This is a genomic window from Streptococcus sp. V913 (assembly GCF_054353455.1).
Genome location: NZ_JBTHHX010000004.1, coordinates 1 through 57,671, shown reverse-complemented (window position 1 = coordinate 57,671; position 57,671 = coordinate 1). Strand labels below are relative to the sequence as shown.

55 protein-coding genes and 9 tRNA genes (1 of these 64 running past the window's edge) are annotated in these 57,671 nt (G+C 42.7%); 11 read left to right on the top strand and 53 right to left on the bottom strand.

Going from position 1 to position 57,671, the window contains the following annotated elements; all coding sequences use genetic code 11:
* The 4 genes from ACXYSL_RS07410 to ACXYSL_RS07395 all read right to left on the bottom strand — a co-directional run.
* A protein-coding gene (locus ACXYSL_RS07410) for an ABC transporter ATP-binding protein (protein WP_458624383.1) crosses the window boundary here: on the bottom strand, positions 1-34 show its start. The gene continues 1,034 nt to the left of window position 1, outside the view; the window shows 34 of its 1,068 coding nt (coding positions 1-34); its start codon is at positions 32-34; its stop codon lies beyond the left edge, outside the window.
* Positions 35-42: 8 nt separating this feature from the next.
* Positions 43-969, bottom strand: a complete 927-nt coding sequence (gene oppC / locus ACXYSL_RS07405; protein ID WP_000103693.1) for an oligopeptide ABC transporter permease OppC — start codon at positions 967-969, stop codon at positions 43-45.
* Positions 969-2,465 carry an ABC transporter permease gene (locus ACXYSL_RS07400; RefSeq protein WP_458624382.1) on the bottom strand — a complete coding sequence of 499 codons (1,497 nt, stop codon included), beginning with the start codon at positions 2,463-2,465 and terminating at the stop codon, positions 969-971. The genes oppC and ACXYSL_RS07400 overlap by 1 nt, the downstream gene beginning before the upstream one ends.
* A gap of 66 nt (positions 2,466-2,531) precedes the next feature.
* On the bottom strand, positions 2,532-4,511 hold the full coding sequence (locus ACXYSL_RS07395) for a peptide ABC transporter substrate-binding protein (RefSeq protein ID WP_458624381.1): 1,980 nt from the start codon (positions 4,509-4,511) through the stop codon (positions 2,532-2,534).
* A 303-nt stretch (positions 4,512-4,814) separates the two neighbouring features.
* Between ACXYSL_RS07395 and ACXYSL_RS07390 the strand changes: the two genes are divergently transcribed.
* Positions 4,815-4,885, top strand: a tRNA-Cys gene (locus ACXYSL_RS07390).
* A 132-nt stretch (positions 4,886-5,017) separates the two neighbouring features.
* On the opposite strand, the gene ACXYSL_RS07385 is transcribed toward ACXYSL_RS07390, so the two are convergent.
* From ACXYSL_RS07385 to ACXYSL_RS07335, 11 genes are all read right to left on the bottom strand, one after another.
* Positions 5,018-6,349 (bottom strand): hemolysin family protein, encoded by a 1,332-nt coding sequence (locus tag ACXYSL_RS07385; protein ID WP_458624380.1) that lies wholly within the window; start codon positions 6,347-6,349, stop codon positions 5,018-5,020.
* Positions 6,350-6,474: 125 nt separating this feature from the next.
* Positions 6,475-7,308 carry a DNA/RNA non-specific endonuclease gene (locus tag ACXYSL_RS07380; protein WP_268713979.1) on the bottom strand — a complete coding sequence of 278 codons (834 nt, stop codon included), beginning with the start codon at positions 7,306-7,308 and terminating at the stop codon, positions 6,475-6,477.
* Positions 7,309-7,348: 40 nt separating this feature from the next.
* A complete protein-coding gene (locus ACXYSL_RS07375; RefSeq protein WP_268713980.1) occupies positions 7,349-7,543 on the bottom strand; it encodes a DNA-directed RNA polymerase subunit beta in 195 nt (64 codons plus the stop codon).
* Complete coding sequence (gene murA / locus ACXYSL_RS07370) at positions 7,530-8,813, bottom strand: UDP-N-acetylglucosamine 1-carboxyvinyltransferase (protein WP_458624379.1); 1,284 nt, start codon at positions 8,811-8,813, stop codon at positions 7,530-7,532. The genes ACXYSL_RS07375 and murA overlap by 14 nt, the downstream gene beginning before the upstream one ends.
* Positions 8,814-8,836: 23 nt before the next feature.
* Positions 8,837-9,067, bottom strand: a complete 231-nt coding sequence (locus ACXYSL_RS07365) for a DUF1146 family protein (protein ID WP_458624378.1) — start codon at positions 9,065-9,067, stop codon at positions 8,837-8,839.
* A gap of 55 nt (positions 9,068-9,122) precedes the next feature.
* The gene (locus ACXYSL_RS07360) at positions 9,123-10,160 is read right to left on the bottom strand and encodes a SepM family pheromone-processing serine protease (protein WP_458624377.1); all 1,038 of its coding nucleotides are present in this window, start codon (positions 10,158-10,160) and stop codon (positions 9,123-9,125) included.
* On the bottom strand, positions 10,144-10,632 hold the full coding sequence (coaD, locus tag ACXYSL_RS07355) for a pantetheine-phosphate adenylyltransferase (RefSeq protein ID WP_458624376.1): 489 nt from the start codon (positions 10,630-10,632) through the stop codon (positions 10,144-10,146). Before coaD ends, ACXYSL_RS07360 begins: the two co-directional genes overlap by 17 nt.
* On the bottom strand, positions 10,622-11,161 hold the full coding sequence (rsmD, locus tag ACXYSL_RS07350; protein WP_268713983.1) for a 16S rRNA (guanine(966)-N(2))-methyltransferase RsmD: 540 nt from the start codon (positions 11,159-11,161) through the stop codon (positions 10,622-10,624). The genes coaD and rsmD overlap by 11 nt, the downstream gene beginning before the upstream one ends.
* Before the next feature lie 64 nt (positions 11,162-11,225).
* Positions 11,226-12,218 (bottom strand): aspartate--ammonia ligase, encoded by a 993-nt coding sequence (asnA, locus tag ACXYSL_RS07345; protein WP_458624375.1) that lies wholly within the window; start codon positions 12,216-12,218, stop codon positions 11,226-11,228.
* A 109-nt stretch (positions 12,219-12,327) separates the two neighbouring features.
* Positions 12,328-13,011, bottom strand: a complete 684-nt coding sequence (locus ACXYSL_RS07340; RefSeq protein WP_458624374.1) for a Bax inhibitor-1/YccA family protein — start codon at positions 13,009-13,011, stop codon at positions 12,328-12,330.
* A gap of 54 nt (positions 13,012-13,065) precedes the next feature.
* A complete protein-coding gene (locus tag ACXYSL_RS07335) occupies positions 13,066-13,806 on the bottom strand; it encodes a TrmH family RNA methyltransferase (protein WP_458624373.1) in 741 nt (246 codons plus the stop codon).
* 33 nt (positions 13,807-13,839) lie between these two features.
* Between ACXYSL_RS07335 and ACXYSL_RS07330 the strand changes: the two genes are divergently transcribed.
* Positions 13,840-14,118 (top strand): acylphosphatase, encoded by a 279-nt coding sequence (locus tag ACXYSL_RS07330; protein ID WP_001174619.1) that lies wholly within the window; start codon positions 13,840-13,842, stop codon positions 14,116-14,118.
* Positions 14,119-14,195: 77 nt separating this feature from the next.
* Positions 14,196-15,125, top strand: a complete 930-nt coding sequence (yidC, locus tag ACXYSL_RS07325; RefSeq protein WP_025172373.1) for a membrane protein insertase YidC — start codon at positions 14,196-14,198, stop codon at positions 15,123-15,125.
* Positions 15,126-15,197: 72 nt separating this feature from the next.
* On the opposite strand, the gene pflA is transcribed toward yidC, so the two are convergent.
* From pflA to ACXYSL_RS07265, 12 genes are all read right to left on the bottom strand, one after another.
* The gene (pflA, locus tag ACXYSL_RS07320; RefSeq protein ID WP_001288279.1) at positions 15,198-15,992 is read right to left on the bottom strand and encodes a pyruvate formate-lyase-activating protein; all 795 of its coding nucleotides are present in this window, start codon (positions 15,990-15,992) and stop codon (positions 15,198-15,200) included.
* 121 nt (positions 15,993-16,113) lie between these two features.
* Positions 16,114-17,370, bottom strand: a complete 1,257-nt coding sequence (locus ACXYSL_RS07315) for a diaminopimelate decarboxylase (RefSeq protein WP_195217314.1) — start codon at positions 17,368-17,370, stop codon at positions 16,114-16,116.
* A 66-nt stretch (positions 17,371-17,436) separates the two neighbouring features.
* A complete protein-coding gene (purR, locus tag ACXYSL_RS07310) occupies positions 17,437-18,264 on the bottom strand; it encodes a pur operon repressor (protein WP_002874197.1) in 828 nt (275 codons plus the stop codon).
* Positions 18,265-18,368: 104 nt separating this feature from the next.
* Positions 18,369-19,310, bottom strand: a complete 942-nt coding sequence (locus ACXYSL_RS07305) for a 3'-5' exoribonuclease YhaM family protein (RefSeq protein WP_000703206.1) — start codon at positions 19,308-19,310, stop codon at positions 18,369-18,371.
* A complete protein-coding gene (locus ACXYSL_RS07300; protein WP_458624372.1) occupies positions 19,300-20,556 on the bottom strand; it encodes a DNA recombination protein RmuC in 1,257 nt (418 codons plus the stop codon). The genes ACXYSL_RS07305 and ACXYSL_RS07300 overlap by 11 nt, the downstream gene beginning before the upstream one ends.
* A gap of 1 nt (position 20,557) precedes the next feature.
* Complete coding sequence (locus ACXYSL_RS07295; RefSeq protein WP_458624371.1) at positions 20,558-21,220, bottom strand: thiamine diphosphokinase; 663 nt, start codon at positions 21,218-21,220, stop codon at positions 20,558-20,560.
* Positions 21,183-21,839: a ribulose-phosphate 3-epimerase gene (rpe, locus tag ACXYSL_RS07290; RefSeq protein ID WP_458624370.1), complete on the bottom strand. Its 657-nt coding sequence runs from the start codon at positions 21,837-21,839 to the stop codon at positions 21,183-21,185. Before rpe ends, ACXYSL_RS07295 begins: the two co-directional genes overlap by 38 nt.
* Before the next feature lie 10 nt (positions 21,840-21,849).
* Positions 21,850-22,728, bottom strand: a complete 879-nt coding sequence (rsgA, locus tag ACXYSL_RS07285; RefSeq protein ID WP_458624446.1) for a ribosome small subunit-dependent GTPase A — start codon at positions 22,726-22,728, stop codon at positions 21,850-21,852.
* Position 22,729: 1 nt separating this feature from the next.
* Complete coding sequence (gene rsmA / locus ACXYSL_RS07280) at positions 22,730-23,602, bottom strand: 16S rRNA (adenine(1518)-N(6)/adenine(1519)-N(6))-dimethyltransferase RsmA (protein WP_458624369.1); 873 nt, start codon at positions 23,600-23,602, stop codon at positions 22,730-22,732.
* A 19-nt stretch (positions 23,603-23,621) separates the two neighbouring features.
* Complete coding sequence (locus ACXYSL_RS07275) at positions 23,622-24,329, bottom strand: dimethyladenosine transferase (RefSeq protein ID WP_458624368.1); 708 nt, start codon at positions 24,327-24,329, stop codon at positions 23,622-23,624.
* Between the two features lie 203 nt (positions 24,330-24,532).
* Positions 24,533-25,096 (bottom strand): ribonuclease M5, encoded by a 564-nt coding sequence (gene rnmV / locus ACXYSL_RS07270; RefSeq protein WP_000660016.1) that lies wholly within the window; start codon positions 25,094-25,096, stop codon positions 24,533-24,535.
* Positions 25,096-25,869 carry a TatD family hydrolase gene (locus ACXYSL_RS07265; protein WP_458624367.1) on the bottom strand — a complete coding sequence of 258 codons (774 nt, stop codon included), beginning with the start codon at positions 25,867-25,869 and terminating at the stop codon, positions 25,096-25,098. Before ACXYSL_RS07265 ends, rnmV begins: the two co-directional genes overlap by 1 nt.
* A gap of 151 nt (positions 25,870-26,020) precedes the next feature.
* On the opposite strand from ACXYSL_RS07265, the gene ACXYSL_RS07260 reads away from it, so the two are divergent.
* On the top strand, positions 26,021-27,865 hold the full coding sequence (locus tag ACXYSL_RS07260; RefSeq protein ID WP_458624366.1) for an APC family permease: 1,845 nt from the start codon (positions 26,021-26,023) through the stop codon (positions 27,863-27,865).
* Positions 27,866-28,064: 199 nt separating this feature from the next.
* On the opposite strand, the gene rpmH is transcribed toward ACXYSL_RS07260, so the two are convergent.
* Positions 28,065-28,199, bottom strand: coding sequence for a 50S ribosomal protein L34 (rpmH, locus tag ACXYSL_RS07255; protein WP_000831902.1), 135 nt, complete (start codon positions 28,197-28,199; stop codon positions 28,065-28,067).
* Positions 28,200-28,343: 144 nt separating this feature from the next.
* On the bottom strand, positions 28,344-29,558 hold the full coding sequence (locus ACXYSL_RS07250) for a pyridoxal phosphate-dependent aminotransferase (RefSeq protein ID WP_458624365.1): 1,215 nt from the start codon (positions 29,556-29,558) through the stop codon (positions 28,344-28,346).
* Between the two features lie 246 nt (positions 29,559-29,804).
* Between ACXYSL_RS07250 and ACXYSL_RS07245 the strand changes: the two genes are divergently transcribed.
* Entirely contained in the window at positions 29,805-30,257 is a 453-nt protein-coding gene (locus ACXYSL_RS07245; protein WP_000079165.1) for a universal stress protein, read from the top strand.
* A 33-nt stretch (positions 30,258-30,290) separates the two neighbouring features.
* Here the strand turns inward: ACXYSL_RS07245 and ACXYSL_RS07240 are convergent, their stop codons facing one another.
* A complete protein-coding gene (locus ACXYSL_RS07240) occupies positions 30,291-31,685 on the bottom strand; it encodes a Cof-type HAD-IIB family hydrolase (RefSeq protein ID WP_000453115.1) in 1,395 nt (464 codons plus the stop codon).
* A gap of 65 nt (positions 31,686-31,750) precedes the next feature.
* On the opposite strand from ACXYSL_RS07240, the gene ACXYSL_RS07235 reads away from it, so the two are divergent.
* Complete coding sequence (locus tag ACXYSL_RS07235; RefSeq protein WP_458624364.1) at positions 31,751-32,713, top strand: asparaginase; 963 nt, start codon at positions 31,751-31,753, stop codon at positions 32,711-32,713.
* Between the two features lie 246 nt (positions 32,714-32,959).
* On the opposite strand, the gene ccpA is transcribed toward ACXYSL_RS07235, so the two are convergent.
* On the bottom strand, positions 32,960-33,970 hold the full coding sequence (ccpA, locus tag ACXYSL_RS07230) for a catabolite control protein A (protein WP_001090635.1): 1,011 nt from the start codon (positions 33,968-33,970) through the stop codon (positions 32,960-32,962).
* 204 nt (positions 33,971-34,174) lie between these two features.
* Here ccpA and ACXYSL_RS07225 point away from each other — a divergent pair, with 204 nt between their 5' ends.
* A complete protein-coding gene (locus ACXYSL_RS07225) occupies positions 34,175-34,492 on the top strand; it encodes a DUF960 domain-containing protein (protein WP_000886045.1) in 318 nt (105 codons plus the stop codon).
* 50 nt (positions 34,493-34,542) lie between these two features.
* Here ACXYSL_RS07225 and ACXYSL_RS07220 read toward each other — a convergent pair whose 3' ends face one another.
* The 7 genes from ACXYSL_RS07220 to ACXYSL_RS07190 all read right to left on the bottom strand — a co-directional run bounded on the left by ACXYSL_RS07220 (position 34,543) and on the right by ACXYSL_RS07190 (position 41,888).
* The gene (locus ACXYSL_RS07220) at positions 34,543-35,826 is read right to left on the bottom strand and encodes a DUF308 domain-containing protein (RefSeq protein ID WP_458624363.1); all 1,284 of its coding nucleotides are present in this window, start codon (positions 35,824-35,826) and stop codon (positions 34,543-34,545) included.
* Positions 35,819-36,640, bottom strand: coding sequence for a 2-amino-4-hydroxy-6-hydroxymethyldihydropteridine diphosphokinase (folK, locus tag ACXYSL_RS07215; protein WP_458624362.1), 822 nt, complete (start codon positions 36,638-36,640; stop codon positions 35,819-35,821). The genes ACXYSL_RS07220 and folK overlap by 8 nt, the downstream gene beginning before the upstream one ends.
* A gap of 158 nt (positions 36,641-36,798) precedes the next feature.
* Positions 36,799-37,353, bottom strand: a complete 555-nt coding sequence (gene folE, locus ACXYSL_RS07210; protein ID WP_000380929.1) for a GTP cyclohydrolase I FolE — start codon at positions 37,351-37,353, stop codon at positions 36,799-36,801.
* Positions 37,334-38,656, bottom strand: coding sequence for a bifunctional folylpolyglutamate synthase/dihydrofolate synthase (locus tag ACXYSL_RS07205; RefSeq protein ID WP_458624361.1), 1,323 nt, complete (start codon positions 38,654-38,656; stop codon positions 37,334-37,336). Before ACXYSL_RS07205 ends, folE begins: the two co-directional genes overlap by 20 nt.
* A 1-nt stretch (position 38,657) precedes the next feature.
* Positions 38,658-39,632 (bottom strand): dihydropteroate synthase, encoded by a 975-nt coding sequence (gene folP, locus ACXYSL_RS07200; protein ID WP_458624360.1) that lies wholly within the window; start codon positions 39,630-39,632, stop codon positions 38,658-38,660.
* Positions 39,633-39,707: 75 nt separating this feature from the next.
* Positions 39,708-40,415, bottom strand: a complete 708-nt coding sequence (locus ACXYSL_RS07195; RefSeq protein WP_458624359.1) for a lysostaphin resistance A-like protein — start codon at positions 40,413-40,415, stop codon at positions 39,708-39,710.
* A 54-nt stretch (positions 40,416-40,469) separates the two neighbouring features.
* A complete protein-coding gene (locus tag ACXYSL_RS07190) occupies positions 40,470-41,888 on the bottom strand; it encodes an NCS2 family permease (RefSeq protein WP_458624358.1) in 1,419 nt (472 codons plus the stop codon).
* A 187-nt stretch (positions 41,889-42,075) separates the two neighbouring features.
* Between ACXYSL_RS07190 and ACXYSL_RS07185 the strand changes: the two genes are divergently transcribed.
* The 4 genes from ACXYSL_RS07185 to ACXYSL_RS07170 all read left to right on the top strand — a co-directional run bounded on the left by ACXYSL_RS07185 (position 42,076) and on the right by ACXYSL_RS07170 (position 45,967).
* A complete protein-coding gene (locus ACXYSL_RS07185) occupies positions 42,076-42,888 on the top strand; it encodes a Cof-type HAD-IIB family hydrolase (protein ID WP_458624357.1) in 813 nt (270 codons plus the stop codon).
* Positions 42,889-43,164: 276 nt separating this feature from the next.
* Positions 43,165-44,154, top strand: coding sequence for a PTS sugar transporter subunit IIB (locus tag ACXYSL_RS07180; protein ID WP_458624356.1), 990 nt, complete (start codon positions 43,165-43,167; stop codon positions 44,152-44,154).
* Positions 44,155-44,228: 74 nt separating this feature from the next.
* Positions 44,229-45,041, top strand: coding sequence for a PTS mannose/fructose/sorbose transporter subunit IIC (locus ACXYSL_RS07175; RefSeq protein WP_001280325.1), 813 nt, complete (start codon positions 44,229-44,231; stop codon positions 45,039-45,041).
* 14 nt (positions 45,042-45,055) lie between these two features.
* On the top strand, positions 45,056-45,967 hold the full coding sequence (locus tag ACXYSL_RS07170) for a PTS system mannose/fructose/sorbose family transporter subunit IID (RefSeq protein WP_000818320.1): 912 nt from the start codon (positions 45,056-45,058) through the stop codon (positions 45,965-45,967).
* Between the two features lie 62 nt (positions 45,968-46,029).
* Here the strand turns inward: ACXYSL_RS07170 and ACXYSL_RS07165 are convergent, their stop codons facing one another.
* The 15 genes from ACXYSL_RS07165 to ACXYSL_RS07095 form a co-directional block, all read right to left on the bottom strand.
* Positions 46,030-48,261 (bottom strand): HAD-IC family P-type ATPase, encoded by a 2,232-nt coding sequence (locus ACXYSL_RS07165; protein ID WP_458624355.1) that lies wholly within the window; start codon positions 48,259-48,261, stop codon positions 46,030-46,032.
* 155 nt (positions 48,262-48,416) lie between these two features.
* Complete coding sequence (gene pepC / locus ACXYSL_RS07160) at positions 48,417-49,751, bottom strand: aminopeptidase C (RefSeq protein ID WP_458624354.1); 1,335 nt, start codon at positions 49,749-49,751, stop codon at positions 48,417-48,419.
* A gap of 109 nt (positions 49,752-49,860) precedes the next feature.
* Entirely contained in the window at positions 49,861-50,583 is a 723-nt protein-coding gene (locus ACXYSL_RS07155; RefSeq protein WP_084938923.1) for a pseudouridine synthase, read from the bottom strand.
* A gap of 72 nt (positions 50,584-50,655) precedes the next feature.
* A complete protein-coding gene (locus ACXYSL_RS07150) occupies positions 50,656-50,886 on the bottom strand; it encodes a GlsB/YeaQ/YmgE family stress response membrane protein (protein WP_000580441.1) in 231 nt (76 codons plus the stop codon).
* A 9-nt stretch (positions 50,887-50,895) separates the two neighbouring features.
* On the bottom strand, positions 50,896-52,137 hold the full coding sequence (locus tag ACXYSL_RS07145) for an aminopeptidase (RefSeq protein WP_458624353.1): 1,242 nt from the start codon (positions 52,135-52,137) through the stop codon (positions 50,896-50,898).
* A 15-nt stretch (positions 52,138-52,152) separates the two neighbouring features.
* Complete coding sequence (locus ACXYSL_RS07140) at positions 52,153-52,305, bottom strand: hypothetical protein (RefSeq protein WP_000776620.1); 153 nt, start codon at positions 52,303-52,305, stop codon at positions 52,153-52,155.
* Between the two features lie 23 nt (positions 52,306-52,328).
* On the bottom strand, positions 52,329-56,720 hold the full coding sequence (locus tag ACXYSL_RS07135) for a PolC-type DNA polymerase III (RefSeq protein WP_458624352.1): 4,392 nt from the start codon (positions 56,718-56,720) through the stop codon (positions 52,329-52,331).
* A gap of 177 nt (positions 56,721-56,897) precedes the next feature.
* Positions 56,898-56,971, bottom strand: a tRNA-Pro gene (locus tag ACXYSL_RS07130).
* A 15-nt stretch (positions 56,972-56,986) separates the two neighbouring features.
* Positions 56,987-57,060: transfer RNA gene (locus ACXYSL_RS07125), tRNA-Arg, on the bottom strand.
* A gap of 11 nt (positions 57,061-57,071) precedes the next feature.
* Positions 57,072-57,157: transfer RNA gene (locus ACXYSL_RS07120), tRNA-Leu, on the bottom strand.
* Between the two features lie 7 nt (positions 57,158-57,164).
* A tRNA-Gly gene (locus tag ACXYSL_RS07115) sits at positions 57,165-57,236 on the bottom strand.
* 27 nt (positions 57,237-57,263) lie between these two features.
* Positions 57,264-57,336 (bottom strand) — tRNA-Thr (locus tag ACXYSL_RS07110).
* 12 nt (positions 57,337-57,348) lie between these two features.
* Positions 57,349-57,430, bottom strand: a tRNA-Leu gene (locus ACXYSL_RS07105).
* 5 nt (positions 57,431-57,435) lie between these two features.
* Positions 57,436-57,508, bottom strand: a tRNA-Lys gene (locus ACXYSL_RS07100).
* A 24-nt stretch (positions 57,509-57,532) separates the two neighbouring features.
* Positions 57,533-57,605, bottom strand: a tRNA-Asp gene (locus ACXYSL_RS07095).
* Between the last annotated feature and the right edge of the window lie 66 nt (positions 57,606-57,671).

Below are 57,671 nucleotides of genomic sequence, written 5' to 3'. Positions count from 1 at the left end.
GAGCAGTCAAAATTACATTACTTTCTTTTGTCATGTCTACTCCTATCTATGTGTACGTGGATCACTAGCATCCGCTAAGTTCTGACCAACAACGAATAGAGATAGGGATACCAAAATCAAGGTTGTCAATGGAATCCAGAACAAGTACGCGTTGGTCGTAACGTTTTGTGAGTAATCTGAGATCAAACGTCCCAAACTTGGCACTGTTACAGGCAACCCCAATCCAAAGAAGGAAAGGAAAGCCTCATAAGAGATAAAGCTTGGCAACATCAAGGTCATTGTAGAAACAATAACAGATACCAATTGTGGCATGATATTTTTCACGATGATTTTGAAGGTTGGTGTTCCAAGTGTTTGAGAAGCAAGGTTGTATTCCAAGTCACGGTAACGCATGATTTGAATACGAATTGAATAAGCAATACCAATCCAAGTCGTCACACTCATAGCGAAGATCAAATTCCAGAAACCAGCACCAATTGAGTAAGTCAAGACGATAACAATCAAGAGAGATGGAATGTTTGAAATAATGTTATAAACTTCCATCATGACGCGGTCAACAGATTTTGAAATTCCCCAGATTCCACCAACAATCACCCCGATCACAAGGTTGATAAAAGTAGCAATTACAGAAATGAGGATAGAATTACGCGCACCAAACCAAACTCCATCAAACAAGGATTTACCATTGCTATCAGTACCAAACCAGTGTTCGGCATTGGGCTTAATAAAACGAGCGCTAAAGTCATTAACCTTACTTACATCGTTAAAGTCAAAGTCTGAAAACATCGGATAGATAAAACTCATCAAAATAATAGCTACCAATATTCCCAACATAATGACTGTTGATTTTTTCTTTAAAAACTGTCTAAATACAGAGCCCCAGTAAGAGTAGGCAGGAGCATCAATCGTTTCAGAGGCAAAATCATCACGTTTTACGAACTGAAATTTTTCTTTATCAATTGTTGACATTATTTGCCTCCTTTCTCTGTCAATTTAATACGTGGGTCAAGCATAGTCATCCAGATATCTCCTACAAAGAGTGAGAAGATAGAAATACATGTAAAGATGAAGACGAGACCAACTACCATTGAGTTATTTGATGCCTTAACCGAGTCAATCAACATTTTACCCATACCTGGGAAAGCGAAGACTGTTTCTGTCAATGTTGCACCACCAATAACCCCGATTACGGCACCTGGAATACCTGAAACCAAAGGAACCATAGCATTTTTAAAGACGTGTTTATTTGAAATTTCTTTTTCAGATAAACCTTTTGCACGAGCAAAACGGACGAAGTCTTGAGATTGCAAATCAATCATATAACGACGAATCCAGATTGCTGTACTTGGTGCTCCCAGCAAACCTAGAATGACTGCTGGCAAGACATAGGAACGCCAATCTCCAGCACCTAGGATAGGGAATGAGTCTGGAAGACCAATAGATGATCCAATCAAGCGAACGATATAAACCAAAGCAATCGTTGGAAGTGCAAGCAAGAAGGTTAGAGCACCTGTTGAGAAGCTATCAATCCAAGTATTCTTGTGGCGAGCCATAGCAGATCCAAGAGGAATCGCAATAGCATACGAAATAACCAAACCAATCAAACCAGCAACAGCTGAGCTTGCAATCATAGATGGATATTGGTAGTTACTTTCTGTAGCTGTATATGGATCGTCCTTACCATAGTTAGCTATTTCACGCGCATCTGCTTGACTTGGAGATTTGTAGGTACGAGAGTAAATATCTACAGACGAAGTCTTTTTACCCGTAGGGAATTGAACTTCTGATGTCTTGGTTTGTCCTTGGCCTTGTGTGATAACTTGAAGCACTGGCGTGTTTGCATAAGTTGGGTAAGAGTCACCCAAGTTAATGTTCACAAAGTTTTGGTGTACAAACGGGAATTGATTGTTGAAATACAAAAGGTATTTATGTTTGGTACCTGAACCAACCAATGACCAACCGATAGCAGGGTCATTTTCAAAACGAAGATAACGTTCCAAGTTTGGATTTTCAGGGTCTTGAATCTTGTTTGTATGATCAATATCAAGTAAGTTCGCATAGAATTTGAAAACACGTTCAAAAATCGGAATTTCACGCGTAGCATAGAACTGACCACTCTCTGAAAAGACACCTAACGTCCAACCATTACCGAGTTGGTTGACGTATTTTTCGTAGATTGCCTTATTGGTATCATTGGCATCTACTGTTACAGATGAGTCCATTGTGCTAGCTTTTTCTTGCAACTCCTTAGTATCGTAGTACTCGATATAGCCCATACGTTCATAAACGGTATTCTCATAATTATCCCGCTTATCTGGAGTCGTTGCAATCTTGTTGTAGTTGGTATCCTGCTTGAAAATCAGTTTCCGAGGAACCATCGTATAGATAATCGTGTAGGTCAAGGTTGTCACCAAGAAAATAGACAACAATGAGCGCAAGACACGCATAAAAATATATTTTTTCATATCGTTTCCTTTTAAAATCCCAAAAGAACCTTCTCCTCATGGAGAGAAAGTTCTCTTGAGAGTTATTTATTTAACGTGATTAGCCAATTCTTTTTGAACTTTTTCGTTTGATTCTTTTTTCTCTTTAAGCCATTTTTCACGAGCTTGTTCATAGTCAGCTTTGGTTACAACCTTGTCTTGTAACTGGATATACTTGAAGTATACATCTGAACCCTTATCTCCAGATTGACTGTATGATGCAGAGAATGGCACCACACGAGAAATGAATGGTGCTGCTCCACTACCTGACATAGCAGGAAGGAAGAGAGAGCTATCTGTCAACCATGCTTGAGCAGCCGCGTATTTTTCATAACGAACATTCAAGTCGCTTGTTTCTTTAGCAGCTTCATCAACTAACTTATCGTATTCTTTCAAACCAACTTGTGCAGCCGCTGCATTTGCTGGATCGTCATAACCCATATAAGTTTTTGTTTGCTCGCTATTAGTTGTTTTCAAGATATCAAGGTAAGTTGATGGATCTTCATAGTCTGGGTTCCATCCAACTGCTCCTGAGAGATCCCAATCTTCTGCTGCAGCGTTTGCAGCATAGTAAGTGATATTGTTCAACTCATCTTTAGAAATTTGTTGAATATCAATGACTACATTGCCTTCACCAAGTACTGTTTCAACGGATTGTTTGAAGGATTGGATACGTGCGATATAGTTCTTATTAGTTTGGTCTACTGGGATATCCAAGTGGATAGGGAATTTCACACCTTCTGCTTCCAATGCAGTCTTAGCTTTGGCAAATTCAGCTTTGGCTTTATCGGCGTTGAAGAGTCCATCTTGACCATCCGCAAAGTTTACGTTCTTCCATTCATCACCATAAGCAGTCATCTTATCAGTTACCAAGTCACCGAAAGTTTTTTCGCCTGCTGAGACAAAGGTAGGTTTCACAAAGAGGTTACGAACTGCAAGAGGGGCACCTTCCTTACCATTTACTTGAGCTGAGTAAGAAGTACGGTCAAAGGCAAAGTTCAAAGCCTGACGGAAGTCTTTGTTAAGAAGGGCTTTCTTAGTAGAAGTCTTTTCTTCATCAGTTGTCTTAGAAGTGTATTTGTAACCTTGACGGTCAATATTCACACCTAGACCAAAAACTCCAGGTCCTGATGGAGTGTAGAAGATATTTTCCTTGTAGGTTTCTTCTACTTTAGAATAGTTTGAACTTGTTGGGAAGAGACGGGCATAGCTATAAGCTCCACTTGTAAAGTTACGTTCAATTGACTCTTGGTCTGACCCATCATAGAAAGCAAGGGTAACTTTATCAAGGTGAACATTATCCTTATCCCAGTACTGCTCATTCTTAGCAAATTCGATAGAAGATTTAGTAGTCAAACCTTTTAGCAAGAACGGACCATTATAAAGCAAGGACGTAGGATCTGTTGCTTTGGCAAAATCTGATCCTTTTGATTTTTCAAAATCTTCGTTCAATGGCCAGAAGATTGAATAAGCCATCTTAGAGTTCCAGTATGGTTCTGGTTGGTTCAAGGTATACTCAAGAGTATAATCATCAACTGCCTTCACACCTACCGTAGAAAAGTCTTTTGAATTTCCAGACAAATAATCAGACAATCCTTTAACAGAAGTTTCTGCTAAATATAGGGCTTCGGATTTCTTATCTGCTGCGTGTTTCAAACCATTTACGAAATCTTTAGCTGTTACTTCAGCGTACTCTTCTCCATCAGATGTCATCCATTTAACACCTTTACGGATTTTGTAGGTATAAGTCAAACCATCTTTTGAGACTGACCAATCTTCTGCCACTGCGGGAGTCAAATTCCCATATTTGTCATTTGTGAAGAGACCATCAATACCATTTGAAGTGGCAATCTTAGTACTTTGTTTACCTGAAATGAGGTAATCCAACGTTTCTGGGTCAGCTGAATAGATATAACCATAATTTTTTGGCGCTGTTGAATCAGATGATTTTGAAGAACCGCAAGCAGCTAGTACTCCAGTTGCTAATAAAGCAACTCCTGCTGCAACAAATACTCTACTTTTTTTCATGTTTTTAACTCCTCTTGAAAAATTTAGGCTTATTGAAGATTATAACATATATCTTCTAAAAAGTAAACGAATTTTCAGAATATTTAGGCGTGCATCCATAAAAAACTTTCATTTGTCAAATTTCTTTATTCTTTGTTTGCTATCTATCGAGTCATAAAGCAAACTTAATGTTCATAAAGCCTGATTTTCAGGTTTCCTTTCTCCATTTTCTACCCAGTCAGAAAGGGCAATCTTCTAAATTGGATTTTCGATTAAGAAACTATTGACGGGAAATGATTTTCAAGGTATAATAATAAACGTTGAGGCGGTATAGCCAAGTGGTAAGGCACGGCTCTGCAAAAGCTTGATCGTCGGTTCAAATCCGTCTACCGCCTTTCAGTACCTGAATTAACAGGAATTAACCGAATGAAAAGCCCGTAGAATCGGGCTTTTTTGTTATTCCAAATAGATAGGATAACTGTATCTACCATATAGATTTACAAAAAGCAGCGACTCAAGTCACTGCTTTATTCTATTTCTTCTTCAGTCTCTATTTCAGTGATTTGAACTTTTACCTTGGTAACACGTCCGTTTTTCACCTTGTCATTGGTTAGGATGATTTGTTTGTTTTGACTGACCAATTCATAACTGAGTTTTTCAGTCGTTGGAATCATTCCCACACCCGTCAAATAATAACCGGCGATGGTATCAACATCATCACTTTCCAATTCTACATCAAAGTAGTCATTAAAATCATTAAGATTCATGGTACCTTGAACGATATAGGTGTCTTCTCCTATTTGATGGACTTCAATTTCAGCCTTGTCAGTCTCATCATCAATCTCACCAACAATTTCTTCTAAGAGGTCTTCCAGAGTTACCAAACCAGCCATTCCACCGTATTCATCTAGTAAGATGGCCATTTGATTTTGGGTATTTCGAAGTTCTTTAAGGAGATCGTCCACAAAGATAGTCTCAGGAACAAACAGTGGCGTTTGGAGAATTCGTTTCCAGACAATATTGTCAAATCCATCCACAAAAGCGGCATTCAACAAGCGCTTGGTGTGAATCAAACCAATAACATTATCCTTATCCCCATCATAAACAGGGATACGTGAGAAATTTTGCTTTAAAATACTCTCGATAATCGTTTGACTGTCATCCTGAATATCCACCATAAAGGCATCTGTTCGAGGCACCATTACCTCACGAGCCATTAGTTCATCTAAAGAAAAGACTCCCTGTAGCATTTCAATCTCATCTGCATCCAGTGTTTCTTCACTATTGGTGAGCATATACTCAATTTCATCACGTGTCATCTTTTCATCCGCATCATCAAAGGTCATTGGTGTTAAACGACTTAACAAATTGGTTGAAGCAGATAACAGCCAGACAAAGGGACTGACAATCTTTCCAAGACCAATAATAATTGGTGCTGTTCGAATTGCCAAAGCATCTTTCAGATTGAGGGCAATCCGTTTAGGATAGAGTTCCCCAAAAACAATGGAAATATAGGTCAAAAACGCTAAAGATAGAAAACTTGCAATAGCGGAAGCTGTTTCACTATTCCCTATCCAAGAGGCAATTACTTGTCCAAGTGTATCTGCCAATTTTGCCCCTGACAAGATCGTGATCAAGGTGATACCGACTTGAATTGTTGATAAAAAGTGGTTAGGATTTTCAAGTACCTTTAACAAACGAATGTAACGTTTGTCTCCCTCTTCTGCCTTTTGTTCTACTCGGGAACGGTTTAGTGACACCATTGCCATCTCAGTGGCTGAGAAAAAAGCATTTAACAAGGTCAAGATAAATAATAATACAAACTGTAGCAACAAATTCTGACTGCTCGGGTCTTCCATAGTCCTTCTCCTAAAATAGTATCTTGTGTTTCATTATATCATAAAATTCTTCAGGATTCACATTATTTTTCATTTAAACAACAACTCCCCTGCCTCTAGAAGACAAAGGAACTGTTTTATTGTATCTATTGTTTCTGATCTGTCACCGTTACTTGACCTGTTCGGTAATCAAGCTGGATTCCCTTTTGAACATTGGGGATTAGCACGTTGAACTCCAATTCGCCATCCGAAGATTTGGCTTCAATTTGTGAAGCAGATGGAACTAGATCCTCATTTGTCGCATAGTGGAGTGTCACGCGGTAACGGATCCTCTTATTTTTGTCCAAGGATTTTCTGACCAAACTCTCATAGTAGTTCTGACCTGTCGAATCTTCAGCCTGCGCTTGGTTAGCCCAAGCTGTCTGGACTGCAATGTTCTTAGGATTGCTTGTAGAAGCATCAAAACCATCTAATCCCCCTATCAAGGCATAACCCAGTAGATGTCCTCTATCAACTGCATGTGTATAGGCACCCTTTAGATTCTTAACCTGATGCCATCCTGGTGGCGTCCAAGAAGTGGAGCCATTTCCAGTCTCTTCTCGATTCTTATACTGCCGAGTCGCTTTGGATAAGAGGGCATTGGCAACAGTTGGGACTGTTTCTTTTCCAATTGTCTTTGTTTTATTATCCGCATAGGGTTTGCTAGAAACCTTGGCATCTAGATTAGTTTTATTGCCATTGACAACAAAGGCCCCTGCTCCATTCCACTCGAGGTCCCCCTTGATTTGGTTCTTAATTGACTCAGTTAAGACACTTTCAGCCAGCTCCTGACTGGGAGCTTCTGGAGCTTGTTTTTTCTGACTAACCTTAGTTCTAGGGCTATTTGGAGCGGACTGCATCTGCTTGATATAATAGCTTCCAGCAGCCAAGAGTAAGAATAGAAGTAACCCTATCAAAGTCTGTCTTGTTTTTTTGTCCATTTTTCTCCTTATTTCTTTAGAAAAAGACTGGTCTCCCAGTCTAATTTTCTGTAAATTTGCTAATCAATTCCTGCCACTTTGCTGGAGATAAGATAGCCCACGGATCCTGTCCCTTTCCTAGGATGCCATAGCCAACCATCAATCCGATTCCTAAAGCAAGGAAACCTATCAAGAGAACAATAAAAATCAACAGTAGGCGACGGAGTACATAGCGTAAGTTTTTATTCTTCTTCATCATTTGCCTCAATTCGCTGAATCTTCGCTCCTAGCTGAGCCAATTTCTCATGGAAACGGTAGTAACCTCTATCAAGGTGGACTAGTTTGCCGACAACTGTTTCTCCCTGCGCAACCAGACCTGTCAAAATCAAAGCAGCACTAGCGCGAAGGTCCGTTGATAGAACTTCTGCTCCCTGTAAAGCCTGTCCCCCAACAATACGAGCCGTGTCACGGATAATCTCTGAATGCAAGCCCATACGGCGCATTTCCTCCAAGTGTTGGAAGCGATTCTCAAACACCGTTTCCACCATGGTGGATTCCCCTTTTGCAACTGTCATCAGAGCTGTAAATTGTGCCTGCATATCTGTTGGAAATCCTGGATGTGGCAAGGTTTTTACATGAACAGCCTTGAGATTTTCAAGTCGAGAACGAACACGAATACCTTCAGATTCCTCTGTCACTTCAACACCCATCTCAAGTAGTTTTGAAATCAAGGGACGATTATGCTCCCATACTGCATCACGAACGAGAACATCCCCACCTGTCATAGCTGTAGCCACCATAAAGGTTCCGGCTTCGATACGGTCCTGTACCACATTGTGGGTCGTACCATGGAGTTCCTCAACACCAATCACGGTGATTGTTTCTGTGCCAGCTCCCTTGACCTTGGCTCCCATTTCATTAAGGAAGATAGCGAGATCAACAATTTCTGGCTCACGCGCAGCGTTTTCAATCACTGTCACACCATCAGCCAAAGTTGCTGCCATCATGAGGTTTTGTGTTGCGCCGACACTAGGGAAGTCCATATAGATATGAGCGCCATGCAAGTGATCTGCCTTTGCTTCGATGTAACCAGCTGTCTGGGTAATCTTTACCCCCATAGCTTCCAAACCTTTGAGGTGGAGATCGATCGGACGACTCCCGATGGTGCACCCCCCTGGCATAGAAACTTTGGCATGGCCTACACGAGCAAGGATTGGTCCCAAGACAACGATGGATGCTCGCATCTTGCTAACATACTTGTATGGAGCTTCCTCCGTGATATCACCAGTCGCATTGACCTCGACAATATGAGCTTCCTCATCAAAGTCCACCTTGGCATTCAGACCACGAACTACTTGATTCATGGTGAAAACATCTGACAAGATTGGGACGTTCTGCAAGACTGTCTTACCCTTGCTTGCTAGAATAGTCGCTGCCAACAAGGGCAAGACTGCATTCTTTGCTCCCTCGATTGTCACACTCCCGACCAGACGATTATCTCCGCCTTGAACCACAATTTTTTCCATAGTTGTTTCCTTTACTTTTGATTTTATAATAGTCCTCTAAGCGCTTCTTGCCACAGTTGGTACAAACTGATAAAGAATGAACTCAAGATGTAGCCCATTACAATACTACAGAAGCCGACCAACAAACGAACTTTTTTTGTGTTAGCAGCAGTTACTTTTAAAACCTTTTCCCATCTTACAAGATCTTTTAAAAGGTAAAAACTCAAATAAATAAAGAGTATATGACTACTTAGAGTGAATAATAATTGAACCATTTGACTATTATACCATCTTATCCGCTTGCGCGCTAGTTTTCGATTTTTCTACAAATTAGGGATTGTTTTTAAGGTAATCAATCGCATCCTGCAGGGTCTTAACAGGAACGATTTTCATCTCTGTTTTGATCGTTTTAGCAGCTTCTAAGGCTGTTTCATAGTTGCTTTTCGCATTGGGATCTGCTTTTTTTGCTTCTTCGGTGACTGGATTGTCAGGAGCAAAAAAGACGTTGGCTCCCTGACGAGAGGCTGCAACTACTTTTTTGTCAATTCCACCGATGTCGCCAACATTTCCATCGCGATCAATGGTTCCCGTTCCAGCAACGATGCGACCATTACGAAGTCCTGGATCTGCTATCTGGGTGTAGATAGCTAAGCTAAACATGAGACCGGCACTTGGCCCGCCGATACCAGCTGTTGAAAAGCGAATGGGAACATCACTGGTCACTTCCGTACGGTCAATCAGACCAATTCCAATCCCGTTTTTCCCGTTTTCGAGAGTGATAATTTTACCTTCTGCAGATTTGACTTTTCCGTCTTCTTCATAGGTTACCTTGACCGTGTCCCCTAATTGTTGAGAGTTGACATAGTCGACCAAGTCTTTTGAACTGTCAAATGTTTTGTCATTAACAGCCGTCACTGTGTCTGCAATGTTCAGCATGCCTTTAAAAGTCGAATTGTCTGTCACGGTTAAGACGTAAACTCCCAGGTACTTGAGTTCGATATCCTTACCAGCCGTCTTCAATCCTTGATACTTGGCCATGTTTTGAGAAGTTTGCATATAGAACTGATTGATCCGCATAAACTCTGCATCAGTAGAGCCACCCGTTGTCTCCTTGGCACTTCTAATATCCGTAAATGGTGTTAACCAAGCATAGACAAGATGCGACAGAGTTGCATGCCGAATACCAACTGTCACAAACTGGTAAGCTCCTGCTTCTGTATCTTCTGTTTCATTGACTTTTAAAACTTGACGAATATCTTCCGCTCCACCTGGAACTTCTATGTAGTAGGGCAAAGGTACTACAAAGGCTAAAAAAGTCAATACTAGTGCTAGGATGACATATAAGGGCCATCTAGTTTTTTTCTTCATGTTCTAATTCCTCCACAACACTGTTTGGGACATATTGCTGAATCTCCTGACCAAACTTCAGAAGTTCTCTCATGGCTGAAGAGCTAATATAAAGATGCTCTGGGCAACTATATAGGTAAATGGTTTCGATTTCTGGAGCCAGTTGATGATTGTAATAATCAAAACTAGACTCGTATTGCAAGTCGGTTGCATTCCGCAAGCCACGGATAAGGGTCTTAGCACCCAATCTTCTTGCAACATCGACGACTAGTTGGTCATGAGAAGCCAGCACCTCTACATTATCTAAATGCGCCACCGCTTTTTCGACTGCCCGTTTGCGGTTTTCAACAGGGAGAAAACCTTGTTTGTGGGGATTGTAGAACACCCCGACATAGAGCTTATCAAAGAGTTTGCTGGCACGTTCAATGATATCCAGATGTCCATTTGTCATCGGATCAAATGATCCTGTAAATAATCCAATTTTATCTGACATAGACTGTCACCTTACTAATCCCATATATTTTTTCCTTCCAGATGCCTAAGCAAGCGATTTCTTCTGGAAGTTCTACAGACTTATCGGTTTCGCAGACAACCATGACCTCTTGGGAGAAAAGGTTTCTTTCTGCCATTTTTTCGATATCTGCAACGATTTGTTCCTTGGCATAGGGAGGATCTAAAAAGACCAGGTCAAAGGGACCATTCACATGCTCCAAGGCTCGTTCAGCCTCCATCTTTAAGAGCTGAAATTTGGAAACTTCCTTGGTCATTTGGATATTTTCAGCGATGATAGCTTGTGCCTTTCGATCCCGTTCCACTAAGACAGCATGGGACATCCCACGCGAGACTGCCTCAATAGATAAGCCGCCACTGCCAGCATAGAGATCCAATACACGACCACCATCAAAATAGGGACCTATCATGTTAAAGATAGCTCCACGCACCTTATCCGATGTCGGCCTCGTCGTCTTTCCTTCTAGCGTCTTGAGAGGACGCCCTCCGTAGATTCCTGATACGATTTTCATACCGTTTATTATACCAAATTATAGGCAAAAAGAGAAAGAAAACCGAACCTTGCGGTTCGATTCTCTACAAGATATTTTCGTAAGTATCGCGGACTTCTTGCGGCCAAACACTAGTCTGAACCTCTCCGATGTGTTTCTTACGAAGAAGGAACATGGCCATCCGAGATTGTCCAATCCCCCCACCAATAGTCAATGGGAAAAGACCATTAAGCAAGGCCTTATGCCATTCCAACTCCAGACGATCTTCATCTCCTGTAAGAGCCACTTGGCGGCGAAGGGTGTCTTCATCTACCCGAATCCCCATTGATGAAAGTTCAAAGGCACATCCAAGAGATTCGTTCCAAACTAGAATATCGCCATTCAACCCTTTGTAGCCATTTTCAGACTCTGTTGTCCAGTCATCGTAGTCAGGTGCACGGCCGTCATGAGGTTTGCCATCAGGCAACTCGCCACCAATACCAATCAAGAAGACAGCACCAAACTCTTTACAGATTGCATTTTCACGCTCTTTCGGTGTCAAATCTGGATAGCGTTCCACCAACTCTTCTGTATGGATAAAGGTGATTTGTTTTGGCAAGATGGATTCAATATCGTAGCGCGCTTCTACGGCTAGCTCTGTCAGACGAATAGCCTTGTAAATCTTCTCAACGGTTTCTTTGAGATAAGCGATATTGCGTTGACCATTTGGAATCACTTTTTCCCAGTCCCACTGGTCTACATAAACTGAGTGAGTCGCATCAAGCGAATCTTCATCTGGACGAAGGGCCTTCATATGAACAAATAGACCTTCACCCTCACCGAAGCCAAAGCGAGCCAAGGTGTGGCGCTTCCATTTGGCTAGTGAGTGAACGACTTCATAAGTTTCATCTGGAATCTGCAAGACCTTTACGGATACTGGATGTTCGATACCGGACAGGTTGTCCTGCATCCCATCACCAACCTTGCTCAAGATAGGGCCTTGAACTTCAACAACTTCTAACTTATCTTTCAAATACTGGGTAAAGGTGTTTTTGACAAAGGAAATCTCTTCTTGCTGATGGATAAAACTTTTCTTCATAAACGGCTCCTCAAAAATTAGTTAAAAGCATTATACACCTATTTCCAAGAAAAGAAAAGAGTAAATAAGAAAAAGTCAGTGCTCTTTTGAACACTGACTCTGTCATTCATTAATCGTTTCGACCAAAGATTCGTAAGATGCTAAGGAAGAGGTTGATAAAGTCTAGATAGATGCTGAGCGCCATTGAGATGACCCATCCTGTCGCTACTTGTCCTCGTGACTGCTCATAAACATAGCGAATCTTTTGGTTGTCCCAAGCAATCAAACCTGAGAAAACCAAGACCATGGCAATACTAATCATGTAGTCAAAGAAACTATTGGCTAAAAATAGATTCACAACCATAGCAATGATGAGACCAACAAGCGCCGCCATCAAAGCTCGACCCATGCCACTCAAATCTTTCTTGCTGAAAATTCCGATCACCGCCATGACAAAAAAGAGAAGGGCACTGGATATAAAGGCTGATAAGACGGTCCCAGGTGTATAGAAGGCTACAACAAAACTGAGCGTAAATCCATTTAAAACAGAATAAACTAAAAATACTGGGAGAGCTGCTGGGCTGTTCTTCGCAGCCATGCTACTTGCAACAAAGACTAGAGCAAGTTCTGCAAAAGTTGCAATCATCAACCAGAGACGACCATGCATTAAAAAGTAAATCAACTGGGACTGAAAAACTGTCAACATCAAAGCTGACACGAGAGCTGATAGACCAATCCCAAGTCCTACAAAGGCATAAACCTTAGCGTAAAATTGATTGAGACCTGAACGTTCTTGAATAATCGTTTGATCCATTCTGATTCTCCTTTTTCTATAAATATGTCTTGATTATAACAAAGATTTTATAAATTAGCTAAAATAAAACATCAATATACCTGCTGCAACTGCCACGTTGAGACTTTCTGCTCGACCTTTCATGTCAATATGAACCAGCTGATCAGCACTCTCAGCCATGACAGAACTAATCCCCTGTCCTTCATTTCCCATGGCTAAAGCAAAGTTTTCTAAGGGAGAAAACTCATGATAATCCTTTGAATCTCTCGATAAGGTCGTTGCCAGAATGGGCAAGTTGCTCTTCTTTGCCCATTCTACAAAAGTGGCAACGGGCATACGATAGATAGGCAAATGAAAATGACTTCCTTGCATGGAACGCAGGGTCTTGAGACTGTAGATATCTGCTGACTTGTCTGAAACAATGACCCCTGTAAAACCTGCAGCATCCGCAGTCCGAATCATGGTACCCACATTACCAGGATCTTGGACATCTTCTAAAAATAGAAACTTACCCTGACTAAAATCAGGCAGTCCTACTTCCTCTCTTTGAATCACTGCAACAATCCCTTGAGGGGTTTGCGTATCTGCTAAATCTAGCAAGACTTCTTCAGAGACCCAGACAGTTTGAGAAAAAGCGACTAGCTGATCTCGGTAACTTTCTAAGGCAAAAATCTTCTCAATCGTCACTCCTGCTTGAACAGCTTCTTCAAACAAGTGCCAACCTTCAATCAAATAGGCAGACTTTCGATATTTTTTTTGATGCAATTTCTTGGCATTTTTTACCACTGAATTGGCTTTTGAGGTTATAATAGTCATAGAAGTATTATAACACAATCAAAGGGGTTTGGTATGCAAAAGGTTAGAATGATTGCCCAAGGTAGGGTGCAGGGTGTTGGTTTTCGCTGGGGCGTTTATACTTTAGCGCTTGAAATTGGTGGCATCACCGGTCGTGTCTGGAATAATGACGATGGCACAGTGGAAATTCTCGCTCAGGCAGACTCTTCTGCCACCATGGCAAAATTTATACAAGAAATCCGAAAAGGTCCGACACCCTTTTCAAAAGTTACCTATCTAGATGTACAAATGAGCAACTTTTCATCCTATCCAGACTTCAAAGTCGCAAATTAGGTCTCTAGAACTATTGTATATTTTACAAAAAAACAGTAGAATAGAAAGGTATAATTTTTAAAGAAGGAATGAAAACATTGAAATCTATTAAACGTTTTGCCCTCTCTGCTATGGGAGTGGCTATGCTACTCGTCTTGACAGGCTGTGTCCAAGTAGACAAAGCAACAGGACAACCTACTGGTTTTATCTGGAACACTATCGGATCGCCTATGGCAGAGGCTATCAAATACTTCGCTACTGATAAAGGTCTAGGCTTTGGTGTGGCTATCATTATCGTAACCATTATCGTACGTTTGATTATTTTGCCACTTGGTATCTACCAATCATGGAAGGCAACGCTTCACTCTGAAAAGATGAATGCTCTCAAACATGTGCTCGAACCACATCAAACACGCCTTAAAGAGGCAACAACTCAGGAAGAAAAACTAGAAGCACAACAGGCTCTCTTTGCTGCACAAAAAGAAAACGGCATCAGCATGTTCGGTGGTGTAGGATGCTTCCCTATCCTCATTCAGATGCCTTTCTTCTCTGCTATCTACTTTGCAGCCCAGTATACTGATGGAGTATCTAGCTCTACCTTCTTGGGTATCAATCTCGGTTCTCCAAGTATGATCCTTGTCGCCTTCGCTGGTATCCTCTACTATCTCCAATCACTCCTTTCCCTTCACGGAGTAGAAGACGAGATGCAAAGAGATCAACTCAAGAAAATGATTTACATGAGCCCACTCATGATTGTCGTCTTCTCCCTCTTCGCACCAGCCAGTGTGACACTTTACTGGGTTGTCGGTGGTTTCATGATGATTCTCCAACAGTTCATCGTTAACTATGTTGTTCGTCCAAAACTTCGTCAAAAAGTACGTGAAGAATTTGCCAAAAATCCACCAAAAGCAAGTTCAGCATCAACTACAGGCGGGCGAAAAGATATCACTCCTAACCAAGTAACTGCAATTACGACTACTAAGAAACATAAAAAACGTAATGCTGGTAAACAACATTCTAGAAAATAAAGTAACGGCTTAGCTGAAAGGCTAGGCCTTTTTTGCATCACAAAAGCCTGATGTTTCCATCAGGCTTCTTTTTTATCCATGTACACGTTTCATATAGTCTTGGTAGCTTTCTGTGTCCATGAGTTTTTTGGCATTCTTGACACGGTCTGCTGTTGGTGGTTTTACCCCTTCAAGTGAGTATGGAATTCCAAGTTCACGCCACTTGAATTCTCCCATAGTGTGATAAGGTAGAATTTCAAACTTATCAACGTTTTTGAGGGTTTTGACGAATTTACCAAGTTCGATCAAGTCCTCATCTCTATCTGTCAAGCCTGGAACCAGCACATGGCGAATCCACACAGGCTTCCCAATATCTGATAGATATTTTGCACAAGCCAAGATGTTTTTATTGGTTTGGCTGGTAACAATTCTGTGTTGTTCATCGTTGATTTCCTTGATATCCAAGAGAACCAAATCTGTCACCGCCATGAGTTTATTAAACTTTTCGAGATAACGTGGTTTATTACGGAACGGAAGGGCACAGGTATCCAAGGTACAGTGGATTCCTTTTTCCTTGGCCTTGGTAAAGAGGGCAATTAGGAAATCAATCTGTAAGAGGGCTTCTCCTCCACTAACAGTGATTCCCCCCTTGTCTCCCCAGAAACCACGGTAGCGAAGGGCTTCTGTCAAGACATCGTCTACCGTCCGTTCGCGTGATTTATTGGTCTCCATAGCCCATGTATCAGGGTTATGGCAGTACTGGCAACGCATGTGACAACCCTGCAAAAAGACAATGAAACGAATCCCAGGGCCATCTACCGCCCCAAAACTCTCTGTCGAATGCACCATTCCTGTCACTTGTCCATAGTCAATTGTTTCTTCAGACATATCGTCACCTTCCTTGAAACCGTTTTATAGTTTTATTATATCACGAGTAAGATGAAAAACAAGATTTTTTTGTCTATTTTTTAGAAAGCAATCTGTTTTTCACTTTCATTTTCAATTTCTTTTAATAATCCGATTCAAAATCAAAACCATACAAGGTTGCGAAATAGTCCTCAGGACGCTCTGCACGGCGGATTTGGCGAGCTTTCCTTTCCTCGGTATAGAGGATTTCTGCAGAACGCAGTTTGGCATTGTACTGGTAACCCATGGAGAATCCATGTGCACCTGTATCATGAATCACCAGCAAATCACCTATTTCTGTATGAGGTAGTTCGCGATTGATGGCAAATTTATCATTGTTCTCACAGAGCGATCCAACCACATCTACGACCTCAACAGGGCCGTCTGGATGAGTGAGGTTGGTGATATGGTGGTAGGCACCGTACATGGCTGGGCGCATGAGATTGACTGCTGAGGCATCCACACCCAGATAGGTACGGTAGGTTTTCTTTTTATGGGTGACTTTGGTAACGAGAACCCCGTGAGGTGCCAGCATAAAGCGGCCTAATTCAGTAAAAATCTTGACCTGACCAAGCCCTGCCGGCGTGAGGACTTCTTCATAAACCTTACGCACACCCTCACCAATCATTGCAATATCATTTGGCTCCTGGTCTGGGCGGTAGTTGACTCCGATCCCACCTGAAAGATTGATAAAGTCTAGTGAAATGCCCAATTTTTCTTTAATTTCCACAGCTAATTCAAAGAGCTGACGGGCCAACTCTGGATAGTAGAAATGGGTCACGGTATTGGATGCTAGGAAAGAGTGAATCCCAAAAGTCTTGGCTCCTTTTTCCTTCAAGATAGCAAAGGCTTCAAAAAGCTGGTCCTTGGTCATCCCAAACTTGGCTTCCCCAGGATTGTCCATGATATCTGTTCCTAATTCAAAGACTCCGCCTGGATTGTAACGACAAGAGATGATTTCTGGAATGCCTGCCGCTCGCTCCAGATGTTCAATGTCTTCAAAAGCATCCAAGTTAATGGTCGCACCTAATTCACGCGCATAGGCGTACTCTTGGTCTGGGGTATTGTTAGAAGAGAACATGATCTCAGAACCAGGAAAATCCAGTTTATGGCTCATCAAAAGCTCCACATAACTAGAACAGTCCACACCACAACCTTCCTCTTTGAGAATTTTCAAGATGGCTGGGGTTGGAGTAGCCTTAACTGCAAAATATTCCTTAAAGCCCTTGTTCCAGGAAAAGGCCTTGTTGACGGCTCGCGCTTTCTCGCGAATCCCCTTCTCATCATACAAGTGAAAAGGAGTCGGGAACTCTGCAACAATCGTTTCTAAATCTTCTCGGCTGATAAATGGTGTTTTCATAAGCATCCTTCTATTCTGTTTGCAAAGAAAGGCTGGGACAATCGTTCCAACCTTTAGTTCTATTTCTTATTTGTCTTCGTCAAAGATATTTCCAATCTCAACATCGATGGATTGGTTCTTAACATCAATATTGGTTACTTTCAAGAGTGACTTGTAATCAAACTGCTTTTCACGTTCTTCTTGGGCATTGTCTGCAAAAACTGCGACACCAGCTAGTTCCGAATCAAACTCACGCAAGAGACTGATCATCCCATTGACAGTTCCCCCACCTTTCAAGAAGTCATCCACGATCAAGACACGACTGCCTGCCTTGAGGCTACGTTTTGAAAGGAACATTTTCTCTATGCGGTCACCGCTTGAACCTGAAACATAGTTGACGCTGACCGTTGAACCTTCGGTAATTTTCAAGTCACGGCGCACAATGACAAATGGAACATTGAGGACATTGGCAACTGCATTTGCAAGTGGCACACCTTTTGTTGCTACTGTCATAACCGCATCGATTTTTTGGTCCATAAAGCTCTTGGCAATGATACGACCAATATTTTTCAAAATGGCAGGCGTACTAAGCAGATCAGACAGGTAGATATAGCCGCCTGGCAAGATACGATCGCTTTCTGAAAGTTTGTCACGCAAGTCTGCGATCATTTCTTTGGCTTCATGACTCGAAATTGATGGTGTAAAGATAACGCCACCACCTGCTCCAGTCACAGTCTGAATATGGCCGATTTCAATTTCCTCAAAGGCACGCTTGATAATCACGATATCCTCCGAAATCGATGATTTAGCAGATTCGTACTTTTCTGCAAAGGTGTTGAGACTTGTTAGTTTGTATGGATTATTAATCAAATAGTTGGAAATGACAACCATCCGATCACTTCTTCTTAATTTCATTTTTATTTACCATTCCATTTAATTTTGATATTTTATCCATTATACCACATTCACATAAAAAAACGAACATTATTGCGTAAAAAATGCTCGTTTTTCTTAAATTATTAATCTAAATCTGGTTTATAGAAGGAACGATTGTCCATAGCGAAGATTTTATTGGTCATCTCTCCTTTGTCCACCAAAGCTAGAGCCGTTGACATCATCATCATGCTGGCATCCAGATTATCAATCATATGAATAATCTCTGCCTCCATAATGCGTGGTCGGACCGGACTTCCATACTCCAGCAAGCCATGATGACTGAGAATGACATGGCGCAGTAGCACCACTTCTTCTCTGGTATCATCGATGCCGAGTTCCATGACTGTCTTGGTAATTTCGCTATCGATGAGGGCGATATGGCCGATGAGATTGCCTCGCACTGTGTACTCCGTCTGATCAGGACCACTGAGTTCTAAAACCTTGGCCAAGTCGTGCAACATAATCCCAGCATAAAGCAGGCTCTTATTGAGCTGAGGATAGATGTCGCTAATGGCATCTGCCAAACGCACCATGGTGGCTGTATGATAGGCTAAACCAGTTTCAAAGGCATGGTGGTTGGTCTTGGCAGCTGGATAGGAGTAGAATTCCTTATCATACTTGGTGTAGAGACTACGAACGATACGTTGCCATACAGGATTTTCAATCTTGAAAATCATTTGCGACATGTAGTCACGAATCTCCTTGACATCAACTGGAGATTTGACCTTGAAGTCAGCTGGATCATTGGGTTCGCCAGGTTGAGGCAAGCGGAGAGTAATTTGATTAACTTGAGGAGTGTTGTTATAAACTTCTCGACGTCCCTGCATGTGGACGACTTTCCCTGCGGTAAAGGCCTCAACGTTATGAGGTTGGGCATCCCAGAGTTTCCCTTCAATCTCGCCGCTATCGTCTTGGAAGGTAAAAGCCAGGTAGTTTTTCCCAGCTCGTGTCTGTCTCAGGTCAGCTGATTTAATCAGGTAAAAACCTTCAAACAGCTCATCTTTTTTCATGTGACTAATCTTCATATTCTTCCTCATCTTCTTGGAAATGGAGTAGATCAAGCGCAGGCTCACCTTCTGATAACTCAATGTGACGGAGCGTCCGCTCGATAGCTGTAGTACGACGGTTTAATAATTCATCAATATTGCCAGAGGCATGTTGGAGATGTTTTTGTGCCTTGACCAGAATGCCTCCGAACTTGCCAAACTCGGTCTTAACGCTGGCAAGAGTCTTGCTGATATGGTCAGCACTCTTTTGGATATTGAGAGTTTTGAAGCCAACTGATAGAGAGTTAAGCAGGGCTGATAGGGTACTTGGACCTGCGACAATAATCTGCTCTTCCCGTCTCAAATCATCAAAGAAGATCGGATTGCGAACAATCTCTGAGTAGAGTCCCTCTGTCGGAACAAACAAAACTCCAAAATTGGTCGTCCGAGGTGGTGCTATGTACTTGCTCTTGATATCCTTGGCGAAACGCTTAACGCTTGCTAAAAGCGATTTACGACAGCGTTCAATTTCGTCCTTATCACCTGCTTCATAGGCTTCTTCTAAGCGGTAATAATCCGCCAGTGGAAACTTGGAGTCAATCGGCAAATAGACAGTTTCCTGGTCACCTTGACCAGGTAACTTGATGGCATACTCCACTCGCTCGCTAGAGTTTTCAACCGTTGCAAATTCTCGTTCGTACTGGGCTGGTGTCATGATGTCTTCGATGATTTGACCCAGTTGCAATTCTCCCAGAATGCCTCTCGTTTTGGTTCCAGAGAGAACCTTGTTGAGTGCACCGACATCGCGGGCAACTGTCTGCATTTCTCCAAGGCCTCGATTGACCGACTCCAATTGCTTGGAAACTGTCTCGAAGGAAGCCTGCAAGCGCGTCTGCAAGGTCTTTTCCAGTTTTTCCTCGACCGTCTGGCGCATTTGTTCTAAACGTTGCTCATTTGATTCCTGCAAGGCTTGGAGACGTTGGTCGGTCTTATCTCTGGTTTGAAGGAGATTCTCGTTCATCTCCTGTCTAACTTGCGTCAGGCCTTGGTGCAACTCCATTCGCACTTCCTGCAAACGGTCGCTGACAGCCACTTCCAAGTCTTTTTGATCTAGCTGACTGGCTTGCCTGGCTTGTTCAAAGCGATAATCCAGTTGATCTGAAAGATTGTCTGCCTGATCCTCCAAACTCTTGCTTAGGTGTTTCTCCTGCTTATCCTGCCTTTGCCAAATCAGAAAGAGTCCAGCTAGGTTGGCAATTAATAATAGTAATAATACAGTCTCCATCCTACCTCCTGTCCTTGCTATGCAGCACGACGACATAGCCATCTGGGCAAGTTATCAAAACTTCCCTATCTATATATTCGTTAGAAGCGTACACTTTTTTAAAGAAAAAATTTTCCTCTGTCAATTCGTACTTGGCTCCGATAATAGTCAACTGGCTATCCCGAACTGGCATAAAGGCTAGATAATCATAATCCGAACGGGGTTCTAGCTGACTGGTCCCTTCTGGACAATAGGCAATCAAATTTTGCCCGTCCTCAATTTCTATCTGGCGCATATAGGGTGCCAACTTAGGATTGCTAGGTAGAAAAACATTGGCCAGCATATGATCAATGCGACCGCCAAGAGCACCGAAAATAGTCACCCGAGCCTGAGGACTTTGCTCAAAGATGGCTAAGAGAGCCAATTCCAGATCTGTATCATCCTTTTCTGGATGGGCTTGGACAAAATGCTGGGCACGTTTTTGAATCAACTGACGTTCGTCCGCAGTCACCGAATCAAAATCCCCAACTGCTAGAGTCAGAGGCAGATCTTCTTCCAAGACCCAGAGCGAGCCTCGATCCACACCGACAAAGCAATCAAAATCCGTCCGGTAGTGACCGCGTTCTCCGCCTGCAAAAACGGCAACCCTAGCCCAGTTGTTTTCTGAGAGTTTGTACTCGCTCATTGACATCTCCCTTAAAGACATAGGAACCTGCTACAAAAACGGTCGCACCAGCTTCTTTGGCTTGGGCAATAGTTTGATCATCAATACCACCATCCACTTCGATTTCAAAGTTCAAACCTTTTTCCTGACGAATGGCAACCAACTCACGGACCTTATCCATGGTTTCAGGCAGAAAGGCTTGACCACCGAAGCCAGGGTTAACCGTCATGACCAAGACTTGATCAACTAGATGAAGCACGTGCTTAATAGCTTCAACAGGCGTACCAGGATTGATAACAACCGAAGGTTTAACACCAAGCGAACGAATTTTTTGGAGGGCTCCATGGATATGAGGCGTCGCTTCTACATGGATACTGATAATGTCTGCACCTGCACGCGCAAAATCTTCTAAGTGATGTTCAGGATTTGCTACCATCAAGTGGCAGTCAAAGACCATCTTGCTATGGGGGCGAAGAGCTTCAACCACACCTGCACCAAAACTGATTTGTGGTACAAAGTGACCATCCATAATATCGATATGGGCGTATTCTGCACCAGTTGCTTCTAGGCGTTTGATTTCACGTTCAAAGTTGGCATAATCTGCTGCCAGAATTGACGGAGCAATCTTGTATTGAGACATAGGTTTCTCCTTATTTTGGAATTTTTTTGCTGACTTTTTTATAGGTTTCTCTGCGATTTTCAATCTCACTGAGAAATTGCAGGTAGTTGTCAAAACGGAAGGTTGCAACAACTCCCTCTTCGACAGCTGGCTTAACCGCACAAGACGGCTCATGGGTATGGGTACAAGTACGGAACTTACAATCTCGACTGACACTGGCAATCTCTGGAAAGGCCTGATTGAGGTCTTCAGCCGTTGACACTTCATAGTCCAGCGATGAAAATCCGGGTGTGTCAGCTATCTTTCCACCATTGAGGTTGTAAAAACTAACAGCTCGAGTGGTATGGCGACCACGACCTAGACTGTCTGAAATTTCTCCTGTTTCAAGATTGAGGTCCGGTGCGATTTTATTGAGAAGGGTTGATTTTCCAACACCTGTCTGCCCCATAAAGACTGTAGTCTTGCCTGTTAACAAGGGCAGGAGTTCTTCCTTACTGGTCACAAAGTCATAGCCAATGGCACCGTAAGTCTGCTGGTAAAAAGCCAGTTCTCCTCTATCTTCCAGCAAGTCCATTTTAGAAATATAGACGATAGGATGGATACCCTTGTGCTCCAAAAGAACCAAGAAACGATCCAGCAAATTGCTGTTGAAGTCCGGTTCCTTGACGGACATGATCACCACAGCTTGGTCAATATTGACAATAGGCGGACGGACCAGACTGTTTTTCCGTTCGTGAATCTTGAGAATATAACCTTCAGAATTTTCCTCCGCAGAAAAATCTACCCAGTCTCCGACGTATGGCGTGTGGCCTTTTTTACGGAAATTTCCACGCGCGCGTGTTTGATAGACCTGACCCTCACTCTCCACATAATAGAAGCCCGCCAAGGCTTTAATGATTTGTCCCTGCATCTTAGAATCCTTGTCCTTTAAGCGCATCTGAAAGGCTAGCAAATTCTTCCAAGCTTAGTGCTTCCCCACGCACACTTGGTGACAAGCCTGCTTGGTCCAAAGCCTTGGTCAGCTTATCCTTGACTTCTTCGGTCTTGCCAAAGTAGCCTGTTAAGTTGTTCCACAAGGTCTTGCGACGATGGGTGAAACTAGCCTTGGAAATCTTAAAGAAGAACTGTTCATCTTTCACTGCTACAGCTGGCTCTGGACGGCGCACCATTTTTAAAATGGCTGAGTCCACATTTGGCGCTGGCACAAAGACCGTACGAGGCACGATGAAGGCAACCTTGGCTGTCATATAATACTGCACAGCAATCGACAAACTACCATAAGCCTTGGTATTTGGCTGTGCTGAGATGCGATCCGCCACTTCTTTTTGCATCATGACGACAAACTCACTAAAAGGAATGCCACTCTCGATCAAGTGCATGAGAATAGGTGTCGTGATATAGTAGGGCAAGTTGGCTACTACTTTAATTGGCAATTCTGGATTTTTGAAATTCTGGATATGTTGCGCCAAGTCAACTTTGAGAATATCCTCATTGACTACGGTCACATTGTCAAAATCACGCAGGGTATCTGCTAAAATCGGTACCAAACGGTGGTCAATCTCAAAGGCCATAACTTCTGCCGCACGCTCAGCCAAAAATTCTGTCAAGGCACCAATCCCTGGCCCGATTTCGATGACATTGACCTGGTCATCAATTTCAGCCGTATCCACGATTTTTTGAAGGATATTGGTATCCGTCAGGAAATTTTGCCCGAAGGACTTTTTAAAGGTAAAACCGTGACGCTCCAGCACTGCCTTGGTCACGCTATAATCTGCAATTCTCATTTATTCTCTTTTCTATTTATTAGCTAAAAACAATATATAGAACCCATATAATTCCTAGTACCAATACAATCCAAAACACAAAATGAATATGATGCTTGTTTGAATCGGATCCAGTCATATCAAGCGCTTTCTTATCTTCTTGGGGGTTCATTTTCTTCAATTCATCCTGATAGGCAACCGAATCTAGAATATTGTCTTCTGGCAATAATTCTGAAGCATAATAATCAGGAAAACCCATAGCAAGGCCAATTAGGTTCTTATCCGTTAGAGAAAAATCCAAATCTTCTGGTTGATTTTCCTGAATAGCTCGGATATTTTTTAACAGTTTATCAGAAACTACAGACACTTGATTCATAAAAACTACATCCAAAACATCAAATCCAAGCACATCACCGTCTTTGACATTTGCAAGAATATAACGAACAAAGGCATCATATAGTTGCAAGGCTTGCGGGGCATTTTCTTCTAAAAAAGACCGATTTTGGAGGGCATTTTGCTGGAATTTTTCAATAGAAAGTAAGATATCTACATTCTGCTCTTGGTAAAACTTTTCTGCTTCCTCTTCATCTTCTTCGAGTTTTTCTGCTGTTTCCCAGAGAGCAATAGGAGCTTTTAAATCTGCTTCATCCCAAAACAATTGCCAAAAATAAGGTATTATGTAAATTCCCTCTGTTAGAATACGGGCTTCATCTCCGTTTTTTAAGTAAATGTGGCTTCTATTGGCCATGTTGTTTCCTTTCAATTTTTTAAAAGTAAGATATGGAATTCTACTCATCCCTCTTCCGTAGATAAATCTATATAGACTTTCAACATATCTTCAGAAATTTCAAGTTCTATCTTATGAGGTAGGACACCAGTTCCCATACAGCCAGCATCTCAATCTATTCACTTCTATTGTAACACATTCCGCCTACATTTTGGGACGGTTTCTCAATCCTCATAACTGGTCATAGCATCTTCAACTTCAGCTAGACTAATGCCAAACAACTCTAAGCGCTTAAGGAGTTGCTTGCCGTTGGAATAGCCGAGGCGGAGCTGTTCGCCTAGATACTCTCTACGCCTACGACTGTCTGCTCCCGCTAAGAAACCGAGGCGAATCAAGTCACCACGACTGATGTCAAACTCGTTCTCGTTTTCAAATTGCTCTGTCACCTGGGCCAGCGCTGTTTTTAGGTCTTCATAGTTGGCGTGTTCAATTCCCAGAGAACGTCCCTTGGACTTGGATTTGGGAACAGCCTCATCTCGCTTGAGAAAGGCATGCTGCACAGTTGGAATGGCCGTCATAATCATGCGCCGAATCCGCTCCCCATTAAAATCTGGATCTGTAAAAACAATGACTCCATGCAGTTCATGCAAACGACGAATGCGCTCTATATCTTGGTCATTTATTGCGGAACCTCTTGTTTCGTAGGTCTCTACATCAAAGTAGCGTTTGAGATTGACCGTATCATCGCGACCTTCGACCACGATGACTTGGGAAATTTTTTCTTTCATCACTTGCTGTCCAATCCAAAGATACGCTCTGCATTTGCAGTTGTTACTGCGGCTAACTCCTCAGTCGTCATCCCACGCAAATCCGCGATAAAATCTACCACATAGCGAGTATAGGCTGTTTTGTTTTCACGACCACGTTTAGGAACAGGAGCCAGGTAAGGTGCATCCGTTTCTACCAAAATCTTATCCAAAGGAAGTTCCCTAGCAACCTCTTGAATATCCGTCGCTTTTTTAAAGGTCACCACTCCTGAGAAAGAAATGGTAATGCCAAGTTCGACAAACTTCTCAGCCCACTCCAAAGAGCCTGAAAATGAATGCATAATCCCACCACGAGGACCAACGCCCTCGCTCTTAATAATCTCATAGGTATCTTCCAGCGCATCCCGGGTATGGACCACAAAAGGTAAATTCAAGTCCTTGGATAACTGAATCTGACGACGAAAAACCCGTTCCTGCACTTCCTTAGGTGCTGTCATCCAATGGTAGTCCAGACCAATCTCACCCAAAGCAACAACCTTGGGATGTTTTAGCTTTTCAAGCAAGTAAGCTTCGACCTCATCTGCGTATGTACCTGCTTCAGTAGGATGCCAGCCAATAGTCGCGTAGAGTTGCTCATACTCATCTGCCAACTCTAGGGCACGTTCAATGGTCGGCTTGTCAAAACCAACAATGTTCATCCGCGTCACACCCATCTCAGAAGCCAAGGAGATTTCTTCGGCTTCACGTCCTGCAAATTCCTCTACATTTAAATGTGTGTGTGTATCAAAAATCATCTCTTCTAACCTCGTTTTCTTCCCTCTATTATACCAAAAATAGCATCCCTCGGCTTGTAAAAATATTCTAATACCAATCGTTCTCCCTTGACTACCTTTTTTCAAAGCAGTATAATAACACTTATTGAAATTTTCAGTAAAGGAAAAGAAAATGTTTAGAAAATTAAAATATACCTTTATCGGTCGGCCACTCAAGTCTCTCACAGACAGCGAAGGGGGCTTATTAGGAAAAATGCAGGCACTTGCAATGTTATCCAGTGATGCCCTGTCTTCTATTGCCTATGGACCTGAACAAGTCATTCTCGTTTTAGTTAGCCTCTCTCCTCTCGCTATTTGGTGGAGCCTCCCTATCGGTATCTTTGTCCTCTTACTCCTCGCTAGTTTGACCATTTCCTATCGTCAAATCATTCATGCCTATCCTCAAGGTGGAGGGGCTTATATGGTCACTCGGGAAAATCTCTCCCCTGAACTGGGCTTGATTGCAGGAGGCAGTCTCCTTGTTGACTATATGCTGACAGTAGCCGTATCCGTTGCGTCTGGAGCTGATGCTATTACTGCAGCCATACCCGCCCTCCATCCCTACAATCTTCATATCTCTATTTTCCTAGTCTGCCTGCTCATGCTCTTGAATTTAAGAGGATTGAAAGAATCTGCCAGTTCTCTGATGATTCCCGTCTACCTCTTTATCTTCAGTACCGTCTTTCTCTTGCTTTATGGATTCTTTCAACTATTTACAGGTTCCCTAAACTATCAGGCAACTTCAACCATTGGACAAACTGTTCCGAGCCTTTCCATCGTTCTCCTACTAAGAGCCTTTACCAGTGGCTCTGCCTCTCTGACAGGGGTTGAAGCTATTTCAAATGCGGTACCATTTTTTAAAACTCCGAAAGAAAAGAATGCTGCTCAGACTTTGACCATCATGTCGCTGATTTTAGGATTTCTTTTTGCAGGCATTACCTTCCTAAACTACTGGATGGGTATCACGCCTCAACACGGAGAAACCATCCTCTCGCAAATGGCCAAGGGCATTCTTGGTGATTCATTCTTTGGTCATGCTAGCTACTATCTCTTCCAGTTCTCGACAGCCTTGATTCTAGCCGTAGCTGCAAATACTGGCTTTTCAGCCTTCCCTATGCTGTCCTACAATATGGCCAAAAACAAGTACATGCCCCATCTCTTTATGGAAAAAGGGGATCGCCTTGGCTACTCCAACGGTATCTTAACTCTGGCTGTTGGAGCTATGATCCTTCTTCTCATTTTTAATGGGAATACTGAGCGCTTGATTCCTCTTTATACTATCGGAGTCTTCGTTCCCTTTGCCCTTTCTCAGACTGGGATGATTCGCCATTGGAAAAAGGAAAAAGGAGTAAACTTCTTAAAATCTGCCTTCGCTAATATCCTTGGGGCCATCATTTGTTATGCCATTGTCCTCATTTTACTCCTCTTCAGACTGGGTGATATCTGGCCATTCTTCCCAATTATCCTAGTTTTAACCTTCCTCTTTTTGTCCATTCACAACCATTACCAAAAAGTGGCAAAACAACTACGACTCTACGAAGGAATTGAAAAACGCACTTATGACGGTAACCTTGTCCTTGTCCTAGTAGGAAATGTCACTCGAGTAAGTATCGGAGCCATCAACTACGCTCAAAGTATCGGTGACGAAGTGTTGGCCATGCACATTTCTACTAAAGAAACGGCAGAAAAAGACCAAGAAATTCTTCAGGAATTTGCCGATTACTTCCCAAATATCACTCTGAAGAATATCAACACTAGCTACCGCGACATCATCACCCCTAGCGTCAAGTATGTCAAACGAATCGCCCAAGAAGCTAAGCAAAAAAACTACACCGTTACAGTCCTTGTCCCACAGTTCATCCCTAACAAGCCTTGGCAAAATATCCTGCACAATCAAATGAGCCTCAAACTAAAATACGCTCTCAGATGGCATGAAGACGTCGTTGTCGCTAGCTACTCTTATCACTTAAAAGAATAAACAAAAGCTCAAAATCATTTGTTTTTGATTTTGAGCTTTTTTATCTGAACTTCTCAAATTTTCTCATAGATCAGAGACTTATTCCATGATACAAAACTCATACGGAAATGTATGAATCCTTCACTATCTATACTTGTTGAGCAAAACAAAAGCCAGTAGACTCGAGTTCCTACTGGCTTCTTTGCTGAATTTGTTTGGATTATGCAGCCAAAACTTTGCGTCCTTTACGACGACGAGCTGCCAATACGCGACGACCGTTTTTAGTTGACATACGGTTACGGAATCCGTGTTTGCGCGCACGACGAATTTTACTTGGTTGATAAGTACGTTTCACGATGAATACCTCCTCATAGATTTTGTATTCGTTTAGCCGGCTATAAAGTGATCAGTTACTAAACATACTTTACTATTCTATCTGATTCTGATACTTTTGTCAATAGCTCTAGGCAAATGTTTCCAGCTTTTTCTAATGTAAGCCCTATCTACGATACTGTTTCAAGAAACGAGTCATCTTTTCTTGGATTTGTGCTAACTCATCTACACGAGGGAGGTAAACAATACGGAAATGGTCTGGTTCTTGCCAGTTAAAACCGCGACCATGAACCAAGAGAACCTTTTCCTGCTTCAAGAAATCAAGAACGAACTGTTCATCATCATCGATGCGATACATATTGCGGTCAATTTTAGGGAAAATATAAAGTCCGGCTTTGGGTTTAACAGCAGATAAACCTGGAATATCTTGAATGGCATTATAGATAAAGTTTCTTTGCTCATAGATGCGACCACCAGGAAGGAGTAATTCGTCCACTGACTGGTGCCCACCTAGCGAGGTTTGTACAACTTGCTGAGCCAAAACGTTAGAGCAAAGGCGCATATTGGACAGCATATTGAGACCTTCGATATAGCCCTTGACATGGTGCTTAGGACCAGACAAGACCATCCAACCTACACGGAAACCAGCGATACGGTGGGATTTTGACAGACCATTCATGCTGACACAGAAAACATCAGGTGCCAAGCTCGCCACAGGAGTATGCACATGCCCGTCCATTACCATGCGATCATAGATTTCGTCCGCAAAGATAATCAAGTCATTTTGACGTGCAATCTCGATAATCTCTAACAAGAGTTCCTTGGGATAAAGAGCTCCTGTCGGATTATTTGGATTGATGAGAATAATAGCCTTGGTATTTGAAGTGATTTTTGACTTGATATCGTCAATATCAGGGTACCATTCTGCAGCTTCATCACAGATATAGTGAACGGCATTTCCTCCAGCTAGGCTGACAGCTGCTGTCCAGAGAGGATAGTCTGGCATCGGTACCAAGACCTCATCACCATTGTCCAAAAGCCCCTGCATGGACATGACAATCAGCTCACTGACACCATTTCCAAGGTAAATATCATCAATATCCACATTTGGAAATTTCTTCAGTTGGCAATACTGCATGATAGCCTTACGAGCTGAGAAAATCCCTTTAGAATCAGAGTAACCTTCACTATCACGCGCATTCATAATCAAGTCATGAATGACCTCATCTGGCGCTGTAAAACCAAATTCGGCTGGATTCCCTGTGTTCAGACGCAAAATCTTTTCTCCGTTTGCTCGCATACGCATGGCTTCTTCCAAAACAGGACCACGGATATCATAAGCAACATGCTCTAGCTTGCTAGACTTGTTAAATTCTTTCATCTTTTTTCCTCAATTCATCGAGATAGTAACATTATACCACTAGAAAGTCGCTGCGACAAGCTTCCATAAACAAGGAAACAAAAGAAAAAACATTGACAAAGAGAATCCTCACTAATTCTCTTTTCTTTTATTTCTATATACGCACTAAGTCTATGACCAACAATATGGTTTAAAATATGATTTTTACTTTACTTCTTTAGTGAAAAGGGTTACAATAAAAGCAAGAAAATTTCAGGAGGTTTCATTATGGCACAACGTTACCAAAATGTTATGGTCGCAATTGATGGTTCTAAAGAAGCGGACTTGGCTTTCGTCAAAGGTGTTTACACTGCTCTACGCAATGAATCCAGGCTCACCATTGTCCATGTTATTGATACACGCGCTCTTCAAAGCGTATCTACCTTTGATGCTGAAGTTTACGAAGAACTCCAAGCCGATGCTGAAAGTATGATGAAAGAGTACGAAAAGCGTGCAAAAGATGCTGGTTTAACGGATATCCACATCGTCATCGAAATGGGAAATCCCAAAACTCTCCTCGCTCGGACGATTCCGGACGCAGAAAATGTTGACTTGATTTTAGTTGGTGCTACAGGTCTCAATGCCTTTGAACGCCTCTTAGTCGGTTCTTCATCTGAATATATTCTCCGCCATGCAAAAGTCGATTTGCTGGTCGTGAGAGAAAGTGAAAAAACATTGTAAATAGTAAGAAAAGGAGCCTAGAGCTCCTTTTTATTACTTATTATTTCTGTTTCTTTCTTTATGTCGCTCATAAGCCTTAAGCTGACGTTGTAGCTCCTGTTTAATGGCAGGTTCTGGAGCATATTTTTCTTCCCAGTCATCTGGTTTTAAAATCTTGTGTGTAACTGGGTCAAAATGAGCTTTTCCATCAGGGAAGACCTTCCCCATATTCGCTTCATGGACAATATCAAAAATACGTTCTGGATCTACTCCCATCAAAACAAAACTACCGTATGTGAAATACAGTGTGTCGATCAAAGCATCCACTTGACCGACCAAGTTTTGCTTAGCAGGTGTCTTTTTCGCCACTTTCTCTGCTGCCTTATCAAGTGCTTCATGCATGCTTGCAAGGGACTCTTGGAATTCTTCCTCCGAAGAACTTGCCGCGCGAACAAACTCTACTAATTCTTCAATTTTAAAGTCTGCGCGGTGGGTCGCACCTTCAACATCCCATGCTTGTGGTTCTTCTTGAGTTCGTTCATCCATCATGTGGTGGAAGGTCTTGACTTTATTAAAGTGGTAGTCCCGACTGACAAACACTTTTTCTGAAGCCAAAACACCAAAGTGCTCAAGCGCCTTGTGGATGCCATCTTGTTGATTACTTGCCGTAATATGTTTAGCAACCTCTTTGGCACTGCTACTGCCATTTCCCATAGCGACTGACATACCGACACCTGCTAACATCTCCAGGTCGTTGTCGGAATCACCAAAGGCCATGACTTGGTTGAGAGCAAAGCCATATTCTTTCCCGACCCGACAAATGCCTTCTAGTTTGGAATTTCCTTGGTTAATGATATCTGCGGCAAAAGGATTGCTTCGAGTCAGTTTCAAGTCTTCAAAATCGGCTGCTGCCTTCTCAGATTCCTCTGGCGTCATCAGCATCAAAACTTGATAAATGGGTTGATTAATCAAGTTAAGCAAGTCGTCTTCTTTTTGAGGAACTGCCTTGCTGACCATTCGATTAAAAGAACGGCTGACGGTTCTTGTCAGCACTGTCGGGATAAAACGACTAACCAGTTGGGAAAAGGATCCGAGACCAAATGACATAATCTTCGAACCAACAACGGCATGCTCGGTTCCAAGAGCGATTTCTTTACGCTCCTTTTTAGCGTAAGCAATCAGTTGACGCAGGCTTGACTTAGCAATCGGACTCGCAAAGAGCACCTTTTCTTTATTAAAAATGTATTGGCCATTGTAGGTCACCGCAAAATCCAAGTCCAAGTCTTCCATCAATTCCTTGACAAAAAACGGCCCTCGTCCTGTCGCTACTCCAACAAGCACTCCTTGCTCTTTGACAATCTTAATCGCGTCCTTAGTGGATTTCAAAACACTCTTGCGATCGTTGACTAGCGTTCCATCGATATCAAAAAAAACAGCCTTGACTTCCATCCTGTCCCATTCTCCCCTTTTGTGTTACAATGATTATACCACATTTCAGAAAGAGTGACTAAATCATGCCTAAGAAAATCCTTGTTTTACATACAGGTGGGACCATTTCCATGCAAGTAGACGCCACCGGTGCCGTTGTAACTAGTCAGGACAATCCCATGAACCATGTGTCCAATCCTCTTGAAGGGATTGAGGTTCATGCCCTAGACTTTTTTAATCTGCCAAGTCCCCATATCAAACCCAAGCATATGCTTGCACTCTATCATAAGATTAAAGAGGAAGCTAATAACTACGATGGAGTTGTCATCACACATGGTACAGATACCTTAGAAGAAACAGCTTACTTCCTTGATACCATGAAAATCCCACCCATCCCCATCGTTCTAACAGGAGCTATGCGTAGTTCTAACGAACTTGGTAGTGACGGTGTATACAACTATCTGAGCGCTTTACGAGTTGCCAGTGATGATAAAGCAGCCGACAAGGGCGTTTTGGTCGTCATGAACGATGAGATCCATGCAGCCAAGTATGTTACCAAAACTCATACAACCAACGTCAGCACCTTTCAAACCCCAACACACGGACCACTTGGTCTCATCATGAAGCAAGAAATCCTCTACTTCAAAACAGCCGAACCACGAGTCCGCTTTGATCTCGAACATATTCAAGGTCTGGTTCCCATCATCTCAGCCTATGCAGGTATGACAGACGAGCTAATCGATATGTTAGATTTAGAACAACTGGATGGCTTAGTCATTCAAGCTTTTGGAGCTGGAAATGTTCCCAAAGAAACGGCCCAAAAATTAGAAACTCTCCTCCAAAAAGGAATTCCAGTCGCCTTGGTTTCACGTTGTTTTAACGGGATTGCCGAGCCCGTCTACGCCTACCAAGGTGGGGGCGTGCAGTTGCAAAAGGCAGGCGTTTTCTTTGTTAAAGAACTCAACGCCCAAAAAGCTCGTCTCAAATTATTAATCGCCCTTAATGCTGGACTAAAAGGACAGGCCTTAAAAGACTATATGGAAGGCTAATCCTCTTCGAAAATCTCTTCAAACCACGTCAGCGTCGCCTTACCGTATATATGTTACTGACTTCGTCAGTTCTATCTACAACCTCAAAACCATGTTTTGAGCTGACTTCGTCAGTTTCATCTACAACCTCAAAGCAGTGCTTTGAACAACCTGCGGCTAGCTTCCTAGTTTGCTCTTTGATTTTCATTGAGTATAACTCCTTCTCTAGAAAGCAAATCAGGAAATCTCACGATTCCCTGATTTTTTCTATTTACGTTTTCGTGTAGAGCGGCGTTCTGTCAAACCATGAGGTAAGAGAACTTCACGTTCTTCCAGCTCTTCCTTATGCATAATCTTAGTCAACATACGCATGCTGATAGCACCTAAGTCATAAAGAGGTTGGGCAATAGTCGTCAAGTTTGGACGAGTGAATCGTGCAATCTGAGAGTCATCTGTCGTGATGATTTCAAACTCTTCTGGCACAGATACACCATGGTCAGCCAAACCATTCAACACACCCGCAGCCAATTCATCACCTGTTACAACTGCGGCTGTAGCTTGCGATGAAATCAGGCGTTCTGCCAAGGCATAACCATCGTCATAGCTGTATTTTGATTCAAAGACCAAGCCCTCGCTATAAGAATGTCCAGCTTTTTTCAAGGCTTCCTTATAACCAATCAAACGAACCTTGCCATTGATATCATCGACGAGTGGTCCACTCACAAAAGCAATTTTCTCATTTTCTTTGAGAAGGTAGCTCACGGCATCAATCGTTGCTTGTTTGTAGTCGATATTCACACTTGGAAGTTGGTGTTCTACATCCACAGTACCAGCAAGAACAACCGGTGTCCGTGAACGAGAAAACTCTGAGCGAATCTTTTCAGTCAAGTGATAGCCCATAAAGATAATCCCATCGACTTGTTTTGAAAAGAGAGTGTTAACCACTGAAACTTCCTTTTCATCATCCTCATCACTATTTGCAAGGACAATGTTATACTTGTACATTTCAGCAATGTCGTCAATCCCCTTAGCAAGTGTTGAGAAATAACCATTGGTAATGTTCGGAATCACAACTCCGACTGTCGTTGTTTTCTTACTAGCCAAACCACGTGCTACCGCATTTGGACGATAGTCCAAACGATCAATCACTTCTAGGACTTTTTTTCGAGTGTTCTCTTTAACATTCTTGTTGCCATTAACGACACGGCTAACTGTTGCCATCGAAACTCCTGCTTCACGGGCGACGTCATAAATCGTTACTGTATCATCTGTGTTCATTCCGTTTCCTTTCTATAATGAAAATTTCGCTTTCACGCATCTACTTACTCCATTTTATCACTTATTGTAAACACTTTCAAGTATTTTTTAGGAGAAACTTTGAAAAAATTTCATTCTTCATTCTCATTTTGAAAAGGCGAGTACGATTTCTTGATTTTTGAGATATTTTGCTGTATGATAAGGAAAATAAAGAGGGAGGAAAACATGGCTTTTACAAATACACAGAGACGTTCCGCTAGCTTTGGTGTCGTGACCAGCTTGCCTGATGATGTCATTGACTCTTTATGGTATATTATCGATCATTTCCTGAAAAATGTCTTTGAATTAGAAGAAGAACTTGAGTTTCAACTGCTCAACAATAAGGGGACCATCACCTTCCATTTTTCTAGCCAGCACCTTCCGACTAGCATTGATTTTGATTTCAATCATCCTTTTGATCCGCTCTACCCTCCTAGGGTCCTTGTTTTAGACTTGGACGGCAGAGAAACCATCCTCCTTCCAGAAGAAAATGACCTATTTTAAAAACTCTAGCTTCTCAGCGCAAACTGCTGAGGAACTAGAGTTTTCTTTTTCTAATAAATGGATCGACTAACTACTAGACCGTTTGGTTTTGTATACTCTAAATCAAGGTAATCCTGGTAAGTCCCCGGTACAATGAAACCTTGGGGACTCAATATATCAGTTCCGGCTTTTCCTACGATAGAGTCTGCTAGCAGAACACAATTGGTACTGAGAACAAAGTAGGTCTTAAACTCAGATGAGCTGAATTTATAGAGGGTCGCATCTGCTTCCTGTTTCAGTTGGTAGGAGTAGGTGTGCTTTACCTCTCCCTCTCTTCTTTTCATCAACTGCGAGCTTGGTTCCCAAGGAATTAACAGGTCTTCTATCTCCGCTAAACGCGCTTGGATGGCTGTTTTCTGTTGGTTCGTCAAACTCAGACCATAAGCAAACAAGGTCTTCTGACTTTCCCTCTTACAAAGCTCAATGTATTTTTCCCGATTGGCCTTAAACAAAACACCGTCTCCAACCATGCCGAATAAACGCTCCGAGTGGGGATCATAGGAACCATAGGAAATAACCTTCCCTTGATAACAAATATCCACATGTCCCATGGCTAGGAAGAAGGAGGTTTCTGAGGTATGAATAAAAATTTCCAGATCAACCGTCTGATCGTTTTTTCTTTCTGAATGAACTTCCCCTTCTTGGCTTTCATGATTTGACAGCCACTCATTTAGTTTTCGCAAGGTACTGATAGGGATCAGAGCCGTCACAAAGATCGGCAGGGTCATTCGCATATGCCGCTTCAGCTTGGGATTGTTTTCTATCTTTTCAAAAAAGAAACCGTCCCGAAGGCTACTAGCCCCTAGCATGAGCAAGTAAAACCCAAGCAAGAGCAATTCAAAATTCGCTGCATCGTGAAAAGGAGAGATGCTATAAAGACCGAATCCTATCATCCATACAGCATCGAAGAGATGATGGAGCCGAGGATGAATGGCATTTTTTCGATAGAGAGACCAGGTCACAAGACTAATGATGCCCGTAAACAGCTGGTAACTCGCAATGATAAACACCAGGAGGTAGAGGGTCAGGTCTTGTAAAATGATAGAATCAAATAAGAGAGCAGCAACTACCAGCTTGGCCAAGGTTACAAAGATGTTTTCCCTACGCTGTTTATCCTGAAACCAACGAGTCAACAAGTGCCAAACTGCTGACAAGGAAAAGTAAGTCATCAGCAACTGATACCCCATTCGCGGAATAACTTGTCCAAAACGAATCAGGAGAAGCCCTAAAACAATAGCAAGTAGTCCCTCCCCGATACTCTTCCACTTGCTATAAGTCTCAGAAAGCTTAGGCATCTCCTTGCTCCAACTGGTCAACCAAGCAACGAATCGGTTGTTTTAAGTTTGGATGGATAAAATGGGGAGCTATTTCTTGCAGAGACTCAAGGACAAAGAGGCGTTCTGCTATATAAGGATGAGGTAAGATGAGGTCGTCTGTATAGATGACTTGGTCTTCTACAAAAAGCAGGTCCAAATCAATCAAACGAGGCCCCCAATGCACCTCTCGAACCCGTCCCATTTCTGACTCAATGGCTAACAAGGTCTCTAATAAGACTGATGCTGGAAGCCAGGTTTCTACTTCAATCACCTGATTGGCAAAGCTATCTTGTTCCACACCACCCCAAGGCTCCGTCGCTAATACACTGGACTCTTTGAGAATATGGATACCTCGAGTCCGCAGTTTATCAATAGCTTGTTCCAAGTTGGCTTGCTTATCGCCCATATTGCTTCCTAGGGCGATAAAGGCACGTTGCTTGCGACGGTGGATGGTTACCGAGCAGGTATCAAGGGGCAAGTGGACTGGCGCCCAAGGTTTTTTGAGTTCCAGTTCAATTTCTTGGACAAGAGGATAGGTCTCAAAGGTACGCTCTACTAGTTTGTAGGCTACCGTTTCAATCAAATCCTCAGTGCTTTCCTGAAACCAAGTCTTCCACTGTTGGCAAAGTTCTCCATAGTGGACAGAAGAAGACAAATCTAACTCAGTCGCTGCCTTGGTCATATCATAGGATAAGCGTGCAGAAATAACAAACTTTTGCCCCAATTCCTTCTCACTTGGAAAGAGTCCATGATAAGCAAATATTTCCAAATCTTTAATCTTTAGCTGATCCATAACTAGTCCTTTCTAGAAAAATCCGCTTAAAGCGGATTCTTTTTATACTCAATGAAAATCAAAGTGCAAACTAGGAAGCTAGCCGCAGGCTGCTCAAAACACTGTTTTGAGGTTGCAGATGGAAGCTGACGTGGTTTGAATTTGATTTTAGAAGAGTATTATAGTCCCATTAAACGATAAGCCTGGTCTCGGAGGTCCTTATCCGTCTCAAATAGGCCACGGGCTACAGTAGTTAAGGTTGCAGTGCCTGGTTTTCTGACACCACGCATGCTCATACACATATGTTCCGCCTCAATAACAACAAAGGCTCCCTTAGCCCCTAGATAGTCCATCAAGGCATCAGCCACTTCAATATTCAACCGTTCTTGAATCTGTGGTTTCTTAGAGTAGACTTCAACCGTACGAGCTAGCTTGGACAAACCTGCCACACGACCATCTGGAATGTAGGCAATGTGAGCTTTCCCATAAAAGGGCAGAAAGTGGTGTTCACACATGGTGTGGAAAAAAATATCCTTTTCTACCACCATGTTATCATCAATAATCTCAAAGGATTTTGACAAGTGTTCCTCAGCAGTTTGGCCAAGACCTGAAAAAATCTCTTGGTACATACGGGCTACACGAGCAGGTGTTTCCTGCAACCCCTCGCGGTTAGCGTCCTCACCAACAGCCTCAATAATCATTTTTACAGCCGTTTCAATCTTTTGTGTATCCATTCTCGTTCTTCCTCTCCATCAGATAGGCTCTCACTTGGCTCAAGAAATACAAGGAACCTGTGACAATCCTAACTGTTTGTTTCTCTTCTTTTTTATCTGTCAATTTCTGCTCTAGAAAATCCTGCCAACTTTGGTAATTGAGATTTCTAGACTTGGCTGTCTCTTTCAGCACGCTTTCATCAGTCGCCCGACTATCGTCAAAATGTGTCAAGGTAAGCTCTGTATCTGGCATTTCCCCTAGCAAATCCAGCATATCGTCCAAGGCCTTGGTTTTGATGCAGGTAAAGAGGATTTCCTTATGATAATCCACAAAGCGTTCTTGTAAGGTTGCTAGTAAAGCCTTGATAGCATGGGGATTGTGGGCACCATCCAAAAGCAACAATGGGTCTCTAGACACGACCTCCAAACGCCCTGGCCATCTGGTTTCTTTCAAAGCTTGAGCAACCAAGGCATTACTTGCTAATTCTCGCCCAGTCTCCTGGCAATAAGTGTCTAGGAGGGCAAGTGCCATCCCCGCATTTTCTATCTGGTGCAAACCAAGCAGACCTGTTTGAAAGCGACCTTGTCTGACAGAACTGGTATAATCAAAGATTTCGCCCGCTACCACGCTTTCTTGATGACGAACCTGGTAATCACTCCCATAGGCAAGTCTCGGCGCATCTTTCCCTTCCGCAATGCGGTCAATAACAGTCAAGGCTTCAGGAACAATATGACCTGTCACTAATGGAATACCTTGTTTGATAATACCAGCCTTCTGCTCTGCTATGGCTTCCAAGGTATCACCAAGTAGGGCTACATGATCCAGTCCAATGGTCGTAATCCCTGTCAAAATTGGCTGACAAACATTGGTACTATCCAGAAGGCCACCCATGCCGACTTCCATGATAGCCATATCTACTTGCTCTGAGGCAAAGTAATCATAAGCTAGAGCTGTAATTATCTCAAACTCGGTTGTTCCCTGCAAATTGGCAGCCGATTCTCCCTCAAGCAAAGACTGATAGTCTGCCATGAGAGCTTCTAGTCTAGCCTCGGGGATAGATTCCCCATTGATGCTAATCTGATCTGTATAATGAATGAGATAGGGCGAGCTGAACACCCCTACTCTCAGACCTAGCTTTTCCAGCATCTTTTTCAAAAAAGCAATGGTCGAACCTTTACCATTTGTTCCGCCGATATGGATAACCTTGAGTTTGAGATGGGGATTGCCTCGCAGAGCTAGGAGTTCTACCATGCGTTCCAAGCCAAAATGTGGTTGGTCCGTCCGGTAGTGGGCAATCCACTGATTGTTTTGAATTTCGTTCATCTTATTTATATTGTTTTAAATCTAGATTTTCCGCATCTTCTGCCAATCGAATAGCTGACGCAATTTCAACCGCCATCTTGTGACTGGCTACATCGTGCACGCGCACTACTTCGACACCCTGTCTCGCAGCGATACTAGTTACATGAGCCGAAGCCGTGTCCCGATTACGGAAACCAAGTTCTGTCTCAGGATTAACTTCAAAACCATTTTCTTCCAGGATATTGATAACAAATCGCTTACGCGAAACTCCAAGAAAAATCGGATAGCCTTGCTGGTGTAGTTTATCCAAATCCCGTAGAAGGAGCAGATTTTCCTTCTTGGTCAAACCAAAGCCAATCCCTGGATCCAGCAGAATATTTTCTCTTGCTATCCCGGCTTGATTCGCTCTCACTAGTGCTCGTTCAAAGAAAGCCTCCATCAAGTCTTCGATTGGCATTTTTTCAAAGTCAGCTAATTCTTCCTCTGTAAAAGCTTGTCCAAAGCCAAAATTAGGGAAGATGAGCGAGCTAGAATGCTGAGGACGAGCCATAACTGGATTAAACATGATAACCACTTTCGCTCCAGCCTTAGCAACCACATCCGCCATTTTCTCATCTCCCATGAGACCAGTGATATCATTGACCAGATTAGCACCAGCAGCCAAAGCAGCCTCTGCCACCCGACTTTTCCATGTATCGACGGAAATGAGGACATCACTTTCCTTACGGATAGCTTCGATGACTGGGACAACACGCTGGATTTCTTCTTCTATCTCAACGTAACTACTTCCAGGACGAGTCGATTCCCCACCGATATCTAGCATGCTCGCTCCTTCAGCTATCAATTTACGAGCTTGCTGGAGCGCCTGGTCAACAGCAAAAAATTGACCACCATCTGAAAAAGAATCTGGGGTTACATTGATAATGCCGCAAATGGCTGTTTTTACGTGGTTGACTTTATTGGACATAACGGTCACTTCCTTAAGGTTCTTTACCATATTATCTCTCTATTTTACCATAAAAAGAAAAAGATGGACACGCTAGTATTCATCTTTTCCAAGTAGGTCAATGGCTTAGAATGATAGGCCTAGATTTCTACTAATCAATACCAATAAGGCCAACAAACAAAATGCAATACCATTGAGAATCATATGAAGCAAAATGGACATCTCCAAACGCTCAGTCTTATAGGCTGTCCAAGTCAAAACTGTTGACATCCCTCCATAAATAATCACAGAAGGTAAATTGGTTGGCATATGTAGCAAGGCAAAGACGATTGCACCAACAACAAAGCCAAGTTTTTCTTTTCCACGGAAGATCTTTTTTGGAATAATTCCACGACACAAAATTTCTTCACAAATCGGCGCAATCAAGACTAGTAGGAAGAAAGTTGAAATCAAGGAACTATTCTGAACCAAACCATTCAGTATTGATTGGTTATTGGTTGTTGCCTCATTTGTTAGTCGAAGCAGGAGTGAACCCAAGAGATTTGTCGCCAAAATCACCAGATAACTCAGTACCAAGCGAGCCAAGTCTTTTGCCTTAAAAAAGGATAGATTAAAAGTAGCAAGTTGTGTTTTTCGTGCACCAATAATGAATACAATCAAAACGACTATGGATAGAGCACCTACTAAGAGCCCTGACTGTAAAATCGGAAACTGTTTGTTTGCTAAAAACAAAGCAAGTCCTATGGGAAATTGAGATAGAACAAAAGCTACCAAAAGGATGATCACCCATTTCCCTCTGTTTAAAACCTCTTGCCAAATCGTCTTATCTTTCATGATGTACCTCCTTATAATTAAAAAGGGGAGACTCCCCTTTTTCTATTATATCATTTATAGCGCCATACTGATATAGTTAAGGATAAACAAGGCATCCAAAATCCAAATCATCGCGTGCACGTCCTTTGCTTGACCTTTGACAACTTTTGTTAACGTATAAGTCAAGAAACCAACTGCAATCCCTTGTGTGATAGAGTAGCTGAATCCCATGAAGATAGACGTAAAGAAGGCAGGGACAGCTTCAGCCATATCATCCCAATGGATGTTTTTCAAGCTACCGAGCATCATAATCCCAACGATAATCAAAATTGGAGCCGTCGCAGCTGATGGAACAATTGCCAAAAGTGGACTAAAGAAACTTGAAATTGCAAAACAAACCGCAACTACCAAGGCAGTCAAACCAGTACGTCCACCCGCACCGATACCCGCTGCAGACTCAACATAGGTTGTCACGTTTGAAGTACCTGCGATGGCACCAATCGAAGTACCAATCAAGTCAGAGTAAAGAGCCTTATCCAACTTATCTGATTGGTGATTTTCACCATTTGTCGCTACGATACCGACTTTTTCACCTGTACCAATCAAGGTACCAATTGTATCAAAAATATCTGTCAACGAGAAGGCAAGAATAGCCATAAGTGTTTCCGGTAGACGAGCAGTGTCTGAGATTAAAGCACCCAATCCTTGTGAGCCAAGTGCTGCACCAAAGATTGTCTTCAAATCTTCAAAGGCTGCACCTACATGGTTATTAGAAAAATCAATGCTTGATACATCAACCAAACCAACAGCGATTGCAAGAACTGTCGTTGTTAAGATAGAAAGAATGATTCCTCCCTTGATGCCCTTAATAACAAAGAAAATCGTAATAGCCAAACCTGCAATAGCCACTAAAACAGCCGGATTATTAAAGCTAACCAGACCTGGAACTGCTGAAGAGTTTGCTGTAATGGCTGCTTGGGCCTTATCAGCACCCTCACCAGCAACTGTGTAACTTCCTGGATCAATAGAGAATTTCAAAAGACCAGCATTCTTAATCCCTACATAGGCAAGGAAAACACCAATACCAGCTGAAATGGCAGAACGGAGCGTTGTAGGAATAGATTCTATGATCATTTTACGAACATTTGTCAAGGTAATAATCAGTGAAATAATTCCACAAATGAAGACCATACCAAGAGCTTCTTTCCAAGTATAGCCCATCCCAAATACAACTGTAAAGGTAAAGAAGGCGTTGAGTCCCATACCTGGTGCTTGTGCATACGGCAAATTAGCATAAAAAGCCATCATCAAGGTACCGACTACAGAACCGATAATCGTTGCCAAGAATACACCTTGAGCAGGCATGCCAGTCTGTGAAAGCATTTGTGGGTTTACAAAGAGAATATAGCTCATTGCAAAGAAAGTTGTTAAACCAGCAAGCACCTCTGTACGGACATCTGTCCCGTGCTCTTTTAGTTTAAATAGTTTGTCCATTATAAATCTCCTTTTGTTTTTTTACGAACAATATGAGTATTATAACATTTATTATTCACCTTTTCAATATGTTTGTTTGATTTATTTAACAAAATGAAATGTTTATTTTTTGTTTTGAGTCTGTTTTTCTTCTTTCTTTTTGATATAATAGTAGACATCTTATCTGGAATCTACTAGGAAGGTTTATATGACTAAAAAAATTATCGCAGTCGATTTGGACGGAACCCTGCTCAATGGTGAAAGTAAGCTCTCCGATTTTACCAAAAAGACAATCAAAAAAATTACTGAAAAGGGACACCATGTTGTCATCACGACAGGTCGTCCTTATCGTATGGCAAAAGAATTTTATCAGGAACTAGAGCTGCACACACCTATGATCAACTTCAACGGTTCCCTTACTCATCTACCAGGACAGACTTGGGAGCATGAAAAGTGCCTGACCTTAGATAAAAAATACCTCTTGGATATGGTCAAACGCAAAGAGGATATCCAAGCTGACTTCATTGCAGGAGAATACCGCAAGAAATTTTATATCACGGCTCCTAATGAAGAAATTGCCAATCCCAAACTATTTGGTGTAGAAAATTTCCAACCAGAAAATCAATTCAAATCCGAATTGGTAACCAAGGACCCTAACTGTATCCTTTTGCAAACAAGAGTCGATGATAAATACGCGCTAGCAGATGAGATGAATCGTTTTTACCAACACCAACTATCCATCAATACCTGGGGAGGCCCCCTCAACATTCTCGAGTGTACTCCTAAGGGGGTCAACAAGGCTTTTGCTTTAGAGTACTTACTCAATGTTATGAACCGAGACAGACAAGATTTGATTGCCTTTGGAGATGAACATAATGACACGGAAATGCTGGCTTTTGCAGGCAAGGGTTATGCTATGAAAAATGCCAATCCCGATTTGCTACCGTATGCTGATGAGCAACTCTCTCTGACAAATGATGAAGATGGTGTTGCCCATACCCTACAAGATTTATTCCTATAACACTCAAAAAGTTAGCTTGTGCTAACTTTTTAATTTTCACAAATTTTCAATTCATCGGCCTATTTTCATTTTTTTATATTAAATTACTCCCTTATCTTTTTATACATTCCTACAAAAATGTTTATATATTAACATTTTGTAAGCGAGTTTTCATCGAAAACCAATACATATTTATAAGAAATGGTTGCTTTTTGTTTGAAAACGGTTTATACTTAAAGTTAGGCTTAAAGTTTTCTTAAACATACAGTCAAACATTTTAAAGGAGGAATGACAATAATGAGTATCGGAATCATTATTGCGAGCCACGGCGAATTTGCTGCGGGTATTCATCAGTCCGGATCTATGATCTTTGGTGAACAAGAGAAGGTTCAAGTTGTAACCTTTATGCCAAACGAAGGTCCAGACGATTTATACGCTAAGATCAATAACGCTGTTGCTGCATTTGACGCAGAAGATGAGGTTCTAGTATTGGCTGACCTTTGGAGTGGATCTCCATTCAACCAAGCTAGCCGCGTGATGGGAGAAAATCCTGAGCGTAAGTTTGCCATCATCACAGGGCTTAACTTGCCGATGTTGATCCAAGCCTACACTGAGCGCCTTATGGATGCTACTGCAGGTGTGGATAAAGTCGCTGCGAATATCATTAAAGAAGCCAAAGATGGCATCAAGGCTCTTCCAGAAGAGCTTAACCCAGTTGAGGAAGGGGCTAGTGCTGCGGCTGCTCCAGTTGCCCAAGCTGCTATTCCAGAAGGAACTGTTATCGGAGACGGTAAATTGAAAATCAATCTTGCCCGTCTTGACACACGTCTTCTTCACGGACAAGTCGCAACTGCTTGGACACCAGATTCAAAAGCAGACCGTATCATCGTTGCTTCAGATAACGTTGCAAACGACGAATTGCGTAAAGAATTGATCAAGCAAGCAGCTCCTAACGGAGTAAAAGCCAACGTTGTACCAATCAAAAAATTGATTGAGGTTGCAAAAGATCCTCGTTTTGGTAACACACATGCTCTTATCTTGTTTGAAACACCTCAAGATGCCCTTCGTGCCATCGAAGGTGGCGTGCCAATCAAGACCCTTAACGTTGGTTCTATGGCCCACTCAACAGGTAAAACAATGATCAATAACGTCTTGTCTATGGACAGAGATGATGTTGCAACATTTGAAAAAATGCGTGACCTCGGTGTTGAATTTGATGTACGTAAAGTACCAAACGACACGAAAAAAGATTTGTTTGACTTGATTAAGAAAGCAAACGTTCAATAATTTAGAATCTTCTCTCGAACTCTTAGAAGAAAGATTTTACACTTTATATAATTAAATAGAAAAGGAATAAAACCATGTCAGATATTTCAATCATTTCTGCTATCTTGGTTGTAGTTGTTGCCTTCCTTGCAGGTCTTGAAGGTATCCTCGACCAATTCCAATTCCATCAACCAATCGTCGCATGTACCCTTATCGGACTTGTAACAGGTAACCTTGAAGCAGGTGTTATGCTTGGTGGATCTCTTCAAATGATCGCCCTTGGTTGGGCTAATATTGGAGCTGCCGTAGCTCCTGACGCTGCTCTTGCATCTGTTGCCGCAGCGATCATCTTGATCAAAGGTGGTAACTTTACTACTGAAGGTATCGCCGTCGCAACAGCCACAGCTATCCCTCTTGCTGTAGCCGGACTTTTCTTGACAATGATTGTTCGTACAATCTCAGTTGCCTTGGTTCACTCAGCTGACGCAGCTGCAAAAGAAGGAAACATTGCGGCTGTTGAACGCGCTCACTACTTTGCCCTTGTTCTTCAAGGTCTTCGTATCGCTATCCCTGCAGCCTTCCTTATCGCTATCCCTGCTTCTGCTGTTCAAGACGCTCTTGGCCTCATGCCAGAATGGTTGAATGGTGGTATGGCTGTCGGTGGTGCTATGGTCGTTGCCGTTGGTTACGCTATGGTTATCAACATGATGGCAACTCGTGAAGTATGGCCATTCTTCGCTATCGGTTTTGCTCTTGCAGCAATCTCTCAATTGACTTTGATTGCCCTTGGTGTCATCGGTGTTGCCCTTGCCTTCATCTACCTTAACCTTTCAAAACAAGGTGGAAACGGTGGCGGCGGAGCTGCGACTTCTAACGACCCAATCGGTGATATCCTAGAAGACTACTAGAAAGGGGAACAATCATGGCTGAAAAAATTCAATTATCAAAATCAGATCGTCAAAAAGTTTGGTGGCGTTCACAATTCCTTCAAGGTTCTTGGAACTACGAGCGTATGCAAAACTTGGGTTGGGCTTACTCACTAATCCCAGCTATCAAAAAATTGTACACTAAAAAAGAAGACCAAGCGGCTGCTCTTGAGCGTCACCTTGAGTTCTTCAACACTCACCCATACGTAGCTGCTCCAATCATGGGGGTTACTCTTGCACTTGAAGAAGAGCGTGCTAACGGTGTTGAAATCGACGACGCGGCTATCCAAGGGGTTAAAATCGGTATGATGGGACCTCTTGCTGGTATCGGTGACCCAGTATTCTGGTTTACAGTTCGTCCTATCCTTGGAGCTCTTGGTGCATCACTTGCTGCATCTGGTAACATTGTTGGTCCTCTTCTCTTCTTCTTTGGATGGAATGCTATCCGTATGGCCTTCCTATGGTATACACAAGAGTTCGGTTACAAAGCTGGATCTGAAATCACTAAAGACATGTCTGGTGGTATCTTGAAAGATATCACTAAAGGAGCATCTATCCTTGGTATGTTCATCCTTGCTGTTCTTGTACAACGTTGGGTATCTATCAACTTTACTGTGAACCTTCCAGGTAAACAATTGGCTGAAGGTGCCTACATCAACTTCCCAGAAGGGCCTGTAACAGGTGGAGAATTGAAGGGAATTCTTGGTCAGGCTCTTAGTGGTTTGAGCTTGGATAGCGTTCAACCACAAACACTTCAAGGTCAGTTGAACTCATTGATTCCAGGATTGATGGGACTTCTCCTTACTTTCCTCTGCATGTGGTTGCTTAAGAAAAAAGTATCACCAATCGCAATCATCCTTGCTCTCTTTGCAGTAGGTATTGCAGCTCGTTTCCTTGGTATCATGTAATTCAAGCCATCGAGAATATAGATAAAAAAGAATCAGGATCAAATCCTGATTCTTTTTGTGTATCAACTTTTTCTTCTAGTCAGATAATGCAGGCTCCCAATCACCACTGCTAGGATGGCTACATAGAAGAGTACTTGAGTGGTTTCTAGAGGCACAAAAGCTCCTCGCAGGATAAAGGTATTGGTAAGCAATCCAACAAGGGCTGCAAGGCTCAAAAACGTGAGCAAGACTAGTTTATATCGATTAAAGGGAATGCTGACCTTGGCAACTAGACACAGACCATTGATCAAAGCAAGGATGAAGCAAATAAATTTAACCTGACCTGGGACAGTGATAAAGAAGTTAGTCAGGAGAACACTAGCAACCAGAATGCCACCACCAATCGCAGCATTAGTCAGGATATCTCTCATAAAATGTGTGCTGACCTTTTCATTATTGGACTCAAAGGTTAGGAAGAAGGATGGAATCCCAATCGTAATGGCTGAAATGATTGTAAACTGAATGGGGATAAAGGCAAATTCCAAACCAAATATCACACTCAAAATCGCAAACACGATAGAGAAGAAGGTCTTTGTTAGAAAGAGAGAGGCGACCTTTTGGATGTTATTGATGACACGGCGTCCTTCCATCAAGATATCATAAAATACTGCAAAATCATCAGTGAGAAAGACGATGTTGGAGACGCTTTTGGCTGCACTAGTAGCACCATTCATAGCAAAGCTGATATCTGCTTTCTTGAGAGCTAGAACATCATTAACTCCATCACCGCTCATGGCAACTGTCTTACCAGCATTTTGCAAAACGGTCACCATCTTTTCTTTCTGTTCAGGTGTCACCCGACCAAAGATATCGTGTTCCAAGACCACTCTTTCAAAGTCCTCATCACTCACCTTGGTCATATCAATCGCCCGTGCTTCTTCCTTAAAACCTGCTTTACGAGCCACCCCATATACAGCCACATGATTATCTCCACTGATAATCTTCACTTCAACATCCTGAGATTCGAAATAGTCAAAGGTTTCCTTGGTATTATCCTTGATCTCATCTGACAGAACGACATGCCCTAATAGTTCCTTATCGTCTGGGCTTGTAATCTGGTCCTTGCTATGAGCAAGCGATAAGATTCGAAAACCTTGCTGTTTTAGATGTTCATAGTAAGGATCCATCGCTTGGGTAAAGCCGAGAAACTCATAAGCCCCGAAGAAATAGGTTCCACCGTCTTTTACTTGAACAAAGGAATACTTGTTTTTACTTGAAAAGGCACCAACTTCTTGAACGTCCCACTTTTTCTCACAGGTTAAGTAAGTCTTCAGAGCCCGCGACGTCGCATTTTCATCCTCAAAATAAGCTAGATAAGAAGACAGTTTCTCTGCTAAATTAGCATCCATTTCTTGGACCTTCATATTACCAGTCGTGATGGTACCTGTCTTATCAAAACAAAGAACATCTACACGCGCCAAGGTCTCCACACAGTATAGTTCCTGCACCAGAACCTTCTTTTTAGCCAGCTTCATGGCCGCTACTGCTAGGGAGACGCTAACCAGGAGAATCAAGCCCTCTGGAATCATGCCGACCAAGGCACCAGAACTTCCCAAGACAATCTCAACATAAGTCCGTCCCAGACTAAAACCTCTGACATAGAGCAGAATGGCAACTGGCACCAGCAAAATGGAGACGATTTTTAAAATCTTATCCATGTAATCGCGCAGTTGAGAAGGGTATTTTTTGAATTCCTTGCTGGATTTTGCGAGTCTGTTGATATAACTATTGGGACCGACCTCCGTCGCAGTGACCAGGCAGGATCCGCTAACGACATTGCTTCCGCTCATCAGCTGGTCACCAACTGTTTTAAAGACTGAATCACTCTCGCCAGTCAGCAAGGACTCATCAACTTCAACATTCCCTTCAAGTACTTCTGCGTCTACAGGCACCTGATCCCCCAGATTGAGATGCAGATACTCGCCCAGTACGATATTCTCTGGATCAATCTCAATCATTTGACCATCTCGATTGACCTTGTACTTACTTTTACCAAGCAAACTTAGTTTTTCTAAGGCATTTTTTGAACGCACTTCTTGGAAAATCCCAATGGCTGTATTGATAGCAATCACACCTAAAAAGAGCATATTTTCAAATCGCAAGGTTGTGGCTACCAGAACTGCCAGAGCCAAGTTCATAGCATTAAAAAAGGTAAAAATATTTGAAACGACAATTTCCTTGGTTGTTTTATAGGGTTTAATGTCGCTGATGTTTCGTTGACGATCCTTGATGTCTTGGCTACTTAAATACTTCATTTCTACTCCGATATCCTTTTGTACTACTATAGTAACACATATCTTTTTCTCTGTCACTTAAAGACTCAAACTAAGAAGGACTTACTTGACAAGCATCATCTGTCACCACTTTAAAAAAAGAGGCTAGGATTCCCCTAACCTCTTTTCTTTATACTTTATTCTGCCAAGGCACCCATTGGATCCCATGGTGCTAACACAATTGGTTCTGCTTCATATGCGGCTTGTTCTTCTGCTGTCAGCAATTCTTTGCGAACAACGATTTGGTAGGTGTATTCATCCATCCAAGCATCTGAGGCAACAAAGTAACCATCTGAGCCGACCTTGTCTCCCCATGAGTTTTCAACCTTCCACTTGGTTGACTTGCCATTTTCATCCAAATTCACACCTGTCAAGACCATGGCGTGGGTCATCAGGCTTTCGCTGTAGTCCAAACGTCCAGCCTTGTCTTGAGTGAGTTGAATATCCATGCTTGATTCAAAGTCATAAACATCTGTCGCAAGGATTCCAGCCTTACGGTTGCTGAGCTGGCCGACATCTGAACCAAACCAAACAGTTTCTCCTGTTTGCATTTGAGCAATCGCCAATTCTTTCAAGCGCTCCATCGGTACGTTGATATAACGAACTGCACGGCTACCAATGACATTTCCCAACATCTCAACTGTATAAGATTTGCCATAAGGCTTGTCAGCAGTGGGAGCATTGATAACAGAAACATAATCTTCTAAAGGAAGATTGACATATTTCTTGTAAAACTCTTGTGGTGTGATACCCTTTTCGCTTTGGTAGTTATCATCCTTATCACGATAAGCAAAGTCAAACTGACGTGGCGGAAGCCCTAAAGACATAGCAAGGAAGTTAAAAATTTCTTGCAAGAGGTCTTCTTTCTTAGCTTGAACAGTCGCTTGGTCAGCACCAGATGCTAGTAAATCACGCAAGATTTGAGCATCTTGGCGAAGCAATTTGTTGAGAATGGCATTGAGCTCACGGCTACTGCTAGATGAGATGGACTCAGGGTAAACAGACTTGGGAACGACACCGTATTTCTCAAAGAGGGCAACGACCATATCCCACTGACCGCCGTCTTGTTGTGGAGTTTGGAGTAGGAAGCTAACCTTGCGACTAGTTAAGTCTTGGTCTGCAGTCGCAATCACTTGCTCCAAGAACCAGTTAGATTTTTCATACTTGTCCCAGAAGAAGGTGTGGGCTTGTGACAGTTCAAAGTTTTCGAGCTTGTATTGAGAGATGAGTTTGTGGCGGAAGGTATTGAGAGCTGCAAACATCCAGCAACGACCAGAGGCTTTCTGGTTAGTAACCTTGTCCTTGGTCAAATCAAGCGAGAAAACAGGTGTATTGTCTACATGGCTTTGACGACGTTCTAGGGCTGCAAAAATACCGTTGTGGCTTGCAGCATTTTCGATAGCTTGGTATTTGACATTTGCTTCATAGTTAGCAAATAATTTATCCGTAAATGATTCTTGAATCGCGTTCATAGATTCCTCCTTTTATTCTACTGTCTATTATAACTCTTTTCACAAATGAAGCAACTGAAAAATGAAAAAGGCAGGGACTTTCTCCTCACCTTTTCTAACATAATCCAAACTAAGCAATACTAGCAAGGAGCTCCTCTAACTCCTCCTTGGTCAGGCGACGCCATTCTCCCCGTTTCAAATTCTCATCCAAAACTAGAGTCCCCATCGTCAAACGTTGCAAGTCCACGACTTCCTTACCACAATAGGCCACCATGCGTTTGACTTGATGAAATTTTCCTTCTCTAATGGTCACACGAACCTGGCTTTCACCCTTATCTGAATCCATTGACAAAATCTCCAGTTTGGCCGGCTGGCAGGTAAAGTCCTTAAGTGGAATACCCTTGCCGAATGTTTCCACATCTTCTTGGGTCATGATTCCCTTGACTTGAGCCAAGTAAGTTTTATCCACATGACGCTTGGGCGATAGAAGGGCATGAGCCAGCTGACCATCATTGGTCAAGAGTAAGAGTCCATGGGTATCGATATCCAAACGTCCTACAGGAAAGACTTCTTTGGCACGTCCATAGTCGTCCAACAAGTCCAAAACCGTTCTATGCTTGGGATCTTCAGTCGCCGAAATGACTCCTTGGGGCTTGTTCATCATGTAGTAGACAAACTCTTCATACTCCAGCACTTGACCGTCAAAACGAATCTCATCTCTTTCTTCATTGATTTGCAGTTTTGCTGATTTTTCTTTCTTGCCGTTAACCGTTACGCGTCTAGCTTTAAGCAAGTTTTTGACCTCAGTTCGACTCCCTACTGCGCAGGCAACTAAAAATTTATCTAATCTCATAGAACTATTATATCATACTCAAAAGGAGGCTGGCTCAATAGCCAACCTCCTTTCCTTTTCAGAGCCGGGAAGCTAACTTCCTCTTTCCCAGAAAATAGCTAACACAATCATGGCACCGAGAACTGCTGGGATAATGGCTGTACCATTTAGGCTTGGCCCCCAAGAACCAAAGAGTAATTGTCCTAAAAAGGCACCAATCCAACCGAGAAACATCTTCCCAAAGCATCCCATACGTTCTCCACGATTGGTGATAGCCCCTGCTAGTAGTCCAATTAAAAGACCGACAAACATGCTTCCAATCATAGCTTCTCCTTAATTTGCCCAGTCTCCATTACGAAAGAGCGGTACGCGCGTTCCATCCTCACGGATACCGTCTATATCCATTTGATTCGAACCAATCATAAAGTCCACGTGAACATCTGAACGGTTCAGTCCTGCAGCTTCAAGTTCTTCTTCGCTCATCTCTGCTCCACCAACAACGCTGGTCGCATAGGCTGCTCCGATAGCCAAGTGGTTTGAAGCATTTTCATCGAAAAGGGTATTAAAGAAGGTAATCCCTGACTGAGAAATTGGGCTTGGATCTGGTACCAAGGCACATTCGCCCAAGGCACGCGCACCAGCATTTTCAAAGACAAGAACTTTCATGACTTGATCGCCTTTTTCAGCTGTAACATCAACAATCTGACCATCCTTGAAGGTTACTTTAATCCCTTCAATGATATTTCCGTTATAGCTAAGTGGTTTTGTAGAAGTGACATAACCATCCGCGCGACGGAAGTCAGGCGCTGTGAAAACTTCCTCTGTCGGCATATTTGGCAAGAAACCTTCGCCTTGAGCATTGACAGCACCAGCTGATTCCCAAACGTGGTTCTTTGGCAAACCAAGTGTCAAATCTGTCCCTGGCGCTGTGTAGTGAAGGGCTGAGAATTGCTCTTTGTTCAGCATTTGAGCCTTGCTCTTCAAGATAGCTGCATGTTCTTCCCAAGCCTTAACGGGATCTTCTTCGTAGACACGGCAAGTTTTGAAGATTTGATCCCAAAGGAAATCGACTGCTTCTTCATCGCTCGCAGCATTTGGAAAGACTTTCTTAGCCCACTCAAGTCCAGCAGCGGCTGCTACAGTCCAGCTAACCTTGTTGGATTGCGTTGCGATACGCATTGGCTTCATGGCAAGTCCCATAGCTTTAGCAGAAGCTGAAAGCTTGTCAGCGTCCACACCGTTCAAGGCACCTGGATCAGAAGAACGAACCCCAAGACGGCTAGCCTTGTTCTCCAAGAGATAGTTCATCTCAGCAATCTTGTATTCTGGCACATTGTCCAGGCGCTCTATCGGAGCGTGGAGGAATTTCTCACGGTTGATGACATCATCTGTCCACTGAACGATGACCTCATGCGCACCCAAGGCATAGGCTTCTTTAACGATCAAATGCGCCAATTCACGTTGCTCCACATCGATAGAGAGAGCCAAGGTGTGACCAGGTTGCACGTTGATTCCATTCGCAACCAACAATTTCGCATATTTTTCTAGATTTTCTTTAAAATTTGGTAAAACCATTCTATTCTTCCTTTTCTATTTTTCTTTTAAAGCAGAAAACAATCCTGCTAAAGCAATGGCACCCGACAGAAGCACTGTCGATAGGATAATTGTTTCATCTGCCAGCTCTAGCTGATAGTCAAAAACCTTTTCAGCTGGTTTGTCTTCCGCAAAGATTCTAAGTTTCATAAAGATGTTCTCCGTTCTAATTCTTAAAACAAATCATCAAACAAACTCAACTGGTTGTCCTCTGGCATATTGCCGAGAATCCCCATTTCATCCATCTTCTCAACCAAGGTTGATGAGAGCCCACCGCGTTTGCGTAGTTCTGTCTTAGAGAGGAACTCACCCTCTTCACGCGCTCGCACCAACTGCTTAGCAACGTTCTCTCCCAGACCATCCATTGCTACAAATGGCGGAATGAGGGTATCCCCATCGATGAGGAACTCTGTCGCCTGACTACGGTAGAGATCGAGTTTGCCAAACTTGAAACCACGTTCCCACATTTCATTGACAATTTCAAGAGTGGTATAGAGGTCAATCTCCACATTAGAGGCTTCATTGTTCTTCCGTTTTTCAGCGATTTCTGCCATTCTGCGTTTGATGGCATCCAAACCCGCTCCCATAGTCTTGATATCAAAAGCCTTGGCACGGATTGAGAAATAAGCACAGTAGTAATAAATGGGATGGTGAACCTTGAAGTAAGCTACACGCAAGGCCATCATAACGTAGGCTGCCGCGTGGGCTTTAGGGAACATGTACTTGATTTTCCCACAGGATTCGATATACCACTCTGGCACCTTATTGGCCTTCATAGCCTCGATATAGCCATTTCGCTCCTCTTCGGAAATCTTTAGCCACATGCCTTTACGCACCCGTTCCATGATGGTAAAGGCCATCTTAGGTTCGAGACCTGCATGCATGAGGTAAACCATGATATCGTCCCGACAACCGATAACAGTTGATAGGTCCGCAATTCCTTGCTTGATCAGATCCTGGGCATTTCCCAACCACACATCGGTACCGTGGGACAGACCAGACAGCTGAAGCAACTCCGCAAAGGTCGTAGGATGCGTCTCATCTACCATCCCACGTACAAAGTTGGTGCCAAACTCTGGAATTCCCAGCATCCCTGTCGGAGTTCCAATTTGCTCAGGCGTCACCCCTAAAACTTCCGTTCCAGAAAAGAGAGCCATAACGCTTTCATCATCCATGGGAATTTCATTAGGGTCAATACCAGACAAGTCCTGCAATTTCCGAATCATGGTCGGATCATCATGCCCCAGTACATCAAGTTTGAGGACATTCTCATCGATATCGTGGAAGTTAAAGTGAGTCGTCTGCCATTCAGCCGTCACGTCATCTGCTGGATACTGAACAGGCGTAAAATCGTAGACATCCATGTAGTTAGGAATAACAACAATTCCCCCCGGGTGTTGTCCTGTAGTCCGCTTGACACCAGCTGCACCTTGAGCGAGGCGTTCCACCTCTGCATCACGATAGAACTTGCCATAATCTCTCTCGTAGCCCTTTACAAAGCCATAGGCAGTCTTGGCAGCCACCGTACCAACCGTTCCTGCACGGAAAGCATACTCCTCACCAAAAATATCACGCACATCCAAGTGGGCGCTAGGCTGGTCTTCTCCTGAGAAGTTCAAGTCAATATCGGGAACCTTATCTCCATCAAAACCAAGGAAGGTTTCAAACGGAATATCCTGCCCATTTTTGCTGAGTTTGTGGCCACAGTTTGGACAATCCTTATCGGGCATATCAAATCCTGAACCATAAGAACCATCCGTGATAAACTCGCTGTACTGACACTGACCACAGACATAGTGAGGAGAGAGAGGATTAACCTCCGTAATCCCAATCATAGTCGCAACAAAACTGGAGCCAACAGACCCACGAGAACCAACCAAGTAGCCCCTTTCATTAGAACGTTGTACCAGCATCTGGGAAGCCAGATAAATCACGGCAAATCCATTACCCAGAATAGAGGTTAATTCTTTTTCAATCCGCAAATCAACGATATCTGGCAACGGATTTCCATAAATCTCAAAGGCTTTCTTGTAAGTCAGCTCAGCAACTGTTTCTTCCGCCTTGTCAATGAAAGGCGTGTACAAGTCACTCTTAACCACCTCAACAGGCTCAAAGATTTCTGCCAAGGCATTGGTGTTTTCAATAACCAGTTTACGAGCTAGTTCCTCTCCCAAGAAGGCAAATTCATCCAACATCTCATTGGTTGTTCGAAAATGAGCCTTTGGCAAAGGAGCTGGTTGGGCATGTTCACCGTGACCAATGGTTCGGTTAATCATAGCCCCCTGTCCCAAACTACGAACGATAATTTCACGGTAAATTTCTTCTTCTGGTTCGATATAATGAACATTACCCGTAGCCAAAACGGGCTTGCCAAGACGGTCTCCCACTTCTATCAAACTCTTGATAATGGTCTGGAGTTCCTCTATATCCTTGACCTGCTCTTTAGCAATCAATGGCGCATAGATAGCTGGGGGCATGACCTCGATAAAGTCATAATACTTGGCCACCTCAACCGCCGCATCCACACCTTGGGAAACGACTGCATCAAAAACTTCACCTTCTGAACAGGCTGAACCTAAAATCAAACCTTCCCGATGAGCATCTAGAACTGTTCTCGGAATCCGCGGCACTCCTTCAAAGTACTTAGTATTGGACAAAGAAACCAGCTTAAAGATATTTTTTAGACCAACTTGATTCTTGACATAGATGGTCGCATGCTTAATCCGAGCTTTTTTATAAGAGTCTGGACTGATCAAATCAATATTCAGTCTAGCCAGATCAGTCACACCATGTTTTTCTGCTACATCCTTGATAAAGATAAAGAGCAAACGACCAGTAGCATCCGCATCGTAGTTGGCCATGTGGTGGTGGTCCAGTGCCACACCAAAACGCTTGGTCAAAGGTCCCAAACCATGACGTTTATACTCAGGATAGAGGTTTCTAGCAAACTCCAGCGTATCAATAACTGGCTGGCTAATCTTAGGCAAACCATGACGCTCATAGTTAGCATTCATAAAGCCAACGTCAAAGGTAGCATTGTGGGCAACTAGAACCGTATCCTTGCAAAATTCTTGGAATTCTTGCAAAACTTGTTCCAGTGGTTTGGCATTTTTGACATGATCATCTGTAATTCCAGTCAACTCGGTAGTAAAGGCTGACAAGGGATATCCAGGATTAATAAATTCATCAAATTCAGCAATAACATTTCCCTTGTACATCTTAGAAGCCGCAACTTGAATCAAGTCATTATAGATAGCTGAAAGTCCCGTCGTTTCCACGTCAAAAACCACGTAGGTCGCTTCTGACAATTCCATCTCCACTTCGTTGTAAACGATAGGAACACGGTCTTCAACGATATTGGCTTCCATCCCATAGATCAGCTGAATTCCTGCTTTCTTAGCTGCCTTGTAGCCATGTGGAAAGGACTGAACATTCCCATGGTCCGTGATGGCAACCGCCTTGTGTCCCCACTTTGCAGCTGTCGCAATAATTTCCTCTACTTCTGGCAGAGCATCCATGGTCGACATATTAGTATGAGCATGAAACTCAATCCGGCGCTCACCTTCTGGCATCAAATCCTTCCGCTCATAGTGAACAACTTCCTGCACATCCTGCACGTTCATAGTCAAATCGCGTGTGAAGTTATTCATCTCCACATTTCCACGAACACGAAGCCAGGAATTTTTCTTAATGATGTCAAACTTCTGAGCCTCTTCTTCATTCTTAACCCATTTTTGCATTGAAAAACTTGAACTATAGTCCGTCATCTTAAAGTTAATCAAGACACGCCCTGTCCTGGTCACTTTATGCTCCACATCAAAAACGACCCCTTCAAATACCAAACGATTTTCCTCAGTCGTCACATCAATCATCTGGGTAACTTCAGCCTTATCCAATTTTGGTTTTGCCGCAGCCTTTTTAGCCTGGAAATCAAAGACCGGTTTCTCTTCTACTGGAGGAGGGGCCATCTGTTCCAGTTGTTCCATAGCACGCAAAGCCTCCTCATTAGCAGCCTGAACAATTTGTTCATTCTCCGTATGGAAGGCTTCCTCCTGCTCCTGTGTAAGAGCATCATTCTTTTCGATTTGGCAGACAAAAGCTGGGAAACCAAACTTTTCAAGTTGCTTTGTTAAATTAGGAAGATGATTTTTCTTAAAGTGTTCCTTATCAATCACCTCTGAACCTTCAATAAAGAGCTGATTTCCCTCTGCACGAACTTGCAAATTCTGATAAAGAGACTTAAACCCTTGGCTAGCACATGGACCTTCAGAAAAAGCCTCCTTATAGTAGGCCTGCAAGAGCTCATTTGAAAAATCTTGAGAGAGAGCTTTGATTTCGAAAACAGCTCGATTCCCTGTCTTAGAAAATTCTTCACTAAGCCCTTTCTTTAATTCTAAAAAGATTTCAATCGGTAAAATATTAGAAAATACAAAATGAAATTCCCAAATCTTACTAATTTTATGAACCACAACACCCTCAATACTTGCATTAACAAGAGCAGGATCCTGTCTCAATTGATCAGAGACTCCTATTTGATTCATTAAAATTTCAAACTTACTTGACATTCAATTTCCTCACATTATTCTCATACTATTTTACCATAATTAAAGAAAATATATAGCTACTACCATTCCTTAAGTAATGCTAGTTTTCACAAAAAAATTCCCATAAAAGAAAAAAGAAGATTCTCAGAATCCCCTTGATAAACAAAAAAAGATACCCTAAAGTACCCTCGTGATTGATCGGGAAGACAGGATTCGAACCTGCGACACCTTGGTCCCAAACCAAGTACTCTACCAAGCTGAGCTACTTCCCGCGTTAAATAAAAAAATGCACCCTAGAGGAGTCGAACCTCTAACCGCCTGATTCGTAGTCAGGTACTCTATCCAGTTGAGCTAAGGGTGCTCATCATTATATGCCGAGGACCGGAATCGAACCGGTACGATCGTTACCAATCGCAGGATTTTAAGTCCTGTGCGTCTGCCAGTTCCGCCACCCCGGCCTCTCTAAGCGAACGACGGGATTCGAACCCGCGACCCCCACCTTGGCAAGGTGGTGTTCTACCACTGAACTACGTTCGCATCGACCTCTTATTCTATATAAAAAAATGCCGGCTACATGACTTGAACACGCGACCCTCTGATTACAAATCAGATGCTCTACCAACTGAGCTAAGCCGGCTGCTTTCTATTATGCGGGTTAAGGGACTTGAACCCCCACGCCGTTAAGCGCCAGATCCTAAATCTGGTGCGTCTGCCAATTCCGCCAAACCCGCAAATATGACCCGTACTGGGCTCGAACCAGTGACCCATTGATTAAAAGTCAATTGCTCTACCAACTGAGCTAACGAGTCTAAAATAACTTCCGTTATCTTAAACGGTCCCGACGGGAATCGAACCCGCGATCTTCGCCGTGACAGGGCGACGTGATAACCGCTACACTACGGGACCTATATGGGAGTTAACGGGATCGAACCGCTGACCCTCTGCTTGTAAGGCAGATGCTCTCCCAGCTGA

Coding starts and splice junctions, on each gene's coding strand:
- oppC (WP_000103693.1), bottom strand. CDS start 969: ATGTCAACAATTGATAAAGAAAAATTTCAGTTCGTAAAACGTGATGAT.
- ACXYSL_RS07400 (WP_458624382.1), bottom strand. CDS start 2,465: ATGAAAAAATATATTTTTATGCGTGTCTTGCGCTCATTGTTGTCTATT.
- ACXYSL_RS07395 (WP_458624381.1), bottom strand. CDS start 4,511: ATGAAAAAAAGTAGAGTATTTGTTGCAGCAGGAGTTGCTTTATTAGCA.
- ACXYSL_RS07385 (WP_458624380.1), bottom strand. CDS start 6,349: ATGGAAGACCCGAGCAGTCAGAATTTGTTGCTACAGTTTGTATTATTA.
- ACXYSL_RS07380 (WP_268713979.1), bottom strand. CDS start 7,308: ATGGACAAAAAAACAAGACAGACTTTGATAGGGTTACTTCTATTCTTA.
- ACXYSL_RS07375 (WP_268713980.1), bottom strand. CDS start 7,543: ATGAAGAAGAATAAAAACTTACGCTATGTACTCCGTCGCCTACTGTTG.
- murA (WP_458624379.1), bottom strand. CDS start 8,813: ATGGAAAAAATTGTGGTTCAAGGCGGAGATAATCGTCTGGTCGGGAGT.
- ACXYSL_RS07365 (WP_458624378.1), bottom strand. CDS start 9,067: ATGGTTCAATTATTATTCACTCTAAGTAGTCATATACTCTTTATTTAT.
- ACXYSL_RS07360 (WP_458624377.1), bottom strand. CDS start 10,160: ATGAAGAAAAAAACTAGATGGCCCTTATATGTCATCCTAGCACTAGTA.
- coaD (WP_458624376.1), bottom strand. CDS start 10,632: ATGTCAGATAAAATTGGATTATTTACAGGATCATTTGATCCGATGACA.
- rsmD (WP_268713983.1), bottom strand. CDS start 11,161: ATGAAAATCGTATCAGGAATCTACGGAGGGCGTCCTCTCAAGACGCTA.
- asnA (WP_458624375.1), bottom strand. CDS start 12,218: ATGAAGAAAAGTTTTATCCATCAGCAAGAAGAGATTTCCTTTGTCAAA.
- ACXYSL_RS07340 (WP_458624374.1), bottom strand. CDS start 13,011: ATGGATCAAACGATTATTCAAGAACGTTCAGGTCTCAATCAATTTTAC.
- ACXYSL_RS07335 (WP_458624373.1), bottom strand. CDS start 13,806: ATGACTATTATAACCTCAAAAGCCAATTCAGTGGTAAAAAATGCCAAG.
- ACXYSL_RS07330 (WP_001174619.1), top strand. CDS start 13,840: ATGCAAAAGGTTAGAATGATTGCCCAAGGTAGGGTGCAGGGTGTTGGT.
- pflA (WP_001288279.1), bottom strand. CDS start 15,992: ATGTCTGAAGAAACAATTGACTATGGACAAGTGACAGGAATGGTGCAT.
- ACXYSL_RS07315 (WP_195217314.1), bottom strand. CDS start 17,370: ATGAAAACACCATTTATCAGCCGAGAAGATTTAGAAACGATTGTTGCA.
- purR (WP_002874197.1), bottom strand. CDS start 18,264: ATGAAATTAAGAAGAAGTGATCGGATGGTTGTCATTTCCAACTATTTG.
- ACXYSL_RS07305 (WP_000703206.1), bottom strand. CDS start 19,310: ATGAAGATTAGTCACATGAAAAAAGATGAGCTGTTTGAAGGTTTTTAC.
- ACXYSL_RS07300 (WP_458624372.1), bottom strand. CDS start 20,556: ATGGAGACTGTATTATTACTATTATTAATTGCCAACCTAGCTGGACTC.
- ACXYSL_RS07295 (WP_458624371.1), bottom strand. CDS start 21,220: ATGAGCGAGTACAAACTCTCAGAAAACAACTGGGCTAGGGTTGCCGTT.
- rpe (WP_458624370.1), bottom strand. CDS start 21,839: ATGTCTCAATACAAGATTGCTCCGTCAATTCTGGCAGCAGATTATGCC.
- rsgA (WP_458624446.1), bottom strand. CDS start 22,728: ATGCAGGGACAAATCATTAAAGCCTTGGCGGGCTTCTATTATGTGGAG.
- rsmA (WP_458624369.1), bottom strand. CDS start 23,602: ATGAGAATTGCAGATTATAGCGTGACCAAGGCAGTGCTGGAGCGTCAC.
- ACXYSL_RS07275 (WP_458624368.1), bottom strand. CDS start 24,329: ATGGCCAATAGAAGCCACATTTACTTAAAAAACGGAGATGAAGCCCGT.
- rnmV (WP_000660016.1), bottom strand. CDS start 25,096: ATGAAAGAAAAAATTTCCCAAGTCATCGTGGTCGAAGGTCGCGATGAT.
- ACXYSL_RS07265 (WP_458624367.1), bottom strand. CDS start 25,869: ATGATTTTTGATACACACACACATTTAAATGTAGAGGAATTTGCAGGA.
- ACXYSL_RS07260 (WP_458624366.1), top strand. CDS start 26,021: ATGTTTAGAAAATTAAAATATACCTTTATCGGTCGGCCACTCAAGTCT.
- ACXYSL_RS07250 (WP_458624365.1), bottom strand. CDS start 29,558: ATGAAAGAATTTAACAAGTCTAGCAAGCTAGAGCATGTTGCTTATGAT.
- ACXYSL_RS07245 (WP_000079165.1), top strand. CDS start 29,805: ATGGCACAACGTTACCAAAATGTTATGGTCGCAATTGATGGTTCTAAA.
- ACXYSL_RS07240 (WP_000453115.1), bottom strand. CDS start 31,685: ATGGAAGTCAAGGCTGTTTTTTTTGATATCGATGGAACGCTAGTCAAC.
- ACXYSL_RS07235 (WP_458624364.1), top strand. CDS start 31,751: ATGCCTAAGAAAATCCTTGTTTTACATACAGGTGGGACCATTTCCATG.
- ccpA (WP_001090635.1), bottom strand. CDS start 33,970: ATGAACACAGATGATACAGTAACGATTTATGACGTCGCCCGTGAAGCA.
- ACXYSL_RS07225 (WP_000886045.1), top strand. CDS start 34,175: ATGGCTTTTACAAATACACAGAGACGTTCCGCTAGCTTTGGTGTCGTG.
- ACXYSL_RS07220 (WP_458624363.1), bottom strand. CDS start 35,826: ATGCCTAAGCTTTCTGAGACTTATAGCAAGTGGAAGAGTATCGGGGAG.
- folK (WP_458624362.1), bottom strand. CDS start 36,640: ATGGATCAGCTAAAGATTAAAGATTTGGAAATATTTGCTTATCATGGA.
- folE (WP_000380929.1), bottom strand. CDS start 37,353: ATGGATACACAAAAGATTGAAACGGCTGTAAAAATGATTATTGAGGCT.
- ACXYSL_RS07205 (WP_458624361.1), bottom strand. CDS start 38,656: ATGAACGAAATTCAAAACAATCAGTGGATTGCCCACTACCGGACGGAC.
- folP (WP_458624360.1), bottom strand. CDS start 39,632: ATGGTAAAGAACCTTAAGGAAGTGACCGTTATGTCCAATAAAGTCAAC.
- ACXYSL_RS07195 (WP_458624359.1), bottom strand. CDS start 40,415: ATGAAAGATAAGACGATTTGGCAAGAGGTTTTAAACAGAGGGAAATGG.
- ACXYSL_RS07190 (WP_458624358.1), bottom strand. CDS start 41,888: ATGGACAAACTATTTAAACTAAAAGAGCACGGGACAGATGTCCGTACA.
- ACXYSL_RS07185 (WP_458624357.1), top strand. CDS start 42,076: ATGACTAAAAAAATTATCGCAGTCGATTTGGACGGAACCCTGCTCAAT.
- ACXYSL_RS07180 (WP_458624356.1), top strand. CDS start 43,165: ATGAGTATCGGAATCATTATTGCGAGCCACGGCGAATTTGCTGCGGGT.
- ACXYSL_RS07175 (WP_001280325.1), top strand. CDS start 44,229: ATGTCAGATATTTCAATCATTTCTGCTATCTTGGTTGTAGTTGTTGCC.
- ACXYSL_RS07170 (WP_000818320.1), top strand. CDS start 45,056: ATGGCTGAAAAAATTCAATTATCAAAATCAGATCGTCAAAAAGTTTGG.
- ACXYSL_RS07165 (WP_458624355.1), bottom strand. CDS start 48,261: ATGAAGTATTTAAGTAGCCAAGACATCAAGGATCGTCAACGAAACATC.
- pepC (WP_458624354.1), bottom strand. CDS start 49,751: ATGAACGCGATTCAAGAATCATTTACGGATAAATTATTTGCTAACTAT.
- ACXYSL_RS07155 (WP_084938923.1), bottom strand. CDS start 50,583: ATGAGATTAGATAAATTTTTAGTTGCCTGCGCAGTAGGGAGTCGAACT.
- ACXYSL_RS07150 (WP_000580441.1), bottom strand. CDS start 50,886: ATGATTGGAAGCATGTTTGTCGGTCTTTTAATTGGACTACTAGCAGGG.
- ACXYSL_RS07145 (WP_458624353.1), bottom strand. CDS start 52,137: ATGGTTTTACCAAATTTTAAAGAAAATCTAGAAAAATATGCGAAATTG.
- ACXYSL_RS07140 (WP_000776620.1), bottom strand. CDS start 52,305: ATGAAACTTAGAATCTTTGCGGAAGACAAACCAGCTGAAAAGGTTTTT.
- ACXYSL_RS07135 (WP_458624352.1), bottom strand. CDS start 56,720: ATGTCAAGTAAGTTTGAAATTTTAATGAATCAAATAGGAGTCTCTGAT.